The organism is Streptococcus vestibularis ATCC 49124 (genome assembly GCF_000188295.1).
Classification (GTDB): Bacteria; Bacillota; Bacilli; order Lactobacillales; family Streptococcaceae; genus Streptococcus; species Streptococcus vestibularis.
This window is the reverse complement of sequence record NZ_GL831112.1, coordinates 218,560-276,230: the sequence shown is the minus strand read 5'-3', so window position 1 is coordinate 276,230 and position 57,671 is coordinate 218,560. Positions and strand designations below refer to the sequence as shown.

62 protein-coding genes and 1 pseudogene (1 of these 63 running past the window's edge) are annotated in these 57,671 nt (G+C 40.2%); 13 read left to right on the top strand and 50 right to left on the bottom strand.

From position 1 onward, the window contains the following. From HMPREF9425_RS01465 to HMPREF9425_RS01365, 21 genes are all read right to left on the bottom strand, one after another. Positions 1 to 652, bottom strand: the 5' portion of a protein-coding gene (locus HMPREF9425_RS01465; protein ID WP_003096097.1) for a hypothetical protein. 29 nt of this gene lie to the left of the window's left edge; only the first 652 of its 681 coding nucleotides appear in the window; its start codon is at positions 650 to 652; its stop codon lies off the left edge, out of view. A gap of 4 nt (positions 653 to 656) precedes the next feature. After that, complete coding sequence (locus HMPREF9425_RS01460; RefSeq protein ID WP_037621291.1) at positions 657 to 1,103, bottom strand: LytTR family DNA-binding domain-containing protein; 447 nt, start codon at positions 1,101 to 1,103, stop codon at positions 657 to 659. Positions 1,104 to 1,316: 213 nt separating this feature from the next. After that, positions 1,317 to 2,303 carry a TcaA 3rd/4th domain-containing protein gene (locus tag HMPREF9425_RS01455; protein WP_003096093.1) on the bottom strand — a complete coding sequence of 329 codons (987 nt, stop codon included), beginning with the start codon at positions 2,301 to 2,303 and terminating at the stop codon, positions 1,317 to 1,319. Positions 2,304 to 2,331: 28 nt separating this feature from the next. Further along, complete coding sequence (locus HMPREF9425_RS01450; RefSeq protein ID WP_003096090.1) at positions 2,332 to 2,895, bottom strand: hypothetical protein; 564 nt, start codon at positions 2,893 to 2,895, stop codon at positions 2,332 to 2,334. 172 nt (positions 2,896 to 3,067) lie between these two features. Continuing rightward, complete coding sequence (locus HMPREF9425_RS01445) at positions 3,068 to 4,249, bottom strand: DUF6574 domain-containing protein (RefSeq protein ID WP_003096089.1); 1,182 nt, start codon at positions 4,247 to 4,249, stop codon at positions 3,068 to 3,070. 117 nt (positions 4,250 to 4,366) lie between these two features. Continuing rightward, positions 4,367 to 5,752: a Cof-type HAD-IIB family hydrolase gene (locus HMPREF9425_RS01440; protein WP_003096086.1), complete on the bottom strand. Its 1,386-nt coding sequence runs from the start codon at positions 5,750 to 5,752 to the stop codon at positions 4,367 to 4,369. A gap of 269 nt (positions 5,753 to 6,021) precedes the next feature. Continuing rightward, entirely contained in the window at positions 6,022 to 6,600 is a 579-nt protein-coding gene (locus tag HMPREF9425_RS01435; RefSeq protein WP_003096085.1) for a hypothetical protein, read from the bottom strand. A gap of 6 nt (positions 6,601 to 6,606) precedes the next feature. Next, positions 6,607 to 6,771: a hypothetical protein gene (locus HMPREF9425_RS09870; RefSeq protein WP_003096083.1), complete on the bottom strand. Its 165-nt coding sequence runs from the start codon at positions 6,769 to 6,771 to the stop codon at positions 6,607 to 6,609. Positions 6,772 to 7,618: 847 nt separating this feature from the next. Further along, positions 7,619 to 8,116: a hypothetical protein gene (locus HMPREF9425_RS01430; RefSeq protein ID WP_155809851.1), complete on the bottom strand. Its 498-nt coding sequence runs from the start codon at positions 8,114 to 8,116 to the stop codon at positions 7,619 to 7,621. 33 nt (positions 8,117 to 8,149) lie between these two features. Beyond that, positions 8,150 to 8,572 carry an ArpU family phage packaging/lysis transcriptional regulator gene (locus HMPREF9425_RS01425; RefSeq protein WP_003096080.1) on the bottom strand — a complete coding sequence of 141 codons (423 nt, stop codon included), beginning with the start codon at positions 8,570 to 8,572 and terminating at the stop codon, positions 8,150 to 8,152. A 58-nt stretch (positions 8,573 to 8,630) separates the two neighbouring features. Next, on the bottom strand, positions 8,631 to 8,906 hold the full coding sequence (locus HMPREF9425_RS01420; protein WP_003096078.1) for a hypothetical protein: 276 nt from the start codon (positions 8,904 to 8,906) through the stop codon (positions 8,631 to 8,633). A 326-nt stretch (positions 8,907 to 9,232) separates the two neighbouring features. Beyond that, entirely contained in the window at positions 9,233 to 10,306 is a 1,074-nt protein-coding gene (locus tag HMPREF9425_RS01415; protein WP_003096077.1) for a VapE domain-containing protein, read from the bottom strand. 335 nt (positions 10,307 to 10,641) lie between these two features. Further along, positions 10,642 to 11,499: a primase alpha helix C-terminal domain-containing protein gene (locus tag HMPREF9425_RS01405; protein WP_003096076.1), complete on the bottom strand. Its 858-nt coding sequence runs from the start codon at positions 11,497 to 11,499 to the stop codon at positions 10,642 to 10,644. A 15-nt stretch (positions 11,500 to 11,514) separates the two neighbouring features. Continuing rightward, complete coding sequence (locus HMPREF9425_RS01400) at positions 11,515 to 11,787, bottom strand: hypothetical protein (protein ID WP_003096073.1); 273 nt, start codon at positions 11,785 to 11,787, stop codon at positions 11,515 to 11,517. Between the two features lies 1 nt (position 11,788). Next, a complete protein-coding gene (locus HMPREF9425_RS01395) occupies positions 11,789 to 12,100 on the bottom strand; it encodes a hypothetical protein (RefSeq protein WP_037621629.1) in 312 nt (103 codons plus the stop codon). Positions 12,101 to 12,116: 16 nt separating this feature from the next. Beyond that, entirely contained in the window at positions 12,117 to 12,350 is a 234-nt protein-coding gene (locus HMPREF9425_RS01390; RefSeq protein WP_003096070.1) for a hypothetical protein, read from the bottom strand. A 13-nt stretch (positions 12,351 to 12,363) separates the two neighbouring features. Then, entirely contained in the window at positions 12,364 to 12,570 is a 207-nt protein-coding gene (locus tag HMPREF9425_RS01385) for a hypothetical protein (RefSeq protein ID WP_003096068.1), read from the bottom strand. Between the two features lie 4 nt (positions 12,571 to 12,574). Further along, complete coding sequence (locus tag HMPREF9425_RS01380) at positions 12,575 to 12,769, bottom strand: hypothetical protein (protein ID WP_003096066.1); 195 nt, start codon at positions 12,767 to 12,769, stop codon at positions 12,575 to 12,577. Position 12,770: 1 nt separating this feature from the next. Beyond that, entirely contained in the window at positions 12,771 to 12,971 is a 201-nt protein-coding gene (locus HMPREF9425_RS01375) for a hypothetical protein (RefSeq protein ID WP_003096064.1), read from the bottom strand. Further along, positions 12,968 to 13,420, bottom strand: coding sequence for a hypothetical protein (locus tag HMPREF9425_RS01370; protein WP_003096063.1), 453 nt, complete (start codon positions 13,418 to 13,420; stop codon positions 12,968 to 12,970). Before HMPREF9425_RS01370 ends, HMPREF9425_RS01375 begins: the two co-directional genes overlap by 4 nt. Before the next feature lie 317 nt (positions 13,421 to 13,737). Then, a complete protein-coding gene (locus HMPREF9425_RS01365) occupies positions 13,738 to 13,935 on the bottom strand; it encodes a helix-turn-helix transcriptional regulator (protein WP_003096061.1) in 198 nt (65 codons plus the stop codon). Between the two features lie 157 nt (positions 13,936 to 14,092). On the opposite strand from HMPREF9425_RS01365, the gene HMPREF9425_RS01360 reads away from it, so the two are divergent. From HMPREF9425_RS01360 to HMPREF9425_RS09865, 4 genes are all read left to right on the top strand, one after another. After that, positions 14,093 to 14,716 carry a helix-turn-helix domain-containing protein gene (locus tag HMPREF9425_RS01360; protein WP_037621284.1) on the top strand — a complete coding sequence of 208 codons (624 nt, stop codon included), beginning with the start codon at positions 14,093 to 14,095 and terminating at the stop codon, positions 14,714 to 14,716. 122 nt (positions 14,717 to 14,838) lie between these two features. After that, positions 14,839 to 16,005, top strand: coding sequence for a tyrosine-type recombinase/integrase (locus HMPREF9425_RS01355; RefSeq protein WP_003096056.1), 1,167 nt, complete (start codon positions 14,839 to 14,841; stop codon positions 16,003 to 16,005). Between the two features lie 137 nt (positions 16,006 to 16,142). Next, a complete protein-coding gene (locus tag HMPREF9425_RS01350; RefSeq protein ID WP_037621627.1) occupies positions 16,143 to 17,108 on the top strand; it encodes an asparaginase in 966 nt (321 codons plus the stop codon). Between the two features lie 3 nt (positions 17,109 to 17,111). Next, a complete protein-coding gene (locus tag HMPREF9425_RS09865; protein WP_003093521.1) occupies positions 17,112 to 17,255 on the top strand; it encodes a hypothetical protein in 144 nt (47 codons plus the stop codon). A 50-nt stretch (positions 17,256 to 17,305) separates the two neighbouring features. Here HMPREF9425_RS09865 and HMPREF9425_RS01345 read toward each other — a convergent pair whose 3' ends face one another. The 12 genes and pseudogenes from HMPREF9425_RS01345 to HMPREF9425_RS01290 form a co-directional block, all read right to left on the bottom strand. Further along, a complete protein-coding gene (locus HMPREF9425_RS01345) occupies positions 17,306 to 17,518 on the bottom strand; it encodes a helix-turn-helix domain-containing protein (RefSeq protein ID WP_002889236.1) in 213 nt (70 codons plus the stop codon). 8 nt (positions 17,519 to 17,526) lie between these two features. Continuing rightward, positions 17,527 to 18,135, bottom strand: a complete 609-nt coding sequence (locus HMPREF9425_RS01340; protein ID WP_003094114.1) for a DUF2975 domain-containing protein — start codon at positions 18,133 to 18,135, stop codon at positions 17,527 to 17,529. 768 nt (positions 18,136 to 18,903) lie between these two features. Continuing rightward, positions 18,904 to 20,921, bottom strand: a pseudogene (recG, locus tag HMPREF9425_RS01335) (ATP-dependent DNA helicase RecG). A 132-nt stretch (positions 20,922 to 21,053) separates the two neighbouring features. Beyond that, a complete protein-coding gene (gene alr, locus HMPREF9425_RS01330) occupies positions 21,054 to 22,157 on the bottom strand; it encodes an alanine racemase (protein ID WP_003093673.1) in 1,104 nt (367 codons plus the stop codon). Between the two features lie 27 nt (positions 22,158 to 22,184). Then, a complete protein-coding gene (gene acpS / locus HMPREF9425_RS01325) occupies positions 22,185 to 22,538 on the bottom strand; it encodes a holo-ACP synthase (RefSeq protein ID WP_003093454.1) in 354 nt (117 codons plus the stop codon). A gap of 2 nt (positions 22,539 to 22,540) precedes the next feature. After that, positions 22,541 to 23,572, bottom strand: coding sequence for a 3-deoxy-7-phosphoheptulonate synthase (locus HMPREF9425_RS01320; protein ID WP_003094804.1), 1,032 nt, complete (start codon positions 23,570 to 23,572; stop codon positions 22,541 to 22,543). 84 nt (positions 23,573 to 23,656) lie between these two features. Next, complete coding sequence (locus HMPREF9425_RS01315) at positions 23,657 to 24,688, bottom strand: 3-deoxy-7-phosphoheptulonate synthase (protein WP_003094677.1); 1,032 nt, start codon at positions 24,686 to 24,688, stop codon at positions 23,657 to 23,659. A 23-nt stretch (positions 24,689 to 24,711) separates the two neighbouring features. Next, positions 24,712 to 27,261, bottom strand: a complete 2,550-nt coding sequence (secA, locus tag HMPREF9425_RS01310) for a preprotein translocase subunit SecA (protein ID WP_003094665.1) — start codon at positions 27,259 to 27,261, stop codon at positions 24,712 to 24,714. 182 nt (positions 27,262 to 27,443) lie between these two features. After that, entirely contained in the window at positions 27,444 to 27,788 is a 345-nt protein-coding gene (locus tag HMPREF9425_RS01305; RefSeq protein WP_003094447.1) for a hypothetical protein, read from the bottom strand. Positions 27,789 to 27,790: 2 nt separating this feature from the next. Then, complete coding sequence (gene manA / locus HMPREF9425_RS01300) at positions 27,791 to 28,738, bottom strand: mannose-6-phosphate isomerase, class I (RefSeq protein WP_003094273.1); 948 nt, start codon at positions 28,736 to 28,738, stop codon at positions 27,791 to 27,793. A 65-nt stretch (positions 28,739 to 28,803) separates the two neighbouring features. After that, positions 28,804 to 29,697, bottom strand: coding sequence for a fructokinase ScrK (gene scrK, locus HMPREF9425_RS01295; protein WP_003096052.1), 894 nt, complete (start codon positions 29,695 to 29,697; stop codon positions 28,804 to 28,806). Between the two features lie 183 nt (positions 29,698 to 29,880). Then, a complete protein-coding gene (locus HMPREF9425_RS01290; RefSeq protein WP_003094312.1) occupies positions 29,881 to 31,782 on the bottom strand; it encodes a sucrose-specific PTS transporter subunit IIBC in 1,902 nt (633 codons plus the stop codon). A gap of 188 nt (positions 31,783 to 31,970) precedes the next feature. On the opposite strand from HMPREF9425_RS01290, the gene HMPREF9425_RS01285 reads away from it, so the two are divergent. Together HMPREF9425_RS01285 and HMPREF9425_RS01280 are read left to right on the top strand one after the other, a co-directional pair. After that, positions 31,971 to 33,413: a sucrose-6-phosphate hydrolase gene (locus tag HMPREF9425_RS01285; protein ID WP_003096051.1), complete on the top strand. Its 1,443-nt coding sequence runs from the start codon at positions 31,971 to 31,973 to the stop codon at positions 33,411 to 33,413. 8 nt (positions 33,414 to 33,421) lie between these two features. Continuing rightward, entirely contained in the window at positions 33,422 to 34,387 is a 966-nt protein-coding gene (locus tag HMPREF9425_RS01280; protein WP_003094484.1) for a LacI family DNA-binding transcriptional regulator, read from the top strand. An 89-nt stretch (positions 34,388 to 34,476) separates the two neighbouring features. Here HMPREF9425_RS01280 and nusB read toward each other — a convergent pair whose 3' ends face one another. From nusB to uvrA, 13 genes are all read right to left on the bottom strand, one after another. Next, positions 34,477 to 34,911, bottom strand: a complete 435-nt coding sequence (gene nusB / locus HMPREF9425_RS01275) for a transcription antitermination factor NusB (protein ID WP_002884506.1) — start codon at positions 34,909 to 34,911, stop codon at positions 34,477 to 34,479. Continuing rightward, positions 34,904 to 35,293: an Asp23/Gls24 family envelope stress response protein gene (locus HMPREF9425_RS01270; RefSeq protein ID WP_003096049.1), complete on the bottom strand. Its 390-nt coding sequence runs from the start codon at positions 35,291 to 35,293 to the stop codon at positions 34,904 to 34,906. Before HMPREF9425_RS01270 ends, nusB begins: the two co-directional genes overlap by 8 nt. A 70-nt stretch (positions 35,294 to 35,363) precedes the next feature. Beyond that, positions 35,364 to 35,924: an elongation factor P gene (gene efp / locus HMPREF9425_RS01265; RefSeq protein ID WP_003096048.1), complete on the bottom strand. Its 561-nt coding sequence runs from the start codon at positions 35,922 to 35,924 to the stop codon at positions 35,364 to 35,366. Positions 35,925 to 36,036: 112 nt separating this feature from the next. Continuing rightward, positions 36,037 to 36,492: a deoxycytidylate deaminase gene (locus tag HMPREF9425_RS01260; protein WP_003093914.1), complete on the bottom strand. Its 456-nt coding sequence runs from the start codon at positions 36,490 to 36,492 to the stop codon at positions 36,037 to 36,039. 18 nt (positions 36,493 to 36,510) lie between these two features. After that, positions 36,511 to 37,572: a M24 family metallopeptidase gene (locus tag HMPREF9425_RS01255; RefSeq protein WP_003093704.1), complete on the bottom strand. Its 1,062-nt coding sequence runs from the start codon at positions 37,570 to 37,572 to the stop codon at positions 36,511 to 36,513. A gap of 131 nt (positions 37,573 to 37,703) precedes the next feature. Then, on the bottom strand, positions 37,704 to 38,426 hold the full coding sequence (locus HMPREF9425_RS01250) for an ABC transporter permease (protein WP_003093593.1): 723 nt from the start codon (positions 38,424 to 38,426) through the stop codon (positions 37,704 to 37,706). Then, complete coding sequence (locus tag HMPREF9425_RS10005) at positions 38,416 to 39,237, bottom strand: ABC transporter ATP-binding protein (protein WP_003093340.1); 822 nt, start codon at positions 39,235 to 39,237, stop codon at positions 38,416 to 38,418. The genes HMPREF9425_RS01250 and HMPREF9425_RS10005 overlap by 11 nt, the downstream gene beginning before the upstream one ends. Before the next feature lie 137 nt (positions 39,238 to 39,374). Continuing rightward, on the bottom strand, positions 39,375 to 39,527 hold the full coding sequence (locus tag HMPREF9425_RS09860; RefSeq protein WP_164555397.1) for a hypothetical protein: 153 nt from the start codon (positions 39,525 to 39,527) through the stop codon (positions 39,375 to 39,377). A gap of 12 nt (positions 39,528 to 39,539) precedes the next feature. Further along, entirely contained in the window at positions 39,540 to 39,689 is a 150-nt protein-coding gene (locus HMPREF9425_RS09855; RefSeq protein WP_003093496.1) for a hypothetical protein, read from the bottom strand. A gap of 37 nt (positions 39,690 to 39,726) precedes the next feature. Next, complete coding sequence (locus HMPREF9425_RS09185) at positions 39,727 to 39,861, bottom strand: bacteriocin (protein WP_003094349.1); 135 nt, start codon at positions 39,859 to 39,861, stop codon at positions 39,727 to 39,729. Between the two features lie 439 nt (positions 39,862 to 40,300). Then, positions 40,301 to 40,450 carry a hypothetical protein gene (locus HMPREF9425_RS09850; RefSeq protein ID WP_003094533.1) on the bottom strand — a complete coding sequence of 50 codons (150 nt, stop codon included), beginning with the start codon at positions 40,448 to 40,450 and terminating at the stop codon, positions 40,301 to 40,303. Between the two features lie 173 nt (positions 40,451 to 40,623). After that, positions 40,624 to 40,866, bottom strand: coding sequence for a DUF3923 family protein (locus HMPREF9425_RS01230; RefSeq protein ID WP_003094026.1), 243 nt, complete (start codon positions 40,864 to 40,866; stop codon positions 40,624 to 40,626). 94 nt (positions 40,867 to 40,960) lie between these two features. Next, entirely contained in the window at positions 40,961 to 43,786 is a 2,826-nt protein-coding gene (uvrA, locus tag HMPREF9425_RS01225) for an excinuclease ABC subunit UvrA (protein ID WP_003094377.1), read from the bottom strand. Between the two features lie 294 nt (positions 43,787 to 44,080). Between uvrA and HMPREF9425_RS01220 the strand changes: the two genes are divergently transcribed. The 3 genes from HMPREF9425_RS01220 to HMPREF9425_RS01210 all read left to right on the top strand — a co-directional run bounded on the left by HMPREF9425_RS01220 (position 44,081) and on the right by HMPREF9425_RS01210 (position 46,773). Beyond that, entirely contained in the window at positions 44,081 to 45,025 is a 945-nt protein-coding gene (locus HMPREF9425_RS01220) for a magnesium transporter CorA family protein (RefSeq protein ID WP_037611177.1), read from the top strand. A gap of 69 nt (positions 45,026 to 45,094) precedes the next feature. After that, positions 45,095 to 45,766, top strand: a complete 672-nt coding sequence (locus HMPREF9425_RS01215; protein WP_003094516.1) for a DUF1129 domain-containing protein — start codon at positions 45,095 to 45,097, stop codon at positions 45,764 to 45,766. Between the two features lie 116 nt (positions 45,767 to 45,882). Then, complete coding sequence (locus tag HMPREF9425_RS01210) at positions 45,883 to 46,773, top strand: DUF4300 family protein (protein ID WP_037621277.1); 891 nt, start codon at positions 45,883 to 45,885, stop codon at positions 46,771 to 46,773. 114 nt (positions 46,774 to 46,887) lie between these two features. Here the strand turns inward: HMPREF9425_RS01210 and rpsR are convergent, their stop codons facing one another. The 3 genes from rpsR to rpsF are packed head-to-tail and all read right to left on the bottom strand — an operon-like array spanning position 46,888 to position 47,989. Then, a complete protein-coding gene (rpsR, locus tag HMPREF9425_RS01205; RefSeq protein ID WP_000068665.1) occupies positions 46,888 to 47,127 on the bottom strand; it encodes a 30S ribosomal protein S18 in 240 nt (79 codons plus the stop codon). A gap of 41 nt (positions 47,128 to 47,168) precedes the next feature. Continuing rightward, positions 47,169 to 47,687 carry a single-stranded DNA-binding protein gene (locus HMPREF9425_RS01200; protein WP_002891844.1) on the bottom strand — a complete coding sequence of 173 codons (519 nt, stop codon included), beginning with the start codon at positions 47,685 to 47,687 and terminating at the stop codon, positions 47,169 to 47,171. An 11-nt stretch (positions 47,688 to 47,698) separates the two neighbouring features. Next, a complete protein-coding gene (rpsF, locus tag HMPREF9425_RS01195; RefSeq protein WP_003093185.1) occupies positions 47,699 to 47,989 on the bottom strand; it encodes a 30S ribosomal protein S6 in 291 nt (96 codons plus the stop codon). A 203-nt stretch (positions 47,990 to 48,192) separates the two neighbouring features. Here rpsF and HMPREF9425_RS01190 point away from each other — a divergent pair, with 203 nt between their 5' ends. Further along, positions 48,193 to 49,146 carry a hypothetical protein gene (locus HMPREF9425_RS01190; protein WP_003093427.1) on the top strand — a complete coding sequence of 318 codons (954 nt, stop codon included), beginning with the start codon at positions 48,193 to 48,195 and terminating at the stop codon, positions 49,144 to 49,146. Between the two features lie 1,195 nt (positions 49,147 to 50,341). After that, positions 50,342 to 51,493, top strand: a complete 1,152-nt coding sequence (gene mutY, locus HMPREF9425_RS01185; protein ID WP_003096042.1) for an A/G-specific adenine glycosylase — start codon at positions 50,342 to 50,344, stop codon at positions 51,491 to 51,493. Between the two features lie 305 nt (positions 51,494 to 51,798). Here mutY and polA read toward each other — a convergent pair whose 3' ends face one another. Then, entirely contained in the window at positions 51,799 to 54,438 is a 2,640-nt protein-coding gene (polA, locus tag HMPREF9425_RS01180; protein WP_003094257.1) for a DNA polymerase I, read from the bottom strand. A 174-nt stretch (positions 54,439 to 54,612) separates the two neighbouring features. On the opposite strand from polA, the gene HMPREF9425_RS01175 reads away from it, so the two are divergent. Both HMPREF9425_RS01175 and HMPREF9425_RS01170 read left to right on the top strand, forming a co-directional pair. Further along, complete coding sequence (locus tag HMPREF9425_RS01175) at positions 54,613 to 56,961, top strand: endonuclease MutS2 (RefSeq protein WP_003093819.1); 2,349 nt, start codon at positions 54,613 to 54,615, stop codon at positions 56,959 to 56,961. A gap of 67 nt (positions 56,962 to 57,028) precedes the next feature. After that, on the top strand, positions 57,029 to 57,256 hold the full coding sequence (locus HMPREF9425_RS01170; protein WP_003093611.1) for a hypothetical protein: 228 nt from the start codon (positions 57,029 to 57,031) through the stop codon (positions 57,254 to 57,256). Positions 57,257 to 57,671 lie beyond the last annotated feature (415 nt).

Here is a 57,671-nt window from a genome sequence, read left to right as displayed (position 1 = left end):
CCAAGGAAACTTCCCCTTTGATGTAGAAATCCTTGCTAGTCAAATTACTTGGATTTTCCTGGTGTTGAATAGCCGAGAGCGAGTTGTCCACATTAATATGAACTCGCCAATCACTGGGAACATAGAGACTCAAGCTTCCCAGAGAAACGTCCACATCAAACTGGGCAGATGACCCCTCGATATGACAATTATCAAAATAAACGGAAGCATATCCTAAACTTACATCCGCACTTCCATGAGTAAAGTGTTGATCATTGAGATATTTGGTCACCGTTGAAAAAGACACATCGATATCATTACCACCATTGTTAGCTTCTGAGCCAGTAGAACCCAACCCAAAACGATTCTTTGTTTTACTAGAAGAATTGAAGAGGATATTCAAGCCAATAACTGCAAGAATAGAAGAGAGGATAACGACCAAATTAGATACTGGAAGAAAATGGAACTGCCCGTTAAGTGAAAAAAGAGCCACAATGCCATAGGCGAAACCAAGAGCAAAATGTCGCTTCAAAAAACTAGAAAGGGACAAAATAGCCAGTAAGACTACCCAAGCTAACATCCAAAAACTAATTTCCCATTGTATAAAATAGTCTTGTACAATTACCAAAGCTGCCAAAAGGATCAAGAGGATCCCAACTAATTTCTTTCTCATTATCTTACCTCATTTCGTTTAGTCGTTCTTTTAAAACTTGATAGTAGCGTCTTGATACATGGACCTGCTTGTGGGTCTGATAGAAATTAACCGTGCTGGTCCCTGAAAAAGACTTCTCTAAAGAATAAATCTGCTTTACGTTGACAATGGTCGATTTGGAAATCCGACAAAAGGCAATCGGTAACAAGTCTTCCAATTCGTAGAGCTTTTGCTTTACCTCATAGGCCTCATCCTTAGTATGACCATAAATTTTCTCCCCGTCTGTTTCAAAAAAGAGAATATTTGCCAAATCCAGAAAATATTCACTACGATCCTTATAAAAGGTTAAAGGAACTAACTTTTGCTTTAGAATAGACTCTTGGAGCTGGGCTAATTCCTGTGTTAACCGAGGAGCTCGAATCAAGATTTCAGACTCATCCATGGATGGGTCTAATTCGATTCTAACTTTCATAAGACTCCTTTCCTGTCCTTTTGATGGTTCCATTATAACAAGTACTTTACACAAAACAAGGCCTTTTGGGGTAAGTGGCACAGTTTAGCCCCTAAGAGGTAAAAACAGCCAAACAAAAGAACCCAGCAATTGCCAAGTTCTCCATTTTTTAGTGTGGAGGACTAACCTCCTATTTGTAATCTGTTCAATGCTAACTAACTGAGAAAGCTACTGTTATTTCACGGTATTTTCACGGCTCACATGTTGCGATTCGCCAGCCTTGCCGTTGATACGATAGTTGCTGTAGTCAGAACTACTACTGCTAGAATCGCTATCATCGTCTCCAACGTATTCCACATTACATGACCAAGAGATTTTATCTTTGATATCTCCTGATGACTTGAATTTTGAATCATAACCATAGTAGAAATCATAAACGGCTGTGAAGGTCACCTTGAAGGTCTTCTCACCAGTCTGAACGACTTCTGTTACGTCAATGCCTGAGAAGGTAATACTATCGGCAGCTCGGTTTTTAGCACCTGTAGTATTTTTATCAATATCAGCCGTTACATCCTTATACATGGTATCATCAGTACCATTAAGGAAAATGACAGAAACACCATCTGTAGTCGTGTTATGATTTGAGGCATAACTATCAAACTTACCATAAGCTGCTGTCAAAAAACGGTCTGCCGTATCACGGTCAAGAACTCCGTCAGCATCTAAAGTAACCGTTTGGCCTTCAGAGATTTTCTTAATAGACAATGTCTCTGTCTTGATAGAGCTATCATCTTCGAAATTCTTCTTAACATAAACAGCTGATGGCCCAGCAACTGCTACCTTGTTTACATCAAATTTCTCTGAATTAAGGGTTCCAATCTTAGTACCACCGATGTAGAGATCCCCATCCTTAACATTAGATTTAACAGTAAAACTGAGATACTCTACAGAAAGGTTGACTTCCGTTTTAGAGGTCACATTTTCCTCAGATGAGACCGTGATTTCTTGGTCATTGACCTTACCAGAAGCCACAAAATTGTAAGTTCCTGGATAGAGATGGTTCAATTTAGACGTGTAGTTATTGCCATCTGTAGTCGCATAAGCAATACCATTAATAGTCACATTCAAATCAGCTGTATTAACGGTTAAATCAACCGTTCCAGGATCTACCACGACTCTCCACTTAGGAAAAATAAGAAACTGGCGGCCAACCTTTTGCATACGTTAACCAGACATAAGTTAGCTCTTGCTATAGGCTTGTGTACTTGGCTTCGGATGTTTTAATTTCCTTTTTAGTATCAGACCATACTTGGTATTCTAGGCTATCCCTAAAGCTCTTCTTAGCTGCTGCTTCATAACGTTCTGCTACTTGACCACGTGAGTAGTAATAAGAACCAAAGCCATAACCAGCAAGCGCTAGGACTGCTACAACAACACCAGCAATAATCAGGATTTTCTTTCCTTTAGCCATGGCTGGTTTCGCTGCCTTACCATCTGAGATAAACTGATGGATGGTTGACACATCATAACCTGAAGACTTACCAAGTAGGAATTCCTCAGGAAGAGGTTGACGTCCAACATAGGTTTTAAAAGCCTTCATCCAGATGGCTTGTGCTTCTTTAGAAGCGGCCTCTGAATTTTCTTCAGTTTGACCTTGATCTGCTTGAGATACTGGTGAAAGCTCCTCAATTTCTAAAAGAGTCGTTTCCTCTTCATCACCAAGCGGGACATCTTCAAACACTTCCTCGGCAACGTCATACTCATCAACTTCTTCTGTTGGTTCAGGATAAGTAACTTCCTGATCCAAACCCATTGCAGCAATGCCTTTAATAGCCTTTAAATCAAGGTCTTCTTTTTAGCCTTCTTCAATTTCCAAGACACGGGGCGGACGACCAACTGCCTTTTCAAATAAATCAATCGACTTTTCTTCTGTTGCCATAAAGACTTCTATACACTTGCTTTTTCAAAAAATGCTAGAGCTTTACTTAGAATAGAAGACCTATTGTAAATGATGACATGATAGTAAATACGATTGCAAATAAGATAGACAAAATGACACCATTCAAAAGTGCTGCCAAGATCATTTGATAGAACTTATCAGCCTTCCACGCTGTTGTTACAGGAACAATTGTAAAGAGGTTTGCAAGTGCAAATAAGAAGTAAACAACATAGAACAAGAAAAGTGGGAAGCCAACAAGTCCAATAGCTCCGAACAAGATGGTTACAAGCAATACTGGCAAGGCTAATGATGTCAAGCGACCAAAACGGTCAAAACTATTCAAGAAAGTAGTCTCTGGGTCACGGAAGATGGCCTTACGTGTCACAAATCCTGCCAAGATGAAGGCAAAGATGAAGAGGAAGGCAGCTAGGATACTTGCGAAGAAAGCCCCAAAACCAATACTAGATGTATGACTTGAAAATGAAGATGAGTAACTATCTGTTCCATAAGAACCAAACATACTAGACAATGCATTTGTTGTTGATACAACTGGGCTAATAAATTTACGTGCCACAGCGCTCAAGATTGCAAAGAAGGCAAGTCCAGTGAAGAGTGACAAGAAGATATAGTTAAGCCAACCATTGTGTTTGCCATAATCTGTCATGTCAGCTGGACGACGCCATGCATTAAGCAACCATGTCCAGTAGTTTTTGAAAGTTGTCGCAAATGCTGATGGTTGTGCTGGAACAACTACAGCTTGGCCATTGATAAATTGAACGTTTTGAGCTGGTTGAAGAGGTTGACCGTTAGCAAAAGCTGCTTGTTGACCAGCTTGAGCATTCGCAAAACCAGCTTGTGGTTGCACTGCTTGATTTGGCACTCCTTGTACTGGAGCAGCTTGCACCCCCGCAAAGGTTGGTTGAGGTTGTGCTGCCTGAGCAGTTGCAAAAGGAGCTTGCGGTTGTGCGTCTTGTGCACTCGCAAAAGTCGGTTGTTGTTGCGCTTCTTGTGCACCAGCGAAAGTTGGCTGTGGGTGCGACTCTTGGGCTGGTGTTTCTTGAACATTAGCGAAAGCTGGTTGCGCTGGCGCTTCTTGTACTGGAGCAGTTTCTACTTCTGGGGCGTCATCTTGGAACTCACCAGCTGCAAGTGCCGCTGCAATTTCTTCTTCAGTCGCTGAACGACCATTGATGGCTTCAAAAAAATCTAACCAATCTGCTTTAGTCATAATAATCTCCTTAAAAATACATAGAACGACTTTATTTTATCACAAATAAATCCATTAATAAATGTCATTTTTATTAGAAAAAGGTTTGGAGCAGACTGTCCAAACCTTTTTCTCTTCTTATTTACTTCTTTGTAGGGATTTTTGAATCTGACGATCTAGCTCACGTTTAATGTGTGGTTCTGGTGCAAATCGCTCTTCCCAATCACTTGGTTTAAGAATTTTGTGGGTCACAGGATCAAAATGAGCCTTGCCATCTGGGAAAATTTTCCCCATATTAGCCTCATGAACGGTATCAAAGAAAGGCTTAGGATCCACCCCCATAAGAACAAATGAACCATAGGTCAAATAAAGCAAGTCTGTCAAAGCATCCACCTGACCAACCATAGTTGATTCTGAATGCTCTTTAGAACTAACTTTGAGGGCTGCCTTATCAAGAGCAGCATGCAAATCCAGGACAGCCTGACCAAAGACACGCTTGTCCCCACCTGATGAAGCGTAAAGGAATTCGACAATTTCTTCCAACTTGAAGTCCGAACGGTGACTAGCTTCCTCAATACCGTAAACACGAGGCATATCAGTAGTTGAGCCATCCATCAAATGGTGGAAATCCTTAACCTTGTTGAAGTTGTCATCATCGCTGGTAAATGAATTTTCTGTCTCAAAGTGAATCAAACCATAGTGTGACAAGGCTTTAGCAATCCCATTCTGGTTATTAGTATCAGTGACATGGGTAGCCTGGTCTTTCAGTTCGTCTTCACCATTACCCATGGCAACACCAACGCCGACGCCAGACAGCATTTCTAGGTCATTTTCCGAATCCCCAAAGGCCATAACCTCACTGAGTTCAAAACCAAAAACCTCACCTAAATGAGCGATACCTTTTAACTTAGATTGGTCCGCTGAAATAATATCAGCTGAATAAGGGCTTGAACGGGTAATCTTCACATGAGGAAACTTTTCTTCAATATCTTGTGTTTCCCCCACCGTCGCTACCATAACCACCTGATAAATAGGCTCACGCATGATAGTCTTAAGAGTCTCAATACTTTGTGGCTTGAAACGACGAATCAAAGACTTGAAACTACGTTCCACCATCTTAGCCCAGGACTTAGGGACAATATGGCTAACGATTTGTCCAAACTTACTCGTTCCCATACTAATAATATTGGAACCAACAAGACCTGTGCTAGTCCCTAGAGAAATCTCTCTACGGTGCTTGGTAGCATAGCGAATCAAGTTGTAGACTGTTGATTTAGGGAGCTGATTTTGATACAGGACCTTGTCATGAGTCAAAATATATTGACCATTATAAGTGACTGCAAAATCCAGACCCAGATTGTCCATGAAAGGCTGAACAAATCCTGGACCACGACCTGTTGCCAAACCAACTAAGATACCATCTTCCTTCATTTGACTGATAGCTTTTTTGGTTGAACTTGACACACGTTTTCGGTCATTTAGAAAAGTCCCATCAATATCAAAAAAGACTGCTTTAATGGCCACAGAGCTCCCCTCCTTCTAACATTTTATGATAAAATAAATTATAACACATAATCACACTACTTTTCCACAGGGTTTTATTAGAGTGATAACAAAGCGATTTTGTGAGCTATTTTAGTAATTCACACCCCATAAGTTGCCGTTTGCTTACCTCAAAAGTTAGCAAAAAGGAAAGCAAAAAAAATACCCGTTAGGGTATCAATCACTACGAGTTTAGCAGGCAAGAAAAGACACCGTTCTAGGTGTCTTTTAATTATATTTTATCAATGTTATTACTTAATTTTTAATATCATTACCACTAATTCATCTTTAGAAGCATTAGGGGCGATTGTTTTAAAACCAAAAGAGCTATAAAAATTAATTAACTTAGGGTGATTTTCACATTCTAACCATACATATTTTGCACGTATAATATTAGAAGCCTCTTCAACTTTATCAAAAGCTAAAGTTAATAAATCTCCTCCAGTAATTAAATTTGAAGCGTCCTTAGAAAAATTTTTTCCTAACTGACCAATCAAGTAGCTATTAATTTGAAACTTTTGTCCTATAGCACGTCCATGTTGCTTTAACTTATTTTGTTGATTATTACTTAAAGCGTCAAAATTTCTCTTTGACATTGTTAAGGGTTTGTTCGCTAAAGAAAAGAAGCCAACTAAAATATTGGTTTCTCTTTCAAAAACTAAATAAGTCGAAGCGATAGCAGCTCTTTCAAACTGAATTGCCTTTTTATGTAAAAAAATTTCAATATCGTTGGGAGGCGCTGAGTTGCTTTTAAAACTTAAGATTACTTTTTCCAACTCTTCCTTATCTAATGCTTCTATTAGATTAGTCAACGATATTACTTTATACACACCTATTTATCCTTTTTTAAACATTGATCTGATTTCTTCTAAATTTTGAATATCACTCGCTTTAACATCTTTTGAGCGTTTAAATTTACGAGTTTCTGATAAAGCAGAAATTAAATTATCAGCAGAACGTCTATTAAAAGTTAAATCTGTGGTGAAACTTTTAGTTGCCATTTTAATTTCCCCCTTTAATAAATACTGTACAAGAATATGTGTTCCTATACAACATCATTATATATTTTATAGCCTCTTTTATCAAGGCTTTTTAAATTATATTCCCTAATTAAAGTAATTGGTATAGACACCCTATAAAAAAATGGAAAAAATTGCGCGTGATGTAAGACAACACCTTGTAGTGGCTCTCCAGACGGCAATATAGGGGCGGGGGTGTATTTAAAAATAGCCCGAATGTTATCGGACTATTCTTTGTCTAGGGCGTATTAAGAACGTTATAGTGGTGTTTTATACCGACATTTTCCAACAATTAAGGCGTTTTATATCAACTTTTTTCAACTTTTTATACCACGCACTCCATTTATCGCACCTTTTTTTGGAACGCTCTGCTTACTTAAATCCTTGATATATCTAGCTTTTTTTAACATTCAAACCGTCTAATATGTAGTATTTGTTTGTTTTGTAAATTGCACACCACTTCATATTGTCTCACAATCTCGAACCATTCAGCCAAAAGCTATCACCTTTTTTTAGTATACTTCAAAAACTTCTTATAGTGCCTGTGGATATCTAGACAAGTACCGCAACTAAAATACAAATACCGTTTATAAAGCAACCTGCACCGCCTCCCACAATCAGGGTAAAGAGCGTTTCATTCTAATATTTTCTAACATTTATGGTTTCCATTCCCATATTTTCCAATAATATAGTGGTGTTTTATTCCAACATTTACCAACATTTCCCTATAATTAGGGTGTTAAGAACGTTCACCGCTCCATGTAAAGAGTAACTAGAAAAATTGAGAACGTGCACAAATTTCGAAACGTTACGAAAAATCAAGATCATATCATAGTTTAATACCACTTAACCATAAGTCTTCACCTTTGCGCCAATATTGATAATACTTAGCTCTATGCTTGTAATAAGTTTTCCAGTGCATTCCTTTTGGCTTATCGGGAAAATCGGGTGTTAAGTAGTCCTTTGCCTCATATCCTGGTACTATCTTTTGAGCTTCCTTGACTGCCTGCTCCCAGTAATAAACACAATCGGTCTTACTTCGGTTTAATGTTCTATTATGCAACCCTAGACACTTACGACATGACAAGTCTTCACAATACCAATATAAGCTCGTTCTAGCCTCTCCACAGTTAGGGCAATATAAATAATAGCGATAGCCTCCATAATTTAATGACTGCCGTTTTAGGGGCGTTTCTTGACCGTTATAAACTATGGTCAACTTATCCAAGTCTAGCCATACCCTAGCTTTGCCGTTTGCTAGCTTTGCTTTGGTTAGGTTATTAGCTTTGAGAACGTCTATAAACACCTTTAATTCAATTTCTATCACTTTGACACCACGCCCTATATTAGGGCAACCCAACTATTCAAGCAAATCAACAAGTTCACCGTTTCGATAATTTTCAGCAAAAGCTAAACAAGCAAGGTTAACTAGCTCTTGGAATCTTGTTTTAGCATAGCCCAATTCTTGAGCGATAACCCAGTTTGGTGCTGGTGGGTGTTGCAAGAAACGGCGATAGATAATAACCCTGTAGCGTTTATCAACGATGTTTCTGTGTGCTTCCTCAATAGCTTCCAGCTCATTTATGGCATTCATTCGTCTTACTGCCAGTGTCTCAACAATGTTACTGCGGTTATTGTTCTTAGAACGTGGCTCAAAGGTATAATTTGCCGTTATACGCTGTTCAGCGCTATCGTGTGCAATCTCTCGCCATCGTGGGTATTCTCGCAACTTCTTTTTAGCGTTCTTAATTGTCTGCTTTTCATTGATTGCCATAAGTTCCATGATTTATCCTCTCTTTATACTAGTTAAAAGCGCTCAGATAACCCAAGCGCTTCATCACCTATGCTTCACTGCAACCCTTAGAATAGCTCTCAAAGCTATCACAAATACGGTTAAACACCTTTGTAAGGTCTTCATCTTCCACATACTTAACAACCATTGTAAAGGTGTTGTTAGCCTCGTTCCCGCCGATTGTGATCTCTGTTGGCTGTTGTTCATACGTTCCGACCATGTAACCAAGGATAGCAGTAGATGATACTTTGGCATGATCCATAGTTTCAAAGTCATGTTTGAAAGTGAATGATTTAGCATTGTCGCTGAATAATTTGAATGTCATGGTTGTTCTCCTTTTCTTAATCGGTATGATTAGCTAGAAAGTTATATCTTTCTCTGAAATTTGTAGTTTTAGTTTTAAAAAAGCTCAATAACTACAAGTAAAACTACTTAAAAAAACCAGTAGTATCAAGGGTTTAGGTCAATTTGTAGTTTTTGTAGTTTTAGTTTTGGCAAAAGACTTTTATTTTTTACACGCTATACAAATATCTATATATTATTATCTATGATATTTAATACTACTAAAACTACAATATAGTATAAAGCCTATAATACCAGTGTTTTGGGTTGTAGTATTGGTTGTAGTTTCTGTGTAGTTTTTGTGTAGTTTTAAATTCGTTCATAGTAAGATACTGGAGTGCCACCTTTAAACAATCTTCTTTGTGTAGGTTGTTCTCCCTTTCTCCATCCGTCGTCATTATCTAAAAAGTCGCGTATTTTTTGAGAAATCAAGGTTTTTCCACCTCGGTTTGGGTTTTGATTGAAAGCAAGGTAAGCGATATGATTGGGGCTTGTGAATTGAATTAGACTATCCGTCTGTATAGCTGGGTAATCGCTATATGCATTTACGCCACCATCTAGGGGCTCTCCTAGTTGTTTTAAAACATATTGTCGTTGTTCATATTGTGAAAGACTATCCCAACCCTCAACGATTTTAAATTCATTCAGTAATTGCTTAATGATCTCTTTATCCACATCTTCGACCTTATAATTTTCTTGGATATCGGTCAGCTTTTCCATTAACTTTTTAGACGGTGTGAGTGGCTCTCCTTTATCAAACCAAACTTTCGCCTCAGCAAGTACTTGTAAGAAGTAATTTTCTTCAATATCCATAGGGTGTTGCTTCACATCATTAATACCACATTCAATAGGGAAGAAACGCCTTTCTGTTCCGCTATCCTTAAGAAAAGATTTCTTGTTAGCCGTCCCAATAAAAACACAATGCCTAGGGTGTGGGGTAGCCTTACGCTCGTAAGGGTCACGATAAGTGTCACTATCCGAAGAAATAAAACTTTTAACCGTTTCAATTTCTGCTTTTGACATTCCTTTCAGTTCCCCTAATTCAATAATGGCATTAGCTTGTATTTTTTGATAATCGCTATCACGTTTACCAAACGTTATTTCTGAATCGGTGTGATAATCTGGAAGCAATCGCTTAGTTACAGTGCTTTTCCCAGTCCCTTGCCTTTTATCAATTAAAATAGGGACAACTTCAAACTTAACTTTTTCGAGATAAACCCTAGCCATGAGCCCCGTCAGCCATACCTTAGCAATTTCTCTGTTATAGGAATTGTCAGCACACCCTAATAAGTCGATAAAATAGCGTTCCCCTCTTGGTTTACCATCCCATTTTTGGCTTTCGATACGTTGCTTAATAGGGTGGTAGGTGTTCTTTTTAGCCAATGCGGTAATGGCTACTTCTATGTGTTCTTTTCGAGGTGTAAACCTATATTTTTCATCAATAAAGGCGATACAAAGGTTTGTCTGCTCGCTTGTCCATAACCCCTTTTCCTTAGACCAAGGGAGTGTCTTTGTGACTTCGATAGTTCTTTCAAATTCATTGTATTTAATACCTTTAAAGATATTGTCATGAAATTCAAAAACCTTACTGACATTGTAGGGACTGCTAGTAACATATTCTTCCCCATCTTTGCCTTTTTTCGTTCTAAATGCAGGTCCAAAAAACGACTGTTCAACTTGTGATAATTTATCTTCAAATTCTTGTAGTTCTTCTTTTTCTATGGCTCGATACCTCTCTTTCTCATTTCCGAAGTTAAGATACTCCTAAAAGTCCTATCTATCTCATTGCTAGATAAAGGCTTATCAGTAACCTTATTAGCTATCATTGTCAGTTCATAGGCGGTAGGGATATCTGCCTTTACATATTTTGATAACAATAACCCTACAAACTTAGTTACCGCAACATTTCGCCCACCCTCGTCACCAAAGCCATGTAATAGGGTATCAAGCACGCGCATGGTGATTGTTTTATTACCGCTTTGGCGTGGTGTGTGATAGTGTGGTTTCTGAATAGCCGTAACTGTATTTGCAACGGGATAATCACGCCCTCTATTTACTATCTTTTCATAATCAGCAGGGTCTCCAGTGGTTACTGGTAACCCTTGTAACTGCGACCATGTTAGACTTGTACTGTCGAAAGGTAGCCCGATTTTGTCCGCTATCTCTTGGACAGTCTGCCTATAGGTCTGCTCGTTCATTGCGTCGCTAGGTTTCACCACAAGCCTATAACGTGGCTTATTAGCCGTGTGCTTAATAGTTGGGTAAGCTATATAAGAATACCCGTGTAAGGCGTTATCGACCACGCTAGGAAAGTCTATATTAGCCTCTAGCTCGTCATAGTCCAAGAAAATCAAGTCACGATAAACTAAGCTAGCATTATTGCGTTTGTAGTTGCCGTTCTCGTCTTGTTTCACCTTGCCAGTAATACAGTAAGGGGCGGAACTGCGCTTAAAATCGTCGATATTTTCACCTTGTGGCACTTTCATAGGTCTACGTTCTGCAACATAGTCAAAGGGTGCTTGTTTATCGAATAAATGTAAATCATTACCAAAACCCTTGCTTTCGTAGATAGACATACTTGCACCCTCTTTCTAACTTTCATTCCCCATAAATGCATAAATACTACTTCTAAGGTAATACACTTTGCGTGTCCCCTCTACTGGGGCTTGATAGCGTTTAAGTCCCGCTTCTTCCCAACGTCTTAGGGTGTTATAACTTACCCCTAATTCGTCTTGTACTTTCTGGGCAGATATTAGATCTAACTGTTTGTTATCATGTTTGGAAATGGCTTTAAGAAAGTCTTCAAAACGATTGTCAATGATTCGAAGTAGTTTGTCTTCGAATTCTTCACTTAAAACGTGCATATTATCCCCTTTCTAGTATTTTCTCGTATGCAGTCACGTCTTCGATAGACTTTAAAATGTCTAATCTTTTCTGTTCATTCTTGACTTGGTTTTCAAGAGATCTAAGCCCCTCTAATAGTTCCTCTCTGGTTTCAGCTATATAGTAACCATTACGAGTACCAACCCTAGCACCAATGATAGGAACACCATAGCGAATAACTAAGTTACTGATTGCACTAGAAATTAGGCGGGAGTTGTAACCCGTGATAGTGGCTATCTCTCCGCCAGTCGTAGCGTTAGGACGCCCTTTCTTTAGGATTACTAAGACTGCCATTTCCGCCTCTTGTAGTCTATTTCTTATCATTTACACCTCTTTCTAGTTGTATTGTTTTCTCTGCTATATAAGCTAGTTTCTCTATAGATTGTTGTTGTGTTTTAATGATATCCAGTAGTCGCTTAATGATCTCGACAATTTCCGGAACAACGTCCGTATCCGTATCTTCCATATCCGTAATTGTAACTAGAGTTGTGCTTAGTGTTTCTAGCTCTTTATTCCGTCCAAAAAGGTCAATAATTTCTGTCATAGCACGCGCCTTCCTAGTTGTAATACTTGCCTTGAGCTTGAATATAAGCCCCGTAGCGTGTGCCTACGTTGCGCGTGGTGTTATCTGTCACGGTATCAGTTTTAGGCTCTATATCAAGCTGAAAATAGCTCTTTTTAAGCCATAAAACGGTTAGGGCGATCGATAAAACAGTAACTAGGATAAAGAACTGGGTAGCAGATAAATTTAATTCAGTAGCCATGGTTTTACTCTCCTTTTCCCTCTGCCTCGTGTGCTCTTAATTCCTCTGGGTTGGCACACTCGAGTAGGAAAAACGCAACTCTATCTAGCTCGTTAGAATAGATTTCTACGCGGTCACGGTGGTTTAGATAAAGCAGGAAGCCAATCAGTACCACCATAGAGATTACCGCCTGTGTATTGGTCAAATCTAATTCATTCATGTTATGCCCTCGCTTGATAATTCTTAATAAATTCCACTTGTTTTTCACGTTTCATCTTCAGGTATTCGTCTACCTCTTTGGGTGTTACCTTTCTATCTACAAAATCAGCAATAAACTGAAAGAGATTAGGACGTTCCTCCTTGATTTCAGTCATTACTTCATCAAATTCTGCTTGTGTCATGTTGTCTAGGTCTAGTGTCATTGCATTGCCTCCTCAAACTTCTCTATAAGACAACTTTTATTTGCTTTCTGAGTTCCATTTTTAGAGTTAAAAAGAATATCTTTTAAGGTTACAGTAGCCTCTAAATACTCCTTTTCAGCATGCTCTATATACGCCTGTTGCTCTGCTTCGTTGTCAAAAAAGTGCTTAGCTTGGCGTTTAAAGAATGCTTGTCGCATAGCATCCATTTCAAAAATACCAGGACTGAAATAGATTCCCGTAGTTCTTTTAGAGATCGCTTCGATTTTATGGCTGTCATTCAATTCAGGAAGTTCAATCCAAAGTAAGCGGTGTAAATCTTCTTTGATAGCTTTTAATTGTCCTGATAAGAGTCCTATTCTTAAAAAATCATTGTTTTCGTCTGCTTGGTGTAATTCCATGCTAATTCTATCCAAGCTTTTAGTGATAATATCGTATGTTGTTTCTGTCATGTTTTTTACCTTTTTCTATGATGTGTAATTTCCCTGATGGCCTTTTAATGTCGTTTCTTATACAGGATTGACACCACTCCAAACGCTGGGCGATTGCCCCAAGTTGGCGAACGCTTGGAAGTGGTGTCCAGTTTTAAGAGTTGGCGCTCTAAGTAGGGGTACACGATACCAGCAATTCATGATATAATTGAGGTATCTAATTTGATTGCTAAAACCCGACATAATATGGCTTGCCTGCCTGTGTGTTTCGTTTTAGTTGTGGATAGTTAAAGGCTTGTGAGTTTGGCGACTGCTAAGCCTTTTTTGTTGTCTTATTCCTAATAAAATAATTCATCAATAGTTATATCTGACTTTAATTCAGAAATCATCGTTTTTATAGCTAGCTTTTCTCTGTCGTTAAATGCAGTTTTACCAGTCTCTTTATTGTTATATGACTGAACAGAAATATTTAGTTCTTTTGCCATATCACGCTGAGTCTTACCTAACATTACTCGATAACCTTTTAATTTCGTCATGTTGTTTACTCCTTTTTTATTTTTTGATATCAGACATTTATGTCCGATTCGAGAATAGTATAACAGACTTTTTTGTACGATGTCAAATAAAAAATTGTTATTTGTTAGGACATTTTTGTCTTTTTTTATGTTACAATCAATAAGAAAGGTGATAAGTATGAGTAAATTAAGAAAATTACGAAAAGCAAAAAATATGACTCAAAGCGAGTTAGCAAAAAAGATAAAAGTATCTGAAAAAACTATCTCACGTTGGGAAAAAGATAAAACATTGATGAAAGCCAATAAAGCAAAAGAGTTAGCTGACCTCTTCGGGGTAAGCGTTGGATATCTGTTGGGATATATTGATGATTCTGAAATATATGACGATGAAGTTGTAATAGAACCTGAAAAGGGGATGATTTTAGCTTACTCTTTGGAACGTTTTAACAAAAAGCACCAGGAAAAGATGTTTAAAGACTTCATTACATTTTTCCGTGATAACAGTATCTTCATCAGCGATAATGAAATTTTGTCTCTATATTCTATGGTGCAGGCTGCCAATCTCAATAATGCCACCCCAAGAGGCAGACAGTTTATCGATTTGATTTTTTCTGATAATGACGAATCAAAACAAATAATTGATGATTACTCATTAGTTTTTGGTAATGAGTTTGCTAGAAACGATTTAGAGGAGCAAATCCACGGTTATATCTATGATGAAACAAACACTAAAGAAAAAGCTGAAAAACTCTTGAAAGTCTTACAATCAGCGTATGGAGAACGCGACTATCTAAATCAGTAATGTTACCATCATCAAAGTCGTAAGCCTATATAGACAAAAAGACTAATCTATTGACCATATACATAAACCAATCTAAACCCGATATAATATGGCTTGCCTGCTGATGTTTAGAAAGGTTTATCATGAAAATTAACGAGATAAAGAAAAAAGACGGGTCAACCGTCTATCGTGCTAATATATATCTTGGTGTTGATGTAGTCACTGGTAAGAAAGTTACAACTAAAGTAACCGCTAGGACAAAGAAAGAACTCAAAACCAAAGCCCAACAAGCGCAATTTGATTTTAAAGCCAATGGCTCAACACGTTACAAAGAAGTAACAATAGAAACATACGAGGCGTTAGCTACTTCATGGTGGGATAACTACAAGAATACGGTTAAAGTAAACACAAGAAAGTTACAAAAATCCATCTTAGATAAGCATCTCTTACCGTTGTTTGGTAGTTTTAAATTAGATAAGCTTACAACCCCACTCATTCAGTCTATTATGAATAAACTGGCAAACCGTACAAATACTGGTGAAGTTGGCGCTTATCTGCATTACGACAAAATTCACGCCCTTAATAAGCGTATATTACAGTATGGCGTGGTTTTACAAGTTATTCCTACTAACCCAGCTAGCAATGTTGTTTTACCTCGAAACACTCAAAAGGATAAGAAAGCCAAAGTTAAGCATTTCAATAATGACGAGCTGAAACAATTTCTTACCTACCTTGACAGCCTAGATAACACTAAATATAATACTTATTATGATATCACGCTATATAAGTTCTTACTTGCTACTGGTTGCCGTATTAACGAGGCCTTAGCTCTCTCATGGTCTGATATCGACCTTGATAACTCGGTTGTGCATATAACAAAGACTTTAAACTGTGAAATGAAGTTAAACAGTCCAAAGTCAAAGTCTAGCTATCGAGATATAGACATAGATCGGCAAACCGTAACCATGCTGAAAAAATACCAACGTAAGCAAACCCAAGAGGCTTGGAAACTAGGCAGGACTGAAACAGTGGTATTCTCTAATTTCATCAAAGCCTATCCAAGAATTAATCAATTAACGAAGCGACTACGAGCGCATTTTGACAAAGCAGGGGTAAATAATATAGGCTTCCATGGTTTTCGTCATACTCATGCCAGCTTGCTTCTTAACTCGGGTATTCCTTACAAAGAGTTGCAGCATCGTCTAGGTCATTCCAAACTTTCAATGACTATGGACACTTACAGTCACTTATCAAAAGAGAACGCTAAAAAAGCAACGTCATTTTTTGAGCAAGCACTAAAATCTATCTAAAAGTAAGCAAAAAGGTAAGCAAATTAAAATTAGAATATAAAATAGCACTCGCAAACCCTTTATTTTCAAGGGGTTTGCTTGTTCCTATAAAAATAGCGATATTATAACACATAATATAATGGTGAGTAATATAAATGATAAAAAAAATCCTAGTCCTTCATACTGGAGGAACCATTTCCATGTCCGCAGATGACGATGGCAAGGTCAGTCAAAATGCTGATAATCCCATGAACCATGTTGGACTTGATCTAGATAATCTGGACTTAACTGTCCTAGACTTCCTTAACATCCCTAGCCCACACATTACGCCTTACCATATGCTTGATATTTATAAAAAAATCAAGGAAACAGCTGGACAATATGACGGGGTGGTTATCACCCACGGAACAGATACCCTGGAAGAAACAGCCTACTTCCTAGATACCATGAACATCCCTGAAATTCCAATCGTCATAACTGGTGCCATGCGTTCGTCAAACGAGCTAGGAAGCGATGGTGTCTACAACTATCTCTCAGCCCTTCGTGTCGCAAGCAATGACAAGGCTGCCGATAAGGGTGTCCTAGTCGTTATGAACGATGAAATCCATGCGGCCAAGTATGTAACCAAGACTCATACTACAAATGTGGCAACCTTCCACACACCAACCCATGGTCCACTAGGCATCATCATGAAGCATGATATCCTCTGGTTCAAAACTGCTGAGCCTCGTGTTCGCTTTGACTTGGAACAAATTACAGGAACAGTACCAATCATAAAAGCCTATGCTGGAATGGGGATTGGAGATGGTATCATCAGTCTCCTAGACCCTGAAAAGATTGACGGCGTGGTTATCGAGGCCCTAGGTGCTGGAAACCTCCCACCACTAGCTGCAAGAGAAATTAAGTCACTTATGGACAAGGGAGTTCCCGTTGTACTCGTTTCCCGTTGCTTTAACGGTATCGCCGAACCAGTCTACGCCTACGAAGGGGGAGGCGTTAAACTCCAAGAAGATGGCGTTATGTTTGTCAAAGAACTCAATGCACCAAAAGCCCGCCTCAAACTCCTCATCGCACTTAGTGCAGGACTGGAAGATCAAGAATTGAAAGATTATATCGAGGGGTAAAACATGAAACTTAGCATTGAAGCAACTGATAAATTGGAAAACAAAGATTTCCACTATGAACTAATCGTCTCACAGACACATGTCGCCATGGTCTGTGGTACTGTGCTAGCCAGTCTAGCCTTGATCGCATGGTTGAAGAAAAAATAAAAAAGCTTGAAGCATGGTCACTATAGAAGTGACTGAACTGCTTCAGGCTTTTAGTTTTCTTCGTCTGGTCTATATTCAAGAATATCTCCTGGTTGACAATTCAACTCCTTACAAATAGCGTCCAGTGTTGTAAAACGGATTGCCTTGGCCTTGCCTGTCTTAAGAACCGAGAGATTGGCTGGGGTAATACCAATCCGTTCTGCAAGCTCACCCGAGCGCATCTTCTTCTTAGCAAGTTCAACGTCCAAATTGACAATAATCATAAGCCCTCCTAAATCGTATACTCATTTTCCTCAGCAATGGCATTAGCCTTAGTCAAAATCATAGAAACAGCATATAGAACAAAACTAACTAGCAAATAACTGATGTTAAAGAAACTATAACTCTGGTTGCCTGTTCCAAATGTAAAGATACCATTATTGATAAAGGCCCCAAGAACTAGCAAATGCGCTGACCAGCGAACCAACTTAGCATTTTTAGCGATGAAAATATCAGAACGATACAGATTAATCAGAAAGGCACGTAGACACAACAAGAATCCTAGGTTGACTGACATACGAAGGAAATCAATGATTGCTGCAAAAAGTGTCAGACTAGTGCTACTACTTTTCACGGTAACTCCTGAACCAAGAAGCATACGCAAACCTTGTTGTAAGAGTCCTTCATGACCGGTCAGGATAAAGGCATCATTAAGAATGGTAATAACAAGACTTAAAAAGCCCGCAAAAAGGAGGACATTAACGAATAAGAGAACACTACGCAAACGTTTTTGTTCTTGCGTTTCCTGGTGACTTTTGGCACTTTTGGCAGACCGCCAACCATAATAACTAGAGCCAGCTAAGGCTAGGACGATTAAAACATAAAATAAGATAGTTTTCATGTGTTACCTCGATTTGTAAATACATTGTGATTTTTTGAAGAATAGACTTGAAAAAGCCAAGGTGCCTATAGGAGACCTTGACCTCATACTAAATCATTAGCTAACCATTAACAGTATCAATTATATCGAATATCAATATAAGATACTAGTTTATAGATAAGATTTTACTACTTTTCAAATAAGATTTGTTCAATGATTCAAAAAACAGAAAAACCAGACAAGAAAATCTCAACTGGTTAGCTTACTTATGTTAATCGCCTAGACTGGTCATGCTTCCGTCTAGACTTTTTATGAGTTTAAGAAGAGGGATTCTACGTTATGAAAAAAGGAAAAAGGGATTTTGGAAAATGAGGGATGAAAGTTGTAGAATATGGGTAAATTTAGCCTCTTCCTAGCATCAATACTAGTTTTGATAAACCTTAAAGTCTTGAGGATGCTTCTGGAAATTTCGGTTGTAGGTTACTTTAATTTTTACTGTCATTGTTATGTCCTCCTTTTTAGGAATGGTTTGGCCTAGCCAAGACGTTTTATTATCAAAACCTATCTCGTTTTGATGGTTTTATTATAGGTTCCCTAACTTAAAGAAAGCTTGTAATAAACTTGAAGGAAACTTAAAACTCTCAGTGAGTTTACTGAGAGTTTTTGTTATCATGGATAAAATAAGGTAAAACCTGCAAAATAAAATATAAGACCTATCATCGTAAGAAAGAAGGCATGGAAGATAGCAAAAAATCAAGTTTTAACCGCTTCTTTTCATTGATTTCCTCCTCAGTCAAACTCACTTTGACTTCTCAAATGAACTTCTAGCACCTGCCAATCAGGATTCTCACGCCAGTTAGGGTCAGATACAATTTGACTGGCCACGCGCCTTGCTTCTTCTAGGATATTATAGTCTTCCACAATATCAGCCACTTGAAATTCAGGAATTCCTGACTGACGTGTTCCAAAGATTTCTCCTGAACCACGCATTTTAAGGTCCTCTTCTGCTAGAACAAAACCATCCGTAGTCTCACACATGGCCTGCATGCGTTTTTTCCCGGTATCATTTTTAGGATTAGCCACTAAAACACAGTAGGACTGCTTGTCGCCACGACCTACACGGCCGCGAAGCTGGTGAAGCTGGCTAAGTCCAAAACGATCCGCATCCATAATGACCATAACCGTAGCATTTGGCACGTTAACTCCCACTTCAATAACTGTGGTTGATACTAAAATTTGAGATTTTTTGTCCTTGAAATCTTGCATAATTTGGTCTTTTTCATCATTTTTCATGCGACCGTGCATCAGAGCCACTGTAGCTGAATCCCCAAAGAAATCTGTGAGTTCCTGATGAAGGGCAACAGCATTTTTTAAATCAAGAGCTTCAGACTCTTCAATCAAAGGTGAAATAAAATAGACCTGAGCATCTTTTTCCAACTTACTTTTAATCCAAGTCAACACGGTGTCTAATTGCTCATGTTTAACCCAACGGGTAATAATGGGCTTACGCCCAGCTGGCATCTGGTCAATGATTGACACATCCATCTCCCCAAAGGCAGTGATCGCCAAAGTCCTAGGGATAGGTGTCGCTGTCATCATAAGGACATCAGGATTATCGCCTTTCTCACGGAAAATACGACGTTGATTAACCCCAAAACGGTGCTGCTCATCAGTAATTACTAGCCCAAGCCTGTGATAAGTCACTGTATCCTGAATCAGTGAGTGAGTCCCCACGATCATCTGAGCCTCCCCAGATTCGATTTTGGAAAGAGCTACTTTTTGTCCGCCGCCTTCATCCCAGAAGTTAGGAGCGCTACCTCTAGCTCAGGAAAAAGCCCTTGAAAACTCTGATAGTGCTGCTCTGCTAAGATTTCCGTAGGTACCATGAGGGCAGACTGCAATCCTGCCGTGTAGGCTCCATACATGGCAAGGCTAGCGATAACTGTTTTCCCTGAGCCCACATCTCCCTGCAAGAGACGGTTCATATGAGCCCCAGATTTCATATCAGCTAGGATTTCCGATAAACTGCGCTGTTGGGCTTCTGTCAAAGGGAATGGTAATTCTGCAATTTTGGATTTGATTTTGGCTTCATCGTAAGCAATTGCTAGACCATTGGTTTCGGACTTATTCTCAGCCTTCAGCACCTGTAAGTTCATCTGGAAATAAAAGAGCTCCTCAAACTTGGTTCTACGTAGAGCCTGCTTATATTCAGCCAAATCTTTCGGAAAATGCATGGCATGCACAGCCTCTTGACGTCCCATGAGACGATACTTGTCCATAAGTACCTGTGGGAGACTCTCCTCCAATAAATTCAAGGCCCCACTATCAAAAGCTGCCTTTATAGCCTTTATCAGCTGGGCCTGACTAACACCCTGGGTCACATGGTAAACTGGCTGCATGTCGTCCTCAACTTGAGCTGATACTTTCATACCAGTCACTGCAGACTTCTTCTGGTCCCATTTGCCAAAAATAGCCACTTCTGCCCCCATCTCAATCTTGTCCACAAGATAAGGCTGGTTGAAGAAACTAATAGCAATCACTGCCTCTCCTTGCTTGATTTTAAAACTCAGACGATTACGTTTAAAGCCATAATACTGCACATTGGCAGGTGTCACCACCGTTCCCGTAATAACAGCCTTTTCGCCATCCATCAGTTCAAAGATAGACTTACTCTTAAAATCTTCATATCGGAAAGGAAAATAAAGCAAGAGGTCCCCAACCGTGTGCAAATCTAATTTGGTAAATTTTTCAGCGGACTTAGGACCAAAGCCTTTCAAATCCGCAATTGGTGAATCTAGTCGAATCATATTCTCTATCATTTCTATCGTGTTCTTCTCCTCGTAAAAGAGGAAGCCTTATCAGCTATTATAACACATGAAAATGGTCTTCACTAAAGTCAAAAAATCCAGCATCAAACTGGATTTCTCTTTTTATTTATATTAGTCATAGCTACGAGGTACACGATCACTAAGCAAACAGAGAACTTCATAGTTGATAGTGCCACGTTTTTCAGCCACCTCTGTCGCAGTGATGCTTGCTCCCCCATTTTCACCCATAAGAGTGACAGGAGTCCCTAGGGGATAAACCTTAGGAAGGCGAACAGTGATCTGGTCCATAGACACGCGCCCAACAATAGGACAAAGCTGTCCATCCACAATAACGTGGAAACCTTGTAAATCTCTGGTCCAACCATCCGCATAGCCAATCGGAATGGTTCCAATAACCTCATCAACTGTCGTCGTATACGTTGCACCATAACCCACATCTTTACCTGCTGGCAGGGTCTTAACATGAACAAGTGCTGTCTCCAAGCTTAAAGCAGGACGAATGTTATATGGAAGGTCTAAAACACTGCCACTAGGATTGAGACCATAGATAACGACACCTAGACGTACCGCATTAAAGACTGTTTCTGCATGCCAGATACTCGTCGCAGAGTTGCTAGCATGTACCAAGCGAGGGCGGTCCACCAAGTTATTAACCAAATCCGTGAAGAAGGCCAATTGACGTTTGAATTTACTATCATCTGCCTCATCAGCCGTTGCAAAATGAGTAAAAATACCTTCGACATCAGCACCAAGATCCTTCAGACCAGCAATCAAGTTATCTGCATCCTCTAGGTTACGTACCCCAATGCGTCCCATGCCTGAATCAATCTTAATATGACAGGTCAAACCAGTCAAATCAAGCCCTTGCTTCTTAGCCATTTCCAACCACTCAAGCGAAGCTACCGTCAGCGTGATGTTTTCTTGAATAGCCAAAGGAACCTCGTCTGGCAAGACGACTCCTAAAATAAGTATCGGTTGCTCTAAGCCAGCTTGACGAAGTTCAAGCGCCTCGTCTAGGTTGGAAACACAAAAACCTTCCACCTGCTTAGACACATGCTTGGCCACTTCAACAGCGCCATGACCATAAGCATTGGCCTTCACAACTGCAAAAGTCTGCACCTGTTTAGGAATATGACTAACCACTTGTTCAATATTTTCTGAAATTGCTGACAGATCAACCTTTGCCAAGGTTGGTCGATGTAAACTCGAAATCATAAGCTATCCTCTTCCAACATCTATCTCTTAGTTTTTTTCTAAAATAACACTTGCCTGAACAAAATCACCGCTATGGGAAATGGAGATAAAAACCTTGCCTTCAAAAGGCGACTGAGTGACCACGGGAGCTCCCTTGTCATTGTTTAGAATTTCAATATCCTTAAAACCAACTGCTCCGATTCCAGTACCCCAGGCCTTTGAAAAAGCTTCCTTACCAGCCCAACGCCCTGCCAGAAATGACATCTGACGATTTCCAGAAAGGGACTCAAAACGCTCCCATTCTCTTGGTGTCAATACTTTCTTTGCAAAATGTGGGTTTCGGTCATAGGCCTTTTTAACTGCTGAAATTTCCTGCAAGTCTATACCATGTCCAAAAATCATAATTATAACGAAAGTCGATTGTGGATTTCACGAATAAGGCTATCTGTCTTATCCCAACCAAGACATGGATCTGTAATTGATTTACCATAAACTTCAGGTGTGTCTTGACGACCATCCTCAAGGTAAGACTCAATCATAAAGCCACGCACGGTATCCGCGATACGCTCATCCCACTCACGGTTAAGAAGGACTTCACGCACAATACGAACTTGCTCCATAAAGTTTTTACCTGAGTTGTCATGGTTAGTATCAACAAGAATAAATGGATTTTCCAGATTAAATGCACTATACTTGTCCAAAGCCTTAACCAAGTCCTCGTAATGGTAGTTAACAATATTCTGACCATTTTCATTGTTGGCACCACGCAGGATAGCGTGAGCAAGTGAGTTACCATCTGTTTTCACTTCAGCGCCATTGTAAAGGAAATGCTGTTGGTTCTGCGCCGCATAGATACCATTAAACATGACATTCAAATTCCCTGACGTTGGGTTCTTCAAGCCAATTGGTACATCAATACCTGAAGCTACAAAGCGGTGTTCTTGGTCCTCAACCGAACGTGCTCCAACAGCGTGGTAGCTAAGTAGGTCATCAAAGAAGGAAAGATTTGACGGATAAAGCATCTCGTCAGCGATTGGAAGGCCTGTTTCAGTAATAATACGTGACTGAAGGTGGCGAACCGCCTTAACCCCAGCAAGAAGGTCTACATCACCCTCTGCATCTGGTTGGTGGATAAGCCCCTTATAACCATCTCCATTAGTACGTGGTTTAGCCGTATAAACACGCATAACAATAAAGATTTTATCTTTCACTTCTTCCTGAAGTTTGGCCAAACGGTGGGCATAATCAAGAACGGCTTCTTCATTGTCGGATGAACATGGACCAATAACCAAGAGAACACGTTTGTCCTCACCCTTGATAATTTTTGCCAAGGTCTCATCATTAGCCTGTTTAGTTACTAGAGCGTCTCCCGTAAGAGCATGTAATTTCCTTACTTCCGCTACATCAATCAGCGGACTATTTTGGTGAATTCCCATTTATTTCCCTCTCTTTGTGAAAAGAGAGCGAACCGCTTGGTCATCCAAACGGTTCACTCCCCATATATGGTTTCTGTTACCTTATTATTTTGACAAAGTATCATGGATTTCACGAATCAATTCTTCTGTCTTATCCCAACCAAGACATGGGTCAGTGATTGATTTACCATAGACATCTGGCGCATCTTGACGGCCATCTTCAAGGTAAGATTCAATCATGAAACCACGTGCAACTTTGTTGATTTTTTCATTCCAATCACGGTTAATCAAGGTTTGACGAACGATACGGATTTGTTCCAAGTAACGTTTACCTGAGTTATCATGGTTTGTATCAATAACGATGAATGGATTTTCAAGGCCCATTTGTTCATAATGTTCGATTGTTTCAAGCACATCATCATAGTAGAAGTTAGGCACGTTTTTACCATATTCATTCGTTGAACCACGAAGAATAACGTGTGCCAATGGGTTACCTGATGTTTCAACTTCTTCACCGTTAAAGAGGAAGTTTTGTTTGTTTTGCGCAGCGTAGATACCGTTAAACATCACGTTAAGGTTCCCTGATGTTGGGTTCTTCATACCAGTTGGAACATCAATACCTGATGCAACAAAACGGTGTTGTTGGTCTTCTACAGAACGTGCACCGATGGCAATATATGACACAAGGTCATCTACCAAAGGAAGGTTTTCTGGGTAAAGCATTTCATCAGCAGTTGTGATACCAGTTTCAGTGATAACACGGTAGTGAAGATTACGTACAGCCTTGATACCATTGATTAGGTTTGGTTTACCTTCAGCATCAGGTTGGTGCACAAGCCCTTTATAACCATCACCATTTGTACGAGGTTTAGCTGTATAAACACGCATAACCATAAAGACTTTATCTTTCACTTCTTCTTGAAGTTTAGCCAAACGGTGAGCATAATCAAGAACGGCTTCTTCATTATCAGATGAACATGGACCAATAACCAAAAGCGTACGGTCATCTTCACCCTTGATGATTGCTTCAAGCTCTTTATCACGAGCTTGTTTCTTGGCAAGGGCTTCACCTGTCAATGTAGTTGATTCTTTAACTGCATCAAAATCAATTTTTTCACTTACTGCTTTAAAAACCATAATAATTACCTATTTCTTTTTATCTAAAACTGTTTACGACCGTGACAATTTTTGAATTTCTTACCAGAGCCACATGGACAGAAGTCGTTACGACCAACCTTACTAAAGTCAATTTCTTGACCATTAGCATCTGCTTGGTGGGCCTGGATATTGCCTGTTGCTGTTGTTGAAACGCGTTCATTAACATGTTCACGAGATTGTTCGTGGATTTGTGCTTTCATCATCGTACGAGTCACATCATACTCAATAGCACCAATCATATCTTGGAACATCTTGAAACCTTCAGATTGATATTCAACGATTGGGTTGTTTTGCGCATAACCACGCAAACCAACGGCGTTACGTAATTGATCAAGGGCATCAATGTGGTCTGTCCACTTATTATCAACAACCATCAAAATCAAGACTTTTTGGAACTCACGGATAGCTTCCTCTGAACGTAATTTCTTGATTTGACGATTATAAACATCGTCTGCTAACTCAGTCAGATAAACCTTGATAGCATCATAATTAACACTACGTTTCGTTACCTCTCCCACTTCTTGTAAATCTTCAAGTGAGATGGCATTCTCAGGAACCAGGGCCTGACGTGCAAAGTTCAAGATACCTTTAAGAGCTTCTTCTTGATCGTTGCGACTGTGCCCATCAACCGTACGGTTAATAGTACGCTTGATCATAGCCTTGATTTCAGGTTCAAGGTCACGCTCTGCTGTAATAACATCATAACGCTCAGCATAGATGATTTCACGCTGTTCACGCATAACGTCATCGTACTGAAGGACTTGTTTACGAGTATCGTAGTTATTCCCTTCGACACGTTTTTGAGCTGATTCCACTTGACGGGTCAACATACGTGATTTGATAACAATATCTTCGTCATCAGCGTTCAAACGTTCCAAGACATGCTTGATACGGTCAGAACCGAAACGACGCATCAATTCATCTTCAAGAGATAAGTAGAATTGAGACTCCCCTGGATCCCCTTGACGTCCCGCACGACCACGCAACTGGTTGTCGATACGACGGCTTTCGTGACGCTCTGTACCAATGACACAGAGTCCACCAAGGTCAAGAACACCTTCACCAAGTTTGATGTCAGTACCACGGCCGGCCATATTGGTCGCAATCGTAACAGCACCACGTTGACCTGCATTCATAATAATATGTGCTTCTTTTTCGTGGTTCTTGGCATTAAGCACTTCGTGAGGAATACCTGCGTCAACCAACATCTTAGAAATCAAGTCAGATGTTTCAACGGCAACCGTACCAACAAGGACTGGCTGCCCCTTCTCATAACGACGCTTAACATCTTGTACCACAGCACGGAATTTAGCATCCAAGGTTGAGTAAAGAAGGTCGTCATGGTCAATACGTTGAATTGGACGGTTTGTTGGAATTGGGATGATTCGCATGTTATAGATTTCACGGAATTCATCTTCTTCAGTCTTACCAGTACCAGTCATACCTGACAATTTCTTGTACATACGGAACATATTTTGGTAAGTGATTGAGGCAGAAGTCTTAGTTTCCTCTTGGACTGGTACACCTTCTTTAGCCTCGATAGCTTGGTGGAGCCCATCTGAGAAACGACGACCTTCCATGGTACGACCAGTAAATTGGTCAACGATAAGGATTTCTTGCTCAGGACTTACCACGTAGTCAATATCATGCAACATGATATAGTTGGCACGAAGGGCATTGTCAATATAGTGAGTCAAGGCAACATTGTCAATATCGTATAAGTTGTCCAAGTTGAAGAATTCTTCAGCCTTGTCAATACCTGAGTCATTCAAACCAATCGTTTTTGTTGGAATATCAATGGCATAATCATCTTCTGTCAAGGTCTTAACAAAGGCATCTGCACGATGATACAACTGGTTAGTTTCTGAACTTACAGGACCTGATACAATCAATGGTGTACGGGCTTCATCAATAAGAACCGAGTCAACCTCATCGACTAAGGCATAATTCAATGGACGTTGTACCATATTTTCCTTACGAACAACCATGTTATCACGAAGATAGTCGAAACCTACCTCTGAGTTGGTCGAGTAAGTGATATCACAGTTATAAGCTTCACGTTTTTCAGCTGGTGATTTAGCTGAAAGGTTAATCCCTACTGACAAACCAAGCCAACTATAAAGCTCACCCATTTCAGTCGCGTCACGCTCTGAAAGGTATTCGTTAACGGTGATAACGTGTACACCTTCACCTGAAATAGCATTCAAGTAAACAGGCATTGTCGCAGTAAGGGTTTTCCCTTCCCCTGTACGCATCTCCGGTACGTCACCATGGTGGAGCACAATACCACCCATAATTTGCACACGATATGGGAAAAGTCCAAGAACACGTTTCGCTCCCTCACGAACAACCGCAAATGCCTCTGGCAAGAGTTGATCTAGACTTTCTCCGTTTTGATATCGTTGTTTAAATTCTTCTGTTTTTGCCTGAAGTTCTTCATCTGAAAGAGCCGCCATTGCATCAGCATAGCTCTCAACTTTCTTGGCAGTTTTTTCTAGTTTTTTAATTTCGCCTTTATCATTTTCAATGATTTTGCGTAATATATTTGCCATCTTTTTTCCTTTCGACAGTCTTTATCTCCATATTTTACCACAAATGCCCCTTTTAAACAAGAAATCACTCAAGTATTGACAAAGAAAAAAGCCCCATTTTAAAGGCTTTCACAACAGATTAGCAAATAAACAAAAACTTCTTTATTAGATTCACTGAAAATATCGACAATAACACTTCAAGGCTATTTCTCAGTGATTTCTTGATTCTCTAAGAAATCCTCAAAGTCATGTAAGAGATTTTCAAAGGCCTGTTCAAAGAAAGCTCTATCACTACTACTATAAGCCTTCATAATCATAGGACTGGCCTCAAAATCCACGTAAAATTCGTATTCCAGAACACCATTTTCCCAGTAAAATTTGATGCTAGGGGAGGCCGTTTTTTCACCGCACATCCCAGGAATAGCCCGTTGTAAGCCATAAATGTGGTCTCCATAGTCTTTCAGACGATAGTAAGCTCCCTCAAAATAATAGGATTTGCCGATTTCAATACGCTCAAATAGTGCAGCTAAAACTTTTTCATTACTCATACTTAAGCCTCATTAGGGTGACTGACAATCATCTCCAATTGTCCATCAATTTCCCAATCTGTCACATCATTTGGAAGAATGAAGTGATCACCTTTTTTTAGACAATAAATGCGTGAATCGATAGTCATAGTCCCATTGCCAGAAAGTACTGAACAAAGCAAATAAGGAGCTGATTGTTTGAAGTCAACCAAGCCATTGAGTTTCCATTTATATACGGCGAAGAAGGAGTTTGATGTCAAACAAGTCGACTCTAATTGCAAGGTCTTAACAGTTGCTGGGACGCTATTTTCTGGGTCCCCTAGATCCAAGACATCAAGAGACTGTTGAATATGAAGCTCACGTTTATTGCCCTGATCATCCCTACGATCAAAATCATAGACACGGTAAGTGGTGTCGCTAGATTGTTGAGTTTCTAAGATCAGGATACCTGGACCAATAGCATGCATGGTACCACTTGGTACAAAGAAAAAGTCACCTTTCTTAACAGGAGTTTTCGACAAAAGCCCATCCCAATCACCCGCTTCAATCAAAGCTGCCAGCTCTTCCTTGGTCTGAGCCTTGTGGCCATAGATAATTTCGGCGCCCTCTTCGGCGTCAATAATATACCAACACTCCGTCTTTCCTAGTTCACCTTCATGCTCCATACCATAGGCATCGTCTGGGTGTACCTGCACTGACAGCCAATCATTAGCATCCAAAATCTTGGTCAATAAAGGAAATACACTCGCCTTTGGATGTCCAAAAAGTTCTGGTTTATCCTTGTAAAGCTCTGCCAGATGAAAACCAGCATACTTTCCATTTTTGACATAGGATACACCATTAGGATGAGCAGAGATTGCCCAGTATTCGCCAGTGTGTTCACTGGAAATATCATAACCAAATTCTGTCTTAAGGCGATTACCTCCCCAGATTTTTTCATGCATTGGCGAATCTAAAAATAAAGGTTCCATTACATCCTCCTGTATAGAGCAAAACGCCTTAAGATCATGTCTTAAAGCGATTTTACATATTTTGCTTATTTGCGTGAGTGTTTGTCAGCTACATCTTTGGCAAGTGCAAAGTTACCAAGCGTCGCAGAGCCATTACCTGAAACAGCCGGTGTCACAATATATTCAGTCACGTCTGGCACTGGAAGGTAACCATTCAAAAGAGTTGTGAATTTTTCACGGACACTACGAAGCATGTGTTCTTGTCCCATAACACCACCCCCAAAGACGATAACTTCTGGACGGTAGAGCACAGTTGCCTGGACAGCAGCTTGAGCAATGTAGTAAGCTTGAACATCCCAAACCTCAGAATTTTGCTCAATCAATTCGCCACGAATACCTGTTCGAGCTTCGAGTGATGGTCCAGCAGCCAAACCTTCCAAACATCCGCGGTGGAATGGACAAGTTCCGTTAAATTCATTGGAAACATCATTTGGGTGAAGAGGTACATATACGTGACCAGCTTCAGTGTGACCCATACCACCAATGAACTCACCATTTTGAATAGCACCGGCTCCAATACCAGTTCCGATAGTGTAGTAAACAAGACTCTTAACACCTTTACGAACAAGTGTCTCACCATAAGCAGATGAGTTAACATCAGTCGTAAAGTAGAAAGGAATATTAAACTCTTTAGCAATCAAACCAAGAAGGTCGACATTTGACCAATGTGGTTTTGGTGTTGAAGTCACAAAACCATATGTTTCAGAGTTTGGATCAACATCAATTGGTCCAAATGAACCAATTGCAATTCCAGCCAATTGATCTTCATAACGTTTGAAAAATTCAATCGTACGATCAATTGTTTCATAAGGTGTTGTTGTTGGGAATTGCGTTTTTTCAATGACTTGGAATTTCTCATCACCAACAGCACAAACAAACTTTGTACCACCAGCTTCCAAGCTTCCGTATAGTTTAGCCATATGTAAAGCTATCTCCTTTTATGATCAATAAATAACTATCTTATTACTATTATAAAGAAAAGCAAGATAAAAGACAATCTAAATAAAAGCATATTTAAGCTGCTACAAACTTGGCTTCATATCACTCTTCTTTATAAAACATTCAACTAAAAAAGCCGAAACAGCTTCGACTTTTCTAGCGTATTATTTAACTGCGATGAAGTCAGCACCCTCAGCAACTGAACCAGTTGCTACTGATGAAACATCTTCGAAGTCTGCAGTGTTTGTAACGATAACCATAGTTGTATCGTCAAGACCTGCTTCAGTGATAACTGAGCTATCGAAGGTAGCCAAGACATCACCTTTTTTAACACGTTGATTTGCTTGAACCTTAGCATCAAATCCTTTGCCATCAAGTGAGACAGTATCGATACCGATGTGGATAAGCACTTCAGCACCTTTATCAGATTTAAGTCCGTAAGCGTGACCTGTTGGGAAGGCAATTTGCACTTCACCGTCAAATGGTGCAACAACTTGGTTACCTGAAGGTTTGATAGCGGCACCTTTACCCATAGCTCCTGAAGAGAAGACTGGGTCATTTACATTTTCCAAAGCTACAACTTCACCTTTAAGTGGAGCAGCGATTGTTTCAGCTTGTAATGCAACTGGAGCTGATTCTGCAGATGCAATATCTTCAGCAACAACTTCTTTTTGAGCTTCAACTTCTTCCTCTTTATAACCAAAGAGCCAAGTAAGAACGAAACCAAGAGCAAGTGTTACAAGTACCATGATCACATACTTAAGTACTTGACCGTTTAGGTAAAGAAGAGTACCAGGAACGATTGTTACACCAAATCCTGTACCAGCAAGGTTAAGGATTGATGCCAACCAACCACCGGCAGCACCAGCGATAAGCCCCATGATAAATGGTTTACCGAAACGAAGGTTAACCCCGAAGATAGCTGGTTCAGTGATACCAAGTACCGCTGAAAGAGTTGCAGGGAAAGCAAGAGCTTTCAACTTAGAATCTTTAGTTTTAACACCCACTGCAAGTGTCGCACCAGCTTGGGCAGTCATAGCAGCTGTGATGATAGCGTTAAGTGGGTCTTTACCAGTATTAGCAATGAGGTTAGCTTCAAGCAAGTTAAAGACGTGGTGAACCCCTGTAACGACGATAACTTGGTGAACTCCACCAAGAACAAGACCAGCAAGACCAAATGGCAAGTTAAGAATCCATTCTGTAGCAGCAAGAACATAGCTTTCAACAGTATGGAAGACAGGGCCAATGATAAAGAGAGCCAAGGCTGACATTACAGCAAAGACGATAAGTGGACGCAAGAGAAGGTCAAGAACGTCTGGAACCCATTTACGAACCCATTGCTCGAACTTAGCACCAAGCAAACCTACGAAGAAGGCTGGAAGCACTGAGTTTTGGTAACCTACTACTGGAATAAAATCAAAGAAGTAGATTGGTTTAGCAGCACCTGATGCAACATCCCAAGCGTTAGGAAGGGCGTTGTTAACCATCATCAAACCAAGAACCAAACCAAGAAGTGGTGAACCACCAAATACGTTAAAGGCTGACCAACAAATCAAGGCTGGGAAGAAGGCGAAGGCTGTATCTGTCAATACAACTGTGTAAGTATAGAAATCAGTAGCAGCAAAAGCTTTTGATGTTGTACCGAACAAACCAAGAACTGTATCGTTATTAATTGCTCCACGGATACCCATAAAAAGACCAGTCGCTACGATTGCTGGAAGCAATGGAACGAAAACATCACCGAACGAACGGATAGCACGTTGGAACCAGTTTCCTTGTTTAGCAGCCTCTGCTTTTTGTTCGTCTTTAGATGCTGTTGGAAGACCTTGAGCAACGACTTCGTCGTAAATCTTGTTAACAGTACCTGTACCAAAAATCATTTGGTATTGACCTGAGTTAAAGAAAGCACCTTGAACTTTTTCAATGTTCTCAGCCTTTTCTTTATTGATTTTGTTTTCATCTTTGACCATCACACGTAGACGAGTCGCACAGTGAGCAACACTGTTGACGTTTTCACGTCCACCGAGGGCATCGATGACTTCTTTTGCAATTTGTTTGTTATCCATTTGCAAAATTCTCCTTAATAAAATTTAATATGAAAGCGTTTAGCTTTTCTTTACGATAACTATTTTAGCATCTTTTTGTCATATGTCAACCGTTTAGCATATTTTTTGTTTTTTTATGATAAATCGTTGATTTTTCTAGGTAAAACGTTTACTATATTACTAACAAATAGATTAGGAGATCCCTTTATATGAATCTACCAACAGAAGTTCGTTACCGTCCATACGCAGATTGGACAAACGAAGAAAAAACAAAAATTAAAGAAAATGTCGCTAAATCACCTTGGCGTGCAAGCTACCATATCGAACCAGAAACAGGGCTTCTTAATGATCCAAACGGTTTTTCTTACTTTAATGGTAAGTTCCAACTTTTCTACCAAAGTTGGCCATTTGGAGCTGCTCATGGTTTGAAACAATGGGTGCATACTGAAACTGAAGATTTGGTTCACTTTACAGAAACTGGTGTCAAACTCTTGCCAGACCATGAAAATGATAGCCACGGTGCCTACTCAGGTTCTGCTTATCAAATTGGTGATAAACTCTTTATCTTCTACACAGGTAACGTTCGTGATGACAATTGGGTTCGTGACCCACGCCAAATCGGTGCCTGGATGGATAAAGACGGCAAAATCGAAAAATTAGACAAGGTTCTTATCAAGCAACCTGCTGACGCTACTGAGCACTTCCGTGACCCTCAAATCTTCGATTACAAGGGACAATTCTACGCTATCGTAGGTGCTCAAAACCACGATAAACACGGTTTTATCAAACTTTACAAGGCAGTAGACAATGATGTCGAAAACTGGGTTGAAGTTGGAGACCTAGACTTTGATGGCACTGGCTCAGAATACATGATTGAGTGTCCTAACCTTGTCTTTGTAGATGGTAAACCTGTTCTTCTTTATAGCCCACAAGGTCTTGATAAAGCTGAACTTGACTACGACAACATTTACCCTAACACTTATAAGATTTTCCAAGATTTCGACACTGAGAAACCTGCCCTCGTTGATGGCACACCAATTATCAACTTGGACTATGGATTCGAAGCATACGCGACTCAAGGCTTTAACACTCCAGATGATCGTGCCCTTATTGTTAGCTGGATTGGTCTCCCAGACGTAGACTATCCAACTGACAAATACGACTACCAAGGTGCTATGAGCTTGGTTAAAGAATTATCTATCAAAGATGGTAAACTCTACCAATACCCAGTAGAAGCTATTACAAGCTTACGTGCTAGTCAAGAAGATTTCTCTGAAAAAACGGCAACAACTAACACTTACGAGCTTGAACTTAACTTTGAAGCTAACAGCCAAACAGAACTTGTCCTCTTTGCAAACCAAGAAGGAAACGGCTTGTCACTTACTGTTGATACTGAGAACGGAAAAGTTATCCTTGACCGTTCTAAAGCTGGTGAACAATATGCTACTGACTTTGGAACAAGTCGTGAATGTACACTTGATGCCGGTCAAGCTGCAACCGCAAACATCTTTGTAGATAACTCAATCGTTGAAATTTTCTTCAACAAAGGTGAGAAAGTCTTCACTAGTCGTGTTTTCCCAAGTGCAGAACAAACTGGTATCAAAGTAACATCAGGAAACGTTTCTGGACACTACTTCGACTTGAAATACTAGGGTGATTTATGGTCGCAAAGCTTACTGACGTTGCCGAACTAGCTGGTGTGAGCCCAACCACAGTTTCTCGCGTCATAAACAAAAAGGGCTACCTCTCACAGAAGACCATTGACAAAGTTCACGCTGCTATGCAAGAACTCAACTATAAACCTAATAATTTAGCTCGAGGTCTTCAAGGAAAGTCGGCCAAACTCGTTGGCTTGATTTTCCCAAATATTTCCAATGTATTTTATGCCGAACTTATTGAACGTCTTGAGGATGAACTCTTTAAGCAAGGCTATAAAACCATTATTTGTAATAGTGAGCACGATCCTAACAAGGAGAGGGACTATTTGGAGATGCTTGCCGCCAACCAATGTGATGGCATCATCTCGTCTTCTCACAATCTTGGTATCGAAGATTATGAAAAGGTTGAAGCTCCTATCATTGCCTTCGACCGTAATCTGGCCCCAAAGATTCCTATTATCTCATCTGATAACTTTGAAGGAGGAAAATTAGCCGCAAAAGCCTTAGTCAAGGCTGGTTGCCAGCGTATTGTCATGATTACAGGTAATGATAATTCAGATTCTCCAACTGGACTCCGTCAACTTGGGTTCAATTACGAATTGAATAAACACGGTATTGTCTGCCCTGTCCCAAACGATTTATCTCTCATGCGACGAGAATTGGAAATCAAATCTATTATTTCTCGTGAAAAACCGGATGGTATCTTTGTCTCAGATGATTTAACAGCTATCTTAGTTATGAAAGTAGCTAGACAACTAGAACTTTCCATCCCCAATGACTTAAAAATCATCGGTTACGACGGTACTGCCTTTATCCGACACTTCTATCCAGAGCTAGCAACCATCCAACAGCCTTTGGATGAAATTGCTAAACTTTGTGTCGAAATTCTTTTGAAGAAAATCAAAGGCGAAATAGTCAGTCGTGATTATGTGCTACCAGTAAATTTGATTTCTGGTGGCAGTATATAAATAAAAGTCGCAAGAAATCTCCGTTTGCGACTTTTTCTTGAGCTTAGTTATCAAAAAAAGAAGTTGAAACAGCAATCAACTTCTTTTTCTTATGCTTCGTCTGTCACAAACTGACTAAGAACACCATTAATGAACTTAGCAGATGTTTCATCAGAATATTTTTTAGCAATTTCAATAATTTCATTGATAGCCACACGTCCTGGTGTCTCTTCAAAAGACGTGATTTCATAAAGTCCCAAACGAAGGAGAGTACGATCTGTCACAATCAAACGTGAAAGACTCCAACCTTCTTTCAATTTTTCTTCAATTTGACTATCAAGTTGAGCCAACTCTTCACGGACGCCTGTTACTAGGCTAAGGAGAAAAGCTGGTACATCAACTTCAGTTTCTTCGTCAATTGGCTTGTCATAAGTGTAAGCGAAATGTGCTTGTTCCAGAGCTTCACCACCAAATTCAAGGGCAAAAAGCGTTTGAAAAGCACGCTCACGAAGGTCACGACGTGAATCTTTAAAGATATTAGTCATTCAAAAAATCCTCGTTAAACAATTCAGCCAAGTCCGGTTTTTGCGACTTTTCAGTAACAATAGATTCAACGTGAACGTTGACTTCTGAAATTGACACTTCGGCCATATCATAGACAGCTGCTTTAACAGCCTTTTGAATCTCAATTGAAACCGCAGGCACATTAACGCCATACTGAAGAGAAACGTAGATATCAGCGTTTACTGTACCATCTTCCTCAGTTTGAAGATAAACACCACGTCCCAAGCTTGTTTTGCTGAGACTATCTGTAACGTTTTTGTTTTGAAGGGCGTAAACACCGTCCACTTTAGTTGCAGCGATACCAGTAATCACTTCAAGAACACGAGGAGCAATTACGATTTCACCGATATTTTCTGTAGTCATCGCATATTTCCTTTCCGTTAGTTTGGAAAATAAAGCTTTCAAACCAGTGGTTCGAAAGACTTAGTTAGGCTTAGGCACGTGATACGTAAGTACCTTCAGCTGTGTTGATAACCAATTTTTGACCAGCTTCGATAAAGTCTGGAACGTTAACCACAAGACCAGTTTCAAGTGTTGCAGGTTTACCTGAACCTGTAACTGTTGCACCTTTGATTGATGGTTGTGTTTCAGTAACTGTCAATTCAACAGTTGTTGGCACTTGCACACCGATAACTTCTGTTCCGTAGAATTGGATTTTTACGTCTGAGTTTTCAAGGATAAATTTCAATTCTTCTTGAACGTTGGCTACTGGGATTTCATATTGGTCATATGTTTCAGTGTTCATGAAGTATGCAGTATCATCCATTTGGTACAAGTATTGTGCTGGTACTGTTTCGATGATTGCTTGTTCAAATTTTTCTTCTGGACGGTAGCTAGTGTCAAAAGTTGAACCTGAGCGAACATCACGCAATTTCATACGCATGATTGTGTTACCTTTACCAGGTTTGTGGTGGCTAGCTTCAAGAACTTTGATCAATTTGCCATCACTTGTTACGAAAGTCATACCCGCACGGAGTTTACTTGCTTCAATCATTATTAAATACCTCTTTGTAAAAATTATTATCAGTTTATTCTACCATAAATGACAGCATGGCTCAAATGTTTTATAGAATCAGACCTAAAACCTAAGATTTTCCAAGGAAAATCTAGTCATCCATCCCCAAGTGTACCTCTGGAACATCATGTTGCACATAAGAGACTCCCTTTTGTTCCATCAACTCAATCGCAAAGGCGTGGGGGCGATAATTAGCCTTATAAGTAATCTTAACAACGCCAGCCTGAAGGAGAGCTTTGGTGCAGTTAATACAGGGAAAATGCGTCACATAAATTTCTGTATTTTTAGTAGAAATCCCCTCTTTGGCACACTGGATAAGAGCGTTCATCTCCGCATGGACCGTACGAATACAGTGACCATCTTCCATGTAGTGACCAACCTCATTACAGTTATCTGTCTCAGAGACTCCACCGTTATAACCTGTAGCAATAATGCGGTTGTCCTTGACCAAAACAGCACCAACAAAGGCACGGTCACAGGTAGAACGTTTAGAAATCAGCTCTGCATTAGCCATAAAATAGTCTTGCCAAGATAGACGGTTTGGCATAAAATATTCCTCCAAATCTTAGAGTACAATCAATTCCTTAGGTGCAAGAGTAATCAATTCGCAACCATTTTTAGTAATAATGATATCATCTTCAATACGAACACCGTATTTGTCAGCCAAATAAATACCTGGTTCATCCGTCAAGACCATACCAGCTTCGATAGTCTCATCAGAATTACCGAAGTAAGGAATCTCGTGAATATCAAGACCGATACCATGTCCAATACCATGTGTAAAGTAGTCGCCGTATCCCGCTTCGACAATAACATCACGCGCAACCTTATCATAGTCACGACGTGTCATACCAGCCTTAGCTGCGTCAATCAAGGCCTGGTTAGAACGTAGAACGATATCATAAATTTCACGCTCCTCATCAGTGGTGTCACCAATATGGATAGTACGAGTCATATCACTAACATAGTGATTGTAGTAACAACCAAAGTCCATAGTCAAAGTTTCTCCTGACTGAATGACCTTGTCTGAAGCAACACCGTGAGGCATAGCTGAACGGTAACCTGAAGCAATGATAGACTCAAAGGAAATACCTGAAGCTCCATATTCACGCATACGGAAATCTAGGAAGTTAGCCACTTGTAGTTCTGTTGTTTGACCTGGTTTGATAAAATCAAGCACATCTGTAAAGGCACGGTCTGAGATAGAACAAGCCTTACGGATAGTTGCCAATTCTTTTTCGTCCTTGATCATACGCAACTCTTCCATGAAGTTACTTTGTGGTGACAAAGTGTAGCCTTCAAAAATCGCTTGAAGACCTTGATAGTAAGCAAATGATACCTGATTGTCAAAACCTATTGTCTCCAGTTTATCAGCCCCGATAATTTTAACAATATCCTTAAGTGGATCCTTACTTTCAATAATATCAAAGCCATGCACGGATTGTTTGGCAATGAGGGTATAACGTGAATCGGTTAAGAAGAGGCGACGATTCTTAGTGATGAAGACAGTCGCATTTGTCCCCCAGAAATCTGTCAAATAATAAATATTGTTTTGTCCTGTCACCAACAAGGCATCAAGGCCTGATTGGGCAAGTTTAGCATCAAATCGTTCAAGTCTACGTTGCATTTGAATGACTCCTTTGGTATTTTAGGTTAATTATACCAAATTCTCAGATTTTAAAGGACGAAATTGATACTTTATCGTGTTTTTTTGATGGCATTAAGAAAAAGCCAGATGAAATTCTGACTTTATAAGCACTACACATAGGCTCGCTTTTCGTAGATAGTTGGCGCAAAGAGGAGCAAAACCAAAGTCCAAGCAAACAAAACAAAGGCTTCGCGAAGACTGAAGAACTGTTGACCGCTAGTAAAGACTGCTCGCATAAAGCTAAATGGCACATAAGTCATCAACTTAGTTATGGTATCCCCTAAACTAGCCAAATAGAGCGTAAAGAAAGTCATTCCTGTTACACCAAAATAGGTCATTACAAAGGCTGTCAAGGTACTTTTTACAAACAATACAAGTAAGGAGGAAACCATATAAATAAAGGCTCCATAGAGTAGAAAATCAATATAGATGCCTCTGATATAATCCCACAAAGGAAAATCGACATGTTGCACAGAATACTTGTAGAAGGCCAACTCCAAAACCAAAATAGTAGCAGCAACTATAGACAACACAAGGAAACTTAAGAGTTTTCGAAGAATAACCTCGCATCCAGATAAGGAAGACACCCGAATCATATTAATTGTTCGATTCTGAAATTCTCGTCCAAGACTAGATACTGCTAAATAAACAAAGACGATATCCACGATAAAAGAATAACTGGCAACAATCGCAGATGGACCAAGGTAATCTCCCCTATAGCCATCACATAAGATTACAATTGCACCAATCAAGGCTACCAATCCGAGACAAATAAAGACACTCCTCGTCACACATTCCTGCTGTAAAAATACGGTTCTCAATTTACTTTTCATTGAATAGCACCTCACTTAATCCTTCTTTTTCATAAGTAAAAGGAATCCCCTCCCTATCCATAACCTGCTTAACAGCTGCTAATCCTTTGACTAAGATATCATGCTTTTGTCGTTCAAAAGGTAGACCATTTAATTTGAGCAGAGACATCAATGACTTCAAACTTAAATCCTCAGTATAAATCTTGTATTTAACATTATCACTATCATCTAAGTAAATCAGCTTATGATTCCTCAACAAATAGTTTTTCGTACAAACCTGCTCAAGATTAGACAAGATATGACTCGAGATAATAAAGGTTAGACCATGATTTTTCGCTAACTTTTTAATTAATGTGAGAAGACTGTTGATTCCATTAGGATCCAGACCATTTGTAGGCTCATCAAGAAGGATAAGTTCATCTGAAGCAATTAAGGCGATAAACAACCCCACACGTTGCTTCATTCCCAAAGACAATTTGGAAGCCTTGCGTTTAAGATAGGCTGCCACCTCCAACTCGTCCTTATAACGGTCAATCAATGCGTAATCTTTACTGTACAATTTACAATAGAATTTAAGATTAGCTTCAACAGTCATGTTAGGATATAGAGCCGGAGCTTCAATCAAGGCTCCTACAGTTCTTGTTTTTAAGTCAATAATATCCTTGGGTCCTGCCAAAATACCTGAAACTAGTTTCATCAGGGTCGTCTTCCCTGCACCATTATTACCAATCAAACCGGCAATATCCCCCTTCTCTAACGTAAACGAGATATTATCCAAAACGGTTTGCTTTCCAAAACTATAGGTTAAGCCTTTCACCGCTAGCACTGTCATCTTTCTACCTTTCTTTGTTTAAATATATTTCTAATATAAATCTTTAACATCCAAGTGATTAGTTCACCTGAACGATGATAACTTATAACGTTTATTCTTTTTGACTCTCATGAAAATAAGAGTTATTTAATAACCTGCTATCTTATTTTTCTCAGTTTTAAAATCTCAACTGCAATATAACTTACTTGTCCAACTCCATAACCAATGTCATATGCTACATTTCCCCCAACAATTTCAGAAAGCTTATCAAAGGTTAAAGAATCAAATTTATCCATCATCATTGTATCCATATACATTTTCCCTTAACCTCTAAATCCATCTACAAATCCACGACCAAAATCATAAACCGTGTGAGTAACTACTCCGACTCCATATCCTACAGATGAATCAATACTTCCACCAACTACAATTACTAAATCTTTAATATCAATTTTTTGAAATGCATTTTTCATGTTCTCTCCTATTCTTTATTTCATTGACTTCGACTACCTACCACGCATGATGAAAACCTTTTACAAATTCGTTAATAACGTACTTACCATATTTAACTGGATTGAAACCACCACTGATTTGCTCTAAATCATCATTGGACAACACCGTAAATAATTGTTTTTCTTCTAACATTACAAAGCTCCTTTCTAAATAAAATTCTAAGGTTAGCTCTCTCAGCAGCTCTTAGCTACTAAGTCCAATCTATGACTTCATTATAAGAGCTTAACAAGATAAAAAAAGTGACATAAATGTCACCATTCCATAGCATTAAAGGCAAAAAGAAAAGGCTAAGCAAATAAACTCAACCTGAGACTATAGTAATCAACAGAGAAAATCATTTCTCCTTATCCTTACTCGCCACCCTAAGCGCAAACAAAGAAAAAGCTAGCGAAAGTGTTGACCAGACGAAACAATGGTCAATAAAGGCAACGCCTTCGTTGAAACTTAGCGTAGCATTTATCATCACAATAAATAGCCAGACGATCACGATAACAATGCTTAAACTTCTAATAAGATTATTCTTCTGTTTATCCATATTTCTCTTTCCCATATTTGGTACTCATGGTAACTTCTAATCGCCATAAGGAGGGCTTCTTTTCAACCACCATTTGTTCCAACCCAATCGTTCAGGCAAGGTTTGAGGTCTAGCTACAAAACCACCCCCTGTAACATTTTCTAAGGTTTCAGCATTGAGCTCTTCACCATATGCCTTAGTTCGCATTCTTATTTCTCCTTTCTTTTCAAAAATAAATACAGCAATAACCACCTGGACTATACAAGATTTAGTCGTCTTGGAGACCTAGTTGGTTTGGGTATAAGATCATTATAAGTTCTCTCTTTTCAAAACAATAGTGACATAAATGTCACTATCACTGAACACAAAAATCCAAGCCTCTATAAGACCTGTTCCAAAACTTGTTTATTTCTACGGTGTTTCAGAATAAGATAAAATATCACTTCAAAAAGGAGAAAACTAACATAAACTCCTGAAACGTAAAGTAAGGTTTGCGATTTATCCGTTGTTGATTGAAAACGACCATGATGATCCACTGTACGGATGCTAATCAAAAGACAAATATCTAGAAATAGGGCTAGAAGAATACCATTAAAGCCTATGAAAAAACGCTTTTTAACCATAGTCTGACTCCTGTATGTTTTTTCCTAACCATAGAATAGCAAGCTCAACTTAAACCAACCTAAAGCAAAAAAAGACTCAAAGAGTCTTTTTACTTTATGTCAATTTTTCTTTCAAATATCGTCCTGTGTAGCTTTCTGGAACGGCTGCTACCTCTTCTGGAGTCCCTGTAGCAACGATAGTACCTCCACCGACACCGCCTTCAGGACCCAAATCGATGATATGGTCTGCGGTCTTGATAACATCCAGATTGTGCTCAATCACGAGAACAGTGTTTCCATCGTCCGCAAAACGCTGAAGCACCTTCAAAAGACGTGCAATGTCATCTGTATGGAGACCAGTCGTCGGTTCATCCAGAATATAGAAAGACTTCCCAGTAGAGCGTTTGTGCAACTCACTAGCCAGCTTCATACGTTGAGCTTCACCACCTGAGAGGGTTGTTGCTGGTTGTCCCAAGGTCACATACCCAAGCCCCACATCCTTGATTGTCTGCACTTTACGGGCAATCTTAGGAATAGCCGCAAAGAAGTCAACTGCGTCATCAACTGTCATATCCAGAATCTCCGCTATATTTTTCCCCTTATAACGAACCTCTAGGGTCTCAGAATTATAGCGTGTGCCATGGCAAACCTCACAAGGCACATAAACATCCGGCAAAAAGTGCATCTCAATCTTGATAATACCATCACCAGAGCAGGCTTCACAACGGCCACCCTTGACATTGAAAGAGAAACGCCCCTTCTTATAACCTCGGATCTTGGCCTCATTAGTTTGGGCAAACAGATCACGAATATCGTCAAAGACGCCCGTATAAGTCGCTGGATTAGAACGAGGTGTACGACCAATTGGACTTTGGTCAATATCGATCAAACGCTCGATATGCTCGATTCCTGTCACTGATTTGTGTTTACCAGGTTTCTCACTATTGCGATTGAGCTCTTGGGCAATTTTTTTCTTGAGAATTCCGTTAACCAAAGTCGATTTTCCCGAACCAGAAACACCTGTGACTGCAATCAACTTTCCAAGTGGAAACTTGACAGAGACATTCTTCAAGTTATTCTCACTAGCTCCTATGACCTCGATAAAACGACCATTACCTACACGACGTTCCGTCGGTACAGGAATTGATTTAGCACCTGACAGATATTGACCAGTGATTGATTTCTTATTCTTAGCCACTTCCTCTGGGGTTCCTGAGGCCATGATTTGACCACCAAAAGCACCAGCACCAGGCCCCACATCGATAAGCCAGTCAGCCTCACGCATGGTATCTTCATCATGCTCCACCACAATTAAGGTATTGCCAAGGTCACGCATCTTTTTAAGACTTGATATCAAGCGATCATTGTCACGCTGATGAAGCCCTATAGAAGGCTCATCCAAAACATATAAGACTCCAGAAAGGTTAGAGCCAATCTGTGTTGCCAAACGGATACGCTGACTCTCACCACCTGAAAGGGTTCCAGCCATACGAGAGAGGGTCAAATAATTAAGACCTACATTATTTAGGAAAGTCAAGCGGTCCTTGATTTCCTTAACAATTGGACGAGCGATCACTCTTTCATTTTCACCCAATTCAAGACGATCTATTTCCTGAAGATGGTCTGAAATAGACAGATCAGAGATTTGACCAATATTGAGGCCATTCTCACCACCAACACGAACCGAGAGTGCCGCTTCGTTAAGACGATAGCCATGACAAGTTGGACATGACAGCTCATTCATATAACCCCGCATGACATTGCGAGTGAAATCACTATTGGTCTCGTGGTAGCGACGATTGATATTAGTCACAACCCCTTCAAAAGGAATGTCAATATCACGCACCCCACCAAAATCATTAACATAATGAAAATGGAATTCACGATCTCCTGAACCATAAAGAACCAAATCCTGCTCTTCTTTTTTCAGTTTTTCAAATGGCGTATCCATATCCACGCCAAACTGATCCATGGCTTGCTCAAGCATGGCTGGATAATAGTTGGACGAAATAGGGTTCCAAGGCGCCAGCGCACCTTCACGCAAGGTCTTACTAGCATCAGGAATGACCAAATCCATATCAACTTCCAGTTTATTGCCCAAACCATCACAGGTCGGACAAGAGCCAAATGGGGCATTAAATGAAAAAAGACGAGGCTCCAACTCAGGAACTGTGAAGCCACAAACCGGACAAGAATAATGTTCTGAGTAAAGCAGCTCATTATCATCCATAGTGTCCACAATCAAGTAGCCATCCGCTAAACGTAGCGCCGCCTCGACTGAATCAAAGAGACGACTACGGATACCATCCTTATTGACCAAGCGGTCCACAACAACCTCTATGTTGTGCATCTTAGACTTAGACAACTCTGGCACTTCTGTAACATCGTAAATCTCACCATCTACACGAACACGAACATAACCATCCTTTTGTACACGTTCAAAAACGGCCTTGTGTTGCCCTTTTCTACGACGAACAATCGGAGCTAAAATCTGCATACGCGTACGCTCAGGAAGAGCTAGAACCTCATCCACAATCTGTTCCACAGAGGACGACTGAATGGCTCCATGACCATTAGGACAATAAGGGACACCCACACGCGCATACAGGAGACGAAGATAGTCATTAATTTCTGTTGCCGTTCCGACCGTCGAACGAGGGTTTTTACTTGTTGTTTTCTGGTCAATGGAGATGGCAGGACTCAAACCATCAATCGAGTCCACATCAGGTTTCTCCATATTTCCCAAAAACTGGCGGGCATAAGCCGAGAGACTTTCAACATAACGACGTTGCCCCTCTGCATAGATGGTATCAAAGGCCAAGGAAGACTTCCCAGAACCTGACAAGCCCGTCACCACCACCAGTTTATCACGCGGAATCTCCACATCGATATTTTTTAAATTGTGAGCTCTTGCTCCGTGAATCACTAACTTATCTTGCATATTTTTAAGAGGCCTAGCCCTAAAGCAACTGCCACTCCTTCCTACAGACGGATGGAAAATCCATCCCGACTTTCTCTCATAATTATAACAAAATTTCAATTTATCCAGCCAAAAAATGTTTCAAATGTAGTATAATGGTGAAGTGTCTAAAAAAGGCAAGGAACATCATCCCAAGCCTCTTTTGACAGCACCAAAAAAGCTAAGAGTAGTGCTAATTAGACTTAAAAGCGATTGTAAAAATCCTTTTATAATCAAGATGCTAGCACTTACTTAATGATAAAGGAGGGGTTCCCATTGAAACAAATGTTCTTATCCACCGGAAAAGAATTCAAAGAAATTGAAACATTCGAGCCTGGTGCTTGGATTCATTTGGTGAACCCTTCCCAAGAAGAAGCCATGAAGGTCGCAGAACGGTTTAACATTGATATTCAAGACCTCCGCGCCCCTCTGGACGTGGAAGAAACTTCACGTATCGATGTCGAAGATGACTACACCTTGATTCTGGTCGACGTTCCAACCCAGGAAGAGCGTAATAACAAAAGCTACTACGTCACTATTCCATTGGGTATCATCGTTACCGATGAGGTGGTTGTTACTACCTGTCTTGAGGACATTAGTCTCATGGATAACTTCCTAAACCACCGTGTGCGTAACTTCTACACCTTCATGAAGACACGCTTCGTCTTTCAGATCCTTTACCGCAATGCCCAACTTTACCTAACCGCCCTACGTTCTATCGACCGTCAGAGTGATAAATTGGAAGCTCAGTTGGAAAATGCGACTAAAAACGAGCACTTGATTGACATGATGGAATTGGAAAAATCCATTGTCTATCTAAAAGCCTCACTTAAGATGAATGAACGAATTGTCAAAAAGCTAACAGGTAACGCCTCTAGCTTGAAGAAATATATCGAGGACGAGGATCTATTGGAAGACACCTTGGTCGAAACCCAACAGGCCATCGAAATGGCAGGCATCTATGAAAATGTCTTGAATGCCATGGCCGAAACTTCTGCCTCTATCATCGGTAATAACCAGAACACTATCATGAAAACACTGGCTCTTATGACGATGGCTCTGGACATCCCGACCGTTATCTTCTCCGCTTACGGTATGAACTTTAAAAACAATTCTATGCCACTAAACGATTTAGATAACGCCTTTTGGGTCATCTTCTTCATCGCAGCCTTCGGGTCATCCTGCGTTGTTATCTACTTTATCAGAAAAAAATGGTTCTAACATAGAACCTCTTCTTTTCCCTAAACTGCTAAACTAAAAAATTAATACTATTTATCGAAAGGTCATCTCATGGACATCCAAAAACTCACCAAGAAAAACCAAGAATTCATCCACATCGCAACCAATCAGCTTATCAAAGACGGTAAGTCAGACCAAGAAATCAAAGACATCCTTGGTAATGTCATTCCTGAACTCCTTGAAAATCAGAAAAAAGGAATCACAGGACGCAGTCTTCTTGGTGCTCCAACGGTCTGGGCAGCTAGTTTCTCTCCTGAAAAACATCCACAACCTAACTCAGACAAAACCAGCAAAGAAGTCCCAGAAACAGACAAAACACCTTGGAAGATGTGGCTTGATACCTCACTTTTCCTTCTCGCCATTGTTGCCATCATGAACGCAGTCTTTGGTTTCTCTGGTACGCAAACAAGCTACGGCCTCACAACTCTTCTATCCGTATCATTCATCGGTGGTCTAGCTATGTACACTCCTTATCACTACATCTACCGTCACAATAACAAACCAAAAGAAGAACGTCCAAAATGGTGGTTCAGCATGACCGTCATCACACTCTCTTTTATTGCATGGTTCGCTCTCTTTAGTCTTACAGCCCTTCTTCCAAGCTACCTCAACCCTGGTCTTTCACCAATTGTGATCCTTACTATTGGTGTCATCGCTGGTGTTGCCAAATACTTCTTCAAACGTCACTACAACGTTCAAAGTACTTACGCACCTGCATCTTAATCAACCTCAACCTCAAGCACCCTTATGGGTGCTTTTTTACGTCAGAAATCTTGACACAGTTGGCTATTCTATACTAAAATGTTAAGGTTAATAGACAAAAGAAAGAATTCCAATAGATGCGTATCAAATTTTCTCTACTAATCATTGCTTGCTGCCTATTACTTATGGCTTGTGGCAACAAGAATACTCAGAAAAACTATCAAGCTTACTATAGTTTTAACAATGTGACAACTTCCACTCAGGAAAAGCAGCTAGCAAAAGCCTTAAAAAGCAAGGGTATTCCAACAAAAGACTGGAACAATCTAGCCCCTTATATTAGTCGTTACAATCAGGAAAATACAAACCTTCAACCTGTTGTCAAAAAATGGACCCAAAGTAAAATCGGCAAAGACCAAAACCAATTTGTCACCTTCCTTAATGAAAAAACTTTCGAAGATAACAAATCGCACTTTACTGATGATTTAAACTGCCGACGAACATCCTTCCTGCTCCTTCATAACCTTATTACAAGCTCAGAGGACCTTACTAAATTAGACCTCCCTCTTCAAAATGAATTTCGTGATCTCAAGTCACGCCACAAAGAGCTAAATGCCAAAGATCAAGCCCTCTACAGCCTTCTCTTTGGGGATAATATCAGCTACCAATCTACAGATGAACTCCTGAAAGCTTGGAAAGAAGCCGGACTCAAGTTTCCAGAAAATGTAAAACTCCTCTCCGTCTTTCAAAATAGCCCTGGTGATGTTAGTAACTTCCACACAGCTATAGCTTACGAAAAAGATGGTAGTATCTATATTTTTGAAAAACAAGATCCAACACTTCCTTACCGCTGGAGTTGTTTCAACAATTGGGTCGACATCAAAACACACTGGTTAGGCAATCGTTTCAAGGTTTTCAAAGACAATGTCGATATCCTCGTTAACGACCAAAAATTTGATGATTTCTTAAAAAACACCCTCTATATACCACAAAACAACCAACTAGCCCCTCAAGATAAAAGAGAAGACTAGTTGGTTTCTCTTTTCCCCTAAAACATAAAATTAAACTCAGCACACAAGCCTAAAAATGACAAAGGCCTACAAAATCTAGGCAGAAAAAAATACCCTCAGCCGAGGGTATTATTTTTAGTCTTCGTTTACGTAAGGCATAAGTGCCATAACGCGAGCGCGTTTAATCGCTGTTGTTACTTTACGTTGGTTTTTAGCTGAAGTTCCTGTTACACGACGTGGAAGAATTTTACCACGTTCTGAAACGAAACGGCTAAGAAGCTCAGTATCTTTGTAATCAACATATTCGATTTTGTTAGCTGCGATGTAATCAACTTTTTTACGGCGTTTGAATCCGCCACGACGTTGTTGAGCCATGTTTATTTCTCCTTTATATATTTAATTCGTTTTGTCCATTCTTAGAATGGGAGATCGTCATCTGAAATATCCATTGGATTTGAATTACCAAATGGACTCTCGTCACGACCGAAGTTTGGTGTAGATTGTGCAGGTTGTGATCCACCAAATGAACCACCAGTTGAAGCTCCTCCACCGAATGAATTTGAATTATCAAATCCTCCAGCGTTGTAAGAACCACCACTGTGACCTTCACGTGCCGCACGGCTTTCCAACATTTGGAAATTATCAGCGACAACTTCAGTTACGTAAACACGTTGACCCTGTTGATTTTCATAGTTACGAGTCTGAATACGACCTGTAATTCCAATCAATGCACCTTTCTTAGCCCAGTTAGCCAAATTTTCAGCTTGCTGGCGCCAGATAACACAGTTAATAAAGTCAGTTTCACGTTCACCATTAGCACCCTTGAAGTTACGGTTAACCGCAAGGCTGAATGTTGCAACAGCAACGTTACTTGGTGTATAACGAAGTTCCGCATCACGGGTCATGCGACCAACGAGTACGACATTATTAATCATAATTTACCTTCTTACGCGTCAAGTTTAACGATCATGTGACGAAGAATGTCGCCGTTGATTTTTGAAAGACGGTCGAACTCGTTAAGAGCTGCATCGTCGTTTGCTTCAACGTTAACAACGTGGTAAAGTCCTTCACGGAAATCTTGGATTTCGTATGCAAGACGACGTTTTTCCCAATCTTTTGATTCAACAACAGTTGCACCGTTGTCAGTCAAGATAGAATCGAAACGTGCTACCAAAGCGTTTTTAGCTTCTTCTTCAATGTTTGGACGAATGATATAAAGAATTTCGTATTTAGCCATTGATATTTTCCTCCTCTTTTGGTCTAATGACTCATGGACTTTCGCCACGAGTAAGTGAGGTGCACTCACAAGATATAATTCTACCAAAGTTTGAGGGATAATGCAAGGAAAAAGTAAAGAGTTAGAAATTTGAATCCCTCAGAAAAAAGTTAAGCCCTATGCGTTATCTTTTCTCCGGTCAAACTTCATGCTAAAATAAGAGAATGCTTTATCATAAAAAGAAATTAGGAGAAAAACTAGGACTTCCCACCTTTAACCACTACTATAATATTCCTATTATTTCCCTAGAATATAACCTTAAAAAATTAGGTTCTAGTGATACCTATATTATCACTTTCAAACAGGACAATAACCTTTTTGTTGTTGACATAAGACATCAGCTTGGTCATACCAGCCATTTTGATACCGTCTCCCTCTTTGAACAAGACAAGCTCTTATCAGGTATCGCTGCTGTCCCTTTGGCCTCTGTTCATAGCATACAAATCTTGTCTTTTCCAGACAAGTTACACTCTCTGAACCCTAGTCAGCGTCTAAAAAATCTCGTCGCTCTTTACTACAAGAATGAAGAAATCATGCGTTACCTCAAGACGACTAAAAATATCGGTGATCAGGTGACAAGATATCAATTAGAGGCTGGTCGACTAGAAAGACAAGGTAAGGATTATGACTTCTTCAAGTACACCAGTCGTGGCAAAATACGAGAAGAAGACGGTATATCGGAAGTGTCTAGCAAGGACTACAACTTCATTCCTGATTTTCATCCCTTCTTAACCTCGTCAAGAAGCCAGCAGGTTTTAAGCGTACCAGTAACCTACTTTGATGACAAAACGAAACAGACCGCTAGAATAGACATCATGGGGTGGTATATCAAGGACCAACAACTTAAGATTCGTTGGAAACCCAAGTACATGCGCAAACGCCGATGGCGCTCATCACGTATCTCAATTGATATCGTGACCGACAAGTACTTCTTCCAAGGACAAATCTATAGAGACAGTAGCGCCCCCGTATTTCTGAACAACCTAAGCTTTGATAGCAAGATTCCTAAGAGCTTCCTGCCACATCTCCAAAAACAGTACCAAATCTTTATGGCTCTAGTAGAGGAACAAAAAAGACTGGCCCTCCTACGAAAGGTCCAGTTAAACAATAAGGATTAAGTATCTTTTAGCTAAATTCAACATATCAAAAAGCTCATTCTTACACGCTAGAATGAGCTTTTAATATTTTTCAATTGTCATTAGAACATCCTTTTGGAATTTTGTAAAAAATATTTTCATAAGGAGGAGTCATTGTGTGTCTCCATTTTTATACCTAGCAATCATAGATTACCTCCATCAATTTATAAATGACTTTTATGCATTGTAAATTCTCTATTACATTGGTATCACTCCCTAAGCTATTTTACGAAATAACTTAAAGTATCTCCATTTTTATAACGTCCTAAATTCATCATCATAGCAATCACCTCTGATTCGTATGATTGAGACCTATCTCCCCATTAACCACTCAATGAGGTTTACTTGTCGCCGTTCTTATAACGACTTACATCACATCAACATAAGCGTCACCTCGGTACTTTGTTACAAGATTTCAGCATTAAACTTTTGTCGACAGTTTACTCATTTGGCATCGGTATCACTCCCTAAGCTATTTTACGCAACAGCTCAAGTGTCTCCATTTTTATACCTACTAACATTTCTCATGAGCTTTACCTCACTTTTTCTTAAGTTAACAGATTTGAGTTTGGGTTTCGATTTCTGGTGGTATCACTCCCTTGTAGCTATTTTATGCAACATTTTTAATCGCCGTTCTTATAACGACTTACATCAAACATCAACATAAGCGTCACCTCGGTACTTTGTTACAAGATTTAAGCATTTAACTTTTGTCGATAGTTCACTTGTTTGGCATTGGTATCACTCCTTAAGCTATTTTACGCAACTGCTTAAGTGTCTCCATTTTTATACCTACTAACATTTCTCATGAGCTTTACCTCACTTTTTCTTAGGTTAACAGATTTGAGTTTGGCTTTCGACTTCTGGTGGTATCACTCCCTTGTAGCTATTTTATGCGACTAAATTAATCTCCGTTCTTGTAACGCCCTACTGTCATATGACCACGCTCCTCAGAGATGATTGGTAAAGTTAGTTATTTTGCCTACTGTTTTGTTTAGAGACCTTAGTCTCCGTTTTTGTACCTTGCAATATTGACTCTCACCATGGCTTTTACCTCCTTGATGAATCCTTCTCTTCTTTACACTCTTAGTATAATGTAAACGCTTACTTTTGTCAATCTTTTTCTCTTGAAAACGAAAGATTTTTTGAAAAAAGATTTCTTTGCTACAATAGAGATATGTTAGATTTAAAAGAATACGGCATTGTCATGTGGGATTCTGAGAAAATCGTATCTTTTCGTCGTACCCTCCTGGACTGGTACGATCGAGAAAAACGAGACCTACCGTGGCGTAGAACTAAAAATCCCTACTATATCTGGGTCAGTGAAATCATGCTACAACAAACCCAGGTTCAGACTGTCATTCCCTATTATGAGCGCTTTTTAGACTGGTTCCCAACAGTTAAGGATTTGGCTGAGGCTCCAGAAGAAAAACTCCTCAAAGCTTGGGAGGGTCTAGGTTACTATTCACGTGTCCGAAACATGCAAAAGGCCGCACAACAAATCATGACTGACTTTGCTGGTCAGTTCCCAGATACTTATGACAATATTGCAAAGCTCAAGGGGATCGGCCCCTATACTGCTGGTGCTATTTCTAGCATCGCTTTTGAACTCCCTGAACCTGCTGTTGATGGGAATGTTATGCGAGTCATGGCTCGCCTCTTTGAAGTTAACTATGACATCGGAAACCCTAAAAATCGTAAGATTTTCCAAGCGATTATGGACATTTTGATTGACCCTGACCGTCCTGGTGACTTTAATCAGGCGCTTATGGACCTTGGGACCGATATCGAATCGGCCAAAAATCCAAGACCCGACGAAAGCCCTATTCGCTTTTTCTGTGCAGCCTATCTCAATGGAACCTATGACAAATACCCCATCAAATTGCCAAAGAAGAAGCCCAAACCTATGCAAATTCAGGCTTTTATTATCAGAAATACAAAGGGTGAATTTCTTATAGAAAAAAATATAGAGGGGCGTCTGCTAGGTGGTTTCTGGTCCTTCCCTATCATGGAAACAGACTTTATTGGCCAACAACTCAGCCTTTTTGAAAAGGATGATTATATTCTTGAGACAGTCTCTCAAAAGGCTATTTTTGAAGAAAATTATTCCCTTAAACCGGAGTGGACGAACAATGATTTTACACCTGTAAAACATACCTTCAGCCACCAAAAATGGACCATCGAGATGGTGGAAGGAATCGTCAATGACAACAAACTTACTACCGATAAAGAGCTATGCTGGGTAACGGCTGAGGACTTTAACCAGTTCCCAATGGCCACACCACAGAAGAAAATGATTAAAACTTATGAAGATAGCAAAAAAGGGTAGCATAGCGCTACCCTTTTTCTTATGCACCAAGTTTATCATACTTACGGCTACGATCCTTAACATAGCCAATCAAAATAATAGTGCTATCATAAGAGTCAGTAAATATCTTTCCTCTGTTTACTTGCCTTATATTTTTTAAGATAGGATATAATTGGCCTATCAAAAAGAGTCAACAAACCCATATCCTACTTGGTCATAAAGTAGGTGATAATCACCAATACTGTCACGATACCTAGGATAACGGCTAGAAATCCCAGCATATAACACAGGAGAAAATAGGTAAATGGAAAATTTTCTTTCATGCTTTACTTTGCCTCATACCATGTGCAGCCGTCATTTTCATCTGCGATGAGTGGGACAGCGAGTTCGACTGCAGCTTCCATGGTTTCTTTAACCAAGGCTTCCATCGCTACAAGTTCATCGTTTGGCACCTCAAGGACGATTTCATCATGCACTTGAAGGAGCATCTTAGTTTTATAGCCACCTTCTACCAAAGCCTTGTCTAAGTTAATCATAGCAATCTTGAGGATATCAGCGGCACTTCCTTGGATAGGTGAGTTGATGGCTGTACGCTCTGCGAAGTTGCGGACGTTGAAGTTACGAGAGTTGATATCTGGCAACTCACGACGGCGGTGGAAGAGGGTTTCTACATATCCTTTATCCTTGGCCTCACGAACCACATTATCCATATAAGCCTTAATACCAGGGTAACGCTCAAAATAGGTGTCAATATACTCCTTGGCCTTCTTACGGCTAATGCCAAGGTTGTTAGAAAGACCAAAGTCAGAAATACCATAAACGATACCGAAGTTAACAGCCTTTGCGTTACGACGGTCGTTAGGTGTGACATCCTCTGGCTTTTCAATACCAAAGACACGCATGGCTGTAGAGGTATGGATATCTGCCCCCTCTTTAAAGGCAGCAATCAAATGCTCATCTCCCGAAATGTGGGCCAACACGCGCAACTCAATCTGTGAGTAATCCGAGCTTAAAAGCACTGCATCCTCAGTCGATGGGACAAAGGCCTTACGGATGAGACGGCCTTGCTCCAAGCGAACAGGGATATTTTGCAAGTTTGGATCCACTGATGAGAGGCGACCTGTCTGTGTTAAATCTTGCACATAACGGGTATGGATCTTGCCATCCTCAAGGATATAATCCTGAAGCCCCAAGACATAGGTAGACTGAAGCTTGGTGATTTGGCGGTACTCCAAAATCTTAGCTACGATTGGAGCAATCGGTGCCAAACGTTCAAGGACATCCACAGCCGTTGAGTAACCGGTCTTGGTTTTCTTAGTGTATTCCAAAGGTAGACCCATCTTTTCAAAGAGGATAACACCCAACTGTTTAGGCGAGTTAATATTGAACTCCTCGCCCGCCATCTCGTAGATTTCTTGGGTCAATTTGTCAATGACCACTTGGTTTTCCACTGCCATCTCGTTAAGGGTTTGTCCCTTGACCTTAATACCAGCGATCTCCATCTTGGCTAGCACATTTGCCAGTGGTAACTCCATGTCAAAGAGAAGCTCTGATTGGCCGTGTTCAGCTAGCTTTTCTAGCATGACCGGTTTGGCAACCTGAAGGACCTTGACTTTTTTAGCCAGGTGGCTGAGCAAGACCTCTTTTTCAGGAACGGCACGCTTAGCTCCCTTACCATAGACCACTTCATCTGTTTCTAACGGTAGGTCCGTATAGAGACGGGCAATGGTTGACAATTCATTGTCTTCAACGGTTGAGAGCAGATACTTGGCCAGACGTGCATCAAAATTAGCCGTCGGCAAGTCAATCCCTAAATGGCTCAAAAGGACCTTACTACGCTTGAAATCGTAGATATTAACAGCTTTAGAAAGAGCTGCTTGGAATGCTTCTGATTTGAGTAGATCAGTATCTGTAGACGCATAAATCTGCTTTTCATTTCCCCAAGCAAAACCGATGATGGGTTCTGTATGATAATTGTCACCGAGGATTTCAAAATAGAAGAAATCGTCAGAGCTAAAGTGATCCGCTGTTACTTGGCTAGGCTCTGCATAGGTCACATCAAAATCCTGTGGGATAGCCTCTCCGCCAAGAGCATTTTTGAACTGAACGAAACCCATCTCATCATAAAAGGCTGCCAATTTTTCAAGGTCAGGTCCCGTAAAGGCCGTGTCATCTAGGCCAATTTCAATAGGAGAATGGGTATCAATGGTCGCCAGAGTTTTAGAAAGGAAAGCTTGTTCCTTGTCGTTGATGAGATTTTCCTTCATCTTGGATTTCTTCATCTCGTCAATATGGTCGTAGATACCTTCAAGGGAACCGTGTTCCAAAAGGAGCTTAAGACCAGTCTTTTCACCAATCTTAGTAACTCCTGGAATATTATCGGACTTATCACCCATGAGGGCTTTGAGGTCGATGAATTGCGCAGGGGTAATACCCATTTTCTCCATGAGGTAGTCAGGTGTGAAGGCCTCAAACTCAGCCACACCCTTTTTCGAAATCTCAACCACGGTATTGACATCAGTCAACTGAATCAAGTCCTTGTCCCCAGAGACAACAGTAATTTGATAGTCCTCACTGGTATTTTCAGCCATCTTAGCCAAGGTACCGATAATGTCGTCTGCCTCGTACTGAGCCAGATCATAATAGGCGATACCACGTGCAGCCAACATCTCACGGATATAAGGGAACTGCTCACGGAATTCCTCTGGAGTCTTGGCACGACCAGCCTTATAGTCCGCAAACATCTCTGTACGGAAAGTTGTTTTTCCAGCATCAAAGGCTACCAAGACATGCGTCGGTTGAATACGCTCAAGTAGGTTGTCCAACATGAGGTGGAAACCGTAGATAGCATTAGTATGAAGGCCATTATTGTTACGAAAACGGTCAATTTGATTATAAAGTGCGAAAAAGGCACGAAAGGCAACGGATGAACCGTCAATTAGGAGTAATTTTTTCTGATTAGTCATAGGTTTATTATAGCATAGATGGGAGCATTGGTTTTAATTGAAATCCTCTTATTTTAGGGAGACTCTTTTGTAAAAATAGCTATTCAACATCTGATGACAAAAGTCCGCTCATAAAACGACCTCAGGCATTTCCCAGCTCCACGTCCTATGGTCAAATATGCTATAATAGGAATTATGAACACAAAGATTTTAGATCAATTAGAATTTAACAAGGTCAAGGACCAGTTCACAGAATACCTACAGACTGAGCAGGCTCAGGCGGAGTTACGTGACTTGGTGCCTATGACCAATCCAGAAAGAATTCAAAATCAATTTACAGAAATCCAAGAAATGTCTGAGATTTTCGTAGAGCATCATAGCTTTGCCATTGGGAGCTTAAGAGATATTTCTGAGTCCTTGCGTCGCTTGGAACTGGATGCTGACCTCAACATCCAGGAGCTCATTTCCATCAAGAAGGTCTTGCAAGCTTCAGCTGACCTTGGTCGATTCTACGCTGACCTTGAAAATGTTGAGCTCGTCGCTCTAAAACGTCTTTTCGAAAAGATTGAAGCCTTTCCAAGTCTACAAGGCAGTCTTCAGAGCATCAATGACGGTGGTTTTATTGAGCATTTTGCTAGCCCAGAGTTGCAAAATATCCGTCGTCAACTTAAATCTTGCGATGATGCCATTCGCCAGACCTTACAAGACATTCTCAAGAAATCTGGCCACATGTTGGCTGAGAGTTTGATTGCTAGTCGTAATGGTCGTTCAGTGCTTCCTGTCAAAAATACCTACCGTAACCGTATTGCTGGGGTGGTGCATGACATCTCAAGCTCTGGAAATACCGTTTATATCGAGCCACGCGCCGTTATCCAGCTTAACGAAGAAATTACACAATTACGTGCAGACGAACGCCACGAGATGACCCGTATCCTGCATGAACTGTCTAATCAACTACGCCCACAAGCTGCTGCAATTGCTAACAACGCTTGGATTTTGGGCCACATGGACTTCATTCGAGGAAAATACCTCTATCTCCAAGATAAGAAGGCGGTTATTCCAAAGATTAGTGACAACCAAACACTCCAACTGCTTAACGTTCGTCACCCGCTCTTGGTCAATCCAGTAGCCAACGATTTACACTTTGATGAGGACCTCACAGCCATTGTCATTACAGGTCCCAATACCGGTGGTAAAACGGTCATGCTTAAAACTCTAGGACTAGCTCAACTGATGGCTCAATCTGGCCTTCCAATTTTGGCTGATAAGGGTAGTCGTGTAGCCATTTTCCAAGAGATTTTTGCGGACATCGGAGATGAACAGTCTATCGAACAGAGCTTGTCTACTTTCTCTAGTCACATGACGCACATTGTCGAGATTCTGGACGCTGCCGACAGCAACAGTCTTGTCTTGGTCGATGAGCTTGGGGCTGGTACTGACCCTCAGGAGGGGGCTAGTCTAGCCATGGCAATCCTAGAGCACCTTCGTTTGAGCCAGATTAAGACCATGGCTACCACTCACTATCCTGAGCTTAAGGCCTATGGAATTGAGACGCAACATGTGGAAAATGCCAGCATGGAGTTTGACACAGCGACTTTAAGCCCTACCTATCGTTTTATGCAGGGGGTTCCTGGTCGTTCTAATGCCTTTGAGATTGCTCGCCGCCTCGGATTGAATGAAATTATTGTCAAGGAAGCAGAGAACCTCACGGATACTGATAGTGATGTCAACCGTATCATCGAGCAACTTGAAGCCCAAACCGTCGAAACGCAAAAACGTCTGGAACACATCAAGGACGTTGAGCAAGAGAACCTTAAATTCAACCGTGCGGTCAAGAAACTCTATAACGAATTCTCCCATGAGTACGACAAGGAACTCGAAAAGGCTCAAAAAGACATTCAAGATATGGTGGATACAGCTTTGGCTGAGAGCGATAGTATTCTCAAAACTCTCCATGATAAGAGTCAACTCAAGCCTCATGAAGTTATCGACGCCAAAGGAAAACTCAAGAAACTTGCCCCACAAGTGGACCTCTCTAAGAATAAGGTCCTTCGTAAAGCCAAGAAAGAAAAGACTACGCGTGCCCCTCGTGTCGGAGACGATATCATCGTTACCGCCTACGGTCAACGGGGTACTCTTACCAGTCAGGCCAAAAATGGTAACTGGGAAGCTCAGGTCGGTCTCATCAAGATGACTCTCAAGGCAGACGAATTCACTCTGGTTCGTGCTCAAGCTGAGGTGAAACAGCCTAAGAAAAAACAGATTAACGTAGTTAAAAAAGCCAAGAAGGCATCTGGTGGTCCTCGTGCCCGTCTAGACCTTCGTGGGAAACGTTACGAAGAAGCCATGCAAGAGCTTGATGCCTTTATTGACCAAGCCCTACTTAACAACATGAGTCAGGTGGACATCATCCACGGTATTGGTACCGGTGTCATCCGTGACGCAGTGACTAAATATCTCCGCCGTCATCGTCATGTTAAAAGTTTTGAATATGCTCCACAAAGTGCCGGTGGTTCCGGATGCACCATTGCAACCTTGGGATAAAACTAATTAAGAGAGACTGAGACTTTGTGTCCGGTCTTTTTTGCAAGACAACGGAAAAATAATAAAAATGGAAGTTGTTACAAAAATTATTACTGCCATGGGCGCATTGGTCTCTATTGGTGGCCTAGGATGGGCCTTTTTAGGCGCAATTGAGTTTTTCCAAGGAAAGAAAAACCAGAATGCACAACTAACCGATAACGGAATGGTAGGTATGATTTATGTTGGCGGACTAGCTTCTGTATCAGAAAGTATTGCAGCTACAATTGTTGTTGCAATCAACTCAATTCAATTTTAAAAGGTATTTAGAAAGATCTCAGAGCATTAGTAATTATGATATATTAAGAAAAAGATTAGGAAAGAGGTTGCAAAAGCTGAAAAAGATGGTGAATTTGTCGTTCTCCATGAATCATCTAATCCATCAGTAATCGATAATGACAACTATACCTCCTATAATAAAAATACCTATACACATAAAAAGACTGCTCAGAAAAAATCATATCAGTGATAGGTATATTTTCAAATGTATCTGGGCTATTTTACTAGGTCTATTTACAGTTGCAACTTGGATACTTTCCGATGCATTCTGTATTGCAGGGTTATTATTCATATTTTAAGTTTCATTTTTACTTTTACACGTTTTCATTATGAGAGTATCAGCTAATTGATACTCTCATAATGAAAACAAATATCGTTTTTGGGTACTAGCCCCC

Coding starts and splice junctions, on each gene's coding strand:
- HMPREF9425_RS01305 (WP_003094447.1), bottom strand. CDS start 27,788: ATGAGTAATGAAAAAGTTTTAGCTGCACTATTTGAGCGTATTGAAATC.
- HMPREF9425_RS01215 (WP_003094516.1), top strand. CDS start 45,095: ATGGACATCCAAAAACTCACCAAGAAAAACCAAGAATTCATCCACATC.
- HMPREF9425_RS01380 (WP_003096066.1), bottom strand. CDS start 12,769: ATGAATGAATTAGATTTGACCAATACACAGGCGGTAATCTCTATGGTG.
- HMPREF9425_RS01375 (WP_003096064.1), bottom strand. CDS start 12,971: ATGACACTAGACCTAGACAACATGACACAAGCAGAATTTGATGAAGTA.
- HMPREF9425_RS01280 (WP_003094484.1), top strand. CDS start 33,422: ATGGTCGCAAAGCTTACTGACGTTGCCGAACTAGCTGGTGTGAGCCCA.
- HMPREF9425_RS01370 (WP_003096063.1), bottom strand. CDS start 13,420: ATGACAGAAACAACATACGATATTATCACTAAAAGCTTGGATAGAATT.
- HMPREF9425_RS01390 (WP_003096070.1), bottom strand. CDS start 12,350: ATGACAGAAATTATTGACCTTTTTGGACGGAATAAAGAGCTAGAAACA.
- HMPREF9425_RS09870 (WP_003096083.1), bottom strand. CDS start 6,771: ATGGCAACTAAAAGTTTCACCACAGATTTAACTTTTAATAGACGTTCT.
- HMPREF9425_RS01395 (WP_037621629.1), bottom strand. CDS start 12,100: ATGGCAGTCTTAGTAATCCTAAAGAAAGGGCGTCCTAACGCTACGACT.
- HMPREF9425_RS01200 (WP_002891844.1), bottom strand. CDS start 47,687: ATGATTAATAATGTCGTACTCGTTGGTCGCATGACCCGTGATGCGGAA.
- HMPREF9425_RS01450 (WP_003096090.1), bottom strand. CDS start 2,895: ATGGGTTTGGATCAGGAAGTTACTTATCCTGAACCAACAGAAGAAGTT.
- HMPREF9425_RS01315 (WP_003094677.1), bottom strand. CDS start 24,688: ATGGTTTTTAAAGCAGTAAGTGAAAAAATTGATTTTGATGCAGTTAAA.
- HMPREF9425_RS01460 (WP_037621291.1), bottom strand. CDS start 1,103: ATGAAAGTTAGAATCGAATTAGACCCATCCATGGATGAGTCTGAAATC.
- HMPREF9425_RS01230 (WP_003094026.1), bottom strand. CDS start 40,866: ATGGTTAAAAAGCGTTTTTTCATAGGCTTTAATGGTATTCTTCTAGCC.
- HMPREF9425_RS01320 (WP_003094804.1), bottom strand. CDS start 23,572: ATGGGAATTCACCAAAATAGTCCGCTGATTGATGTAGCGGAAGTAAGG.
- scrK (WP_003096052.1), bottom strand. CDS start 29,697: ATGGCTAAACTATACGGAAGCTTGGAAGCTGGTGGTACAAAGTTTGTT.
- HMPREF9425_RS01425 (WP_003096080.1), bottom strand. CDS start 8,572: ATGGAACTTATGGCAATCAATGAAAAGCAGACAATTAAGAACGCTAAA.
- HMPREF9425_RS01360 (WP_037621284.1), top strand. CDS start 14,093: ATGAGTAAATTAAGAAAATTACGAAAAGCAAAAAATATGACTCAAAGC.
- acpS (WP_003093454.1), bottom strand. CDS start 22,538: ATGATTTTTGGACATGGTATAGACTTGCAGGAAATTTCAGCAGTTAAA.
- HMPREF9425_RS01190 (WP_003093427.1), top strand. CDS start 48,193: ATGCTTTATCATAAAAAGAAATTAGGAGAAAAACTAGGACTTCCCACC.
- HMPREF9425_RS01365 (WP_003096061.1), bottom strand. CDS start 13,935: ATGACGAAATTAAAAGGTTATCGAGTAATGTTAGGTAAGACTCAGCGT.
- HMPREF9425_RS01455 (WP_003096093.1), bottom strand. CDS start 2,303: ATGCAAAAGGTTGGCCGCCAGTTTCTTATTTTTCCTAAGTGGAGAGTC.
- HMPREF9425_RS01355 (WP_003096056.1), top strand. CDS start 14,839: ATGAAAATTAACGAGATAAAGAAAAAAGACGGGTCAACCGTCTATCGT.
- HMPREF9425_RS09185 (WP_003094349.1), bottom strand. CDS start 39,861: ATGTTAGAAGAAAAACAATTATTTACGGTGTTGTCCAATGATGATTTA.
- polA (WP_003094257.1), bottom strand. CDS start 54,438: ATGACTAATCAGAAAAAATTACTCCTAATTGACGGTTCATCCGTTGCC.
- efp (WP_003096048.1), bottom strand. CDS start 35,924: ATGATTGAAGCAAGTAAACTCCGTGCGGGTATGACTTTCGTAACAAGT.
- mutY (WP_003096042.1), top strand. CDS start 50,342: ATGTTAGATTTAAAAGAATACGGCATTGTCATGTGGGATTCTGAGAAA.
- HMPREF9425_RS01420 (WP_003096078.1), bottom strand. CDS start 8,906: ATGACATTCAAATTATTCAGCGACAATGCTAAATCATTCACTTTCAAA.
- HMPREF9425_RS01385 (WP_003096068.1), bottom strand. CDS start 12,570: ATGGCTACTGAATTAAATTTATCTGCTACCCAGTTCTTTATCCTAGTT.
- HMPREF9425_RS01345 (WP_002889236.1), bottom strand. CDS start 17,518: ATGATTATTGTCAATTTGGACGTTGAACTTGCTAAGAAGAAGATGCGC.
- HMPREF9425_RS01260 (WP_003093914.1), bottom strand. CDS start 36,492: ATGCCAAACCGTCTATCTTGGCAAGACTATTTTATGGCTAATGCAGAG.
- HMPREF9425_RS01400 (WP_003096073.1), bottom strand. CDS start 11,787: ATGCACGTTTTAAGTGAAGAATTCGAAGACAAACTACTTCGAATCATT.
- manA (WP_003094273.1), bottom strand. CDS start 28,738: ATGGAACCTTTATTTTTAGATTCGCCAATGCATGAAAAAATCTGGGGA.
- HMPREF9425_RS01210 (WP_037621277.1), top strand. CDS start 45,883: ATGCGTATCAAATTTTCTCTACTAATCATTGCTTGCTGCCTATTACTT.
- uvrA (WP_003094377.1), bottom strand. CDS start 43,786: ATGCAAGATAAGTTAGTGATTCACGGAGCAAGAGCTCACAATTTAAAA.
- HMPREF9425_RS01405 (WP_003096076.1), bottom strand. CDS start 11,499: ATGTCTATCTACGAAAGCAAGGGTTTTGGTAATGATTTACATTTATTC.
- HMPREF9425_RS01340 (WP_003094114.1), bottom strand. CDS start 18,135: ATGAAAACTATCTTATTTTATGTTTTAATCGTCCTAGCCTTAGCTGGC.
- secA (WP_003094665.1), bottom strand. CDS start 27,261: ATGGCAAATATATTACGCAAAATCATTGAAAATGATAAAGGCGAAATT.
- HMPREF9425_RS01285 (WP_003096051.1), top strand. CDS start 31,971: ATGAATCTACCAACAGAAGTTCGTTACCGTCCATACGCAGATTGGACA.
- rpsR (WP_000068665.1), bottom strand. CDS start 47,127: ATGGCTCAACAACGTCGTGGCGGATTCAAACGCCGTAAAAAAGTTGAT.
- HMPREF9425_RS09860 (WP_164555397.1), bottom strand. CDS start 39,527: ATGGATACAATGATGATGGATAAATTTGATTCTTTAACCTTTGATAAG.
- HMPREF9425_RS01170 (WP_003093611.1), top strand. CDS start 57,029: ATGGAAGTTGTTACAAAAATTATTACTGCCATGGGCGCATTGGTCTCT.
- HMPREF9425_RS09865 (WP_003093521.1), top strand. CDS start 17,112: ATGAAACTTAGCATTGAAGCAACTGATAAATTGGAAAACAAAGATTTC.
- HMPREF9425_RS01250 (WP_003093593.1), bottom strand. CDS start 38,426: ATGAAAAGTAAATTGAGAACCGTATTTTTACAGCAGGAATGTGTGACG.
- HMPREF9425_RS01270 (WP_003096049.1), bottom strand. CDS start 35,293: ATGACTACAGAAAATATCGGTGAAATCGTAATTGCTCCTCGTGTTCTT.
- nusB (WP_002884506.1), bottom strand. CDS start 34,911: ATGACTAATATCTTTAAAGATTCACGTCGTGACCTTCGTGAGCGTGCT.
- HMPREF9425_RS10005 (WP_003093340.1), bottom strand. CDS start 39,237: ATGACAGTGCTAGCGGTGAAAGGCTTAACCTATAGTTTTGGAAAGCAA.
- HMPREF9425_RS01290 (WP_003094312.1), bottom strand. CDS start 31,782: ATGGATAACAAACAAATTGCAAAAGAAGTCATCGATGCCCTCGGTGGA.
- rpsF (WP_003093185.1), bottom strand. CDS start 47,989: ATGGCTAAATACGAAATTCTTTATATCATTCGTCCAAACATTGAAGAA.
- HMPREF9425_RS01175 (WP_003093819.1), top strand. CDS start 54,613: ATGAACACAAAGATTTTAGATCAATTAGAATTTAACAAGGTCAAGGAC.
- HMPREF9425_RS09850 (WP_003094533.1), bottom strand. CDS start 40,450: ATGCGAACTAAGGCATATGGTGAAGAGCTCAATGCTGAAACCTTAGAA.
- alr (WP_003093673.1), bottom strand. CDS start 22,157: ATGATTTCGAGTTTACATCGACCAACCTTGGCAAAGGTTGATCTGTCA.
- HMPREF9425_RS09855 (WP_003093496.1), bottom strand. CDS start 39,689: ATGAAAAATGCATTTCAAAAAATTGATATTAAAGATTTAGTAATTGTA.
- HMPREF9425_RS01445 (WP_003096089.1), bottom strand. CDS start 4,249: ATGACTAAAGCAGATTGGTTAGATTTTTTTGAAGCCATCAATGGTCGT.
- HMPREF9425_RS01255 (WP_003093704.1), bottom strand. CDS start 37,572: ATGCAACGTAGACTTGAACGATTTGATGCTAAACTTGCCCAATCAGGC.